Source organism: Metallosphaera javensis (ex Sakai et al. 2022), assembly GCA_021654415.1.
Taxonomy (GTDB): Archaea; Thermoproteota; Thermoprotei_A; order Sulfolobales; family Sulfolobaceae; genus Metallosphaera; species Metallosphaera javensis.
Window position 1 is genome coordinate 501,978 of record AP024487.1, and the last position, 54,126, is coordinate 556,103.

Sequence of the window (54,126 nt, forward strand, 5' to 3'; positions counted from 1 at the left end):
CTTAGAGACGTAGCTATACACGAAGAAGAGCACAACTATGTAAATTAGATAGGAGAAGAGCATGGTCATATTTTTCTTGGCAAATTGCATGTACTCTTTCTGGTACTCCTCATCCTTCATTACCAGATCATTGGCATTCTTCTCCTCGTAAAGTGTTCCTGAATTCGCCACTTCCATCATTAATTTCCTATCCCTTAACATTGGATTAGACTTGTAAGTCATGGAAAAAGTTATTGCCATGTAGATAATGAAATATGAAATGAATGCTTCAAGGTAATATTTTGGATAAAATCCCAGAATTATAGACATTACAATAAGATATGTCTGGCTAATAAGCGCAAATTTCCAATTATAAGGATTGGGTGTCGCTGAAGACATACTAACTGGTATATAACGGTGTAACTTATATACTTATATAACAATGCGTGAACTTTTTCTCCTACTGCTGGCGCTAAGCTCTGCTATACTTCAGCAGAACACATTCGTATATTATTTTCAATCTCCAAATCAAATTCTCGTCGTCAACGTGACTTCCGAGCCCCTGAACTACGTAAAGTCCTATAACCTGTCCAACGGAATTTTGCTGGTTCTGAACTTCACCCCGCAAAATATAACATCCAATATCTCATTTAGCAGGGTCAACTCCACTGCATTGATTGTTCCGCTTTATGAGCTGGTGCCAAACTCCACCTATCAGATAAACTTCGCCCTTTCTACACACAACGTTACGGTACATCTTTCCTCCGCGTTGAAGAGTGATAGTTATCGCATCCCAACTTCAAGTAATCACTCATCATCTTCGAGTCAGAATCTACGATATGTACCATTCGTAGTCTTTGTATCGATCATGGTTATTATTTCAATCCTATTAAACCGAAGCAAACGACATTAGTATATACGCTTTTATACTATTCTGTGAATTGGTTCCTATGCCTAAACTGGAAGAGGTAAAGAGGGATCTGGAGTCTGGTATCCCAGTTCTGATATACGATTTCGACGGTAGAGAACAAGAGGTGGACATGGTGTTTTATGCTGGGGCCGTCTCCTGGAAGAGCGTCAAAACCCTAAGGACTCTGGCTGGAGGTCTAATATGTTACGCAACAGGTAAGGAAGAGGCAGAGTTACTGGGCCTTCCCTTTCAAGTGGACATTCTTAGATCCAATCAACTCCTTTCCAGACTTGTGAAAAGGCCAAGATACAACGACGAGCCAGCATTTTCCATATGGGTTAACTACGTGGATACCGGGACCGGTATCTCAGACCAGGATAGGGCACGTACCATAAGTGAACTTCATAGCATAGTCGCTAACTTAAGGGAGATGAGGGAAAGTGCCAGAGAGATCTTTTATGAAAACTTCTACTCGCCAGGGCACGTTCCAATACTCATCTCTAGGGGAATCAGAAATAGACGTGGACATACGGAACTTAGTATAGCGCTGGCTGAGATCCTAGGCTTAGAGAGGAGTATGGTCTTCGCCGAAATGTTGGGGGAGAAGACAAGTCTAGAAAAGAATGAAGCCATGAAGTTTGCCAGGCATAACGGATTTCACTTCCTAGAGGGGAAGGAGATATTACAGGAGGTGGTAGCGTGATGGAGAGAGTATACGGAGTTGCCGATACCACCTTCTCCAGGGTTAATATGGGCGAGATAGCCATCAACACCATCAGGAAAGAGGATCCAGATGCTGATATTATTCGTTACACAGTTCCCGGCATCAAGGATCTACCTGTAGCTGCGAAGAGACTCATTGAAGGTGGATGCAATGGGGTAATAACCCTTGGATGGGTTGGGAAAACTCAGTTGGACAAGTACAGTTACTTAGCCACAAGTATAGGGCTTATCACTGTTCAAATTTTGACCTCCACTCACGTTATCGACGTAACCGTCCATGAGGATGAGGCTGAGGATGAGGAGTCTCTTCGGGAGATCGCTATTGATAGGACGAGAAAACATTCCGTAAACTTGGTGAAGTTAGTTAGGGATGGAAAGAACGCCCTAACTGGAATGGCAGGTAAAGGATTGAGGCAGGGGTATAGAAATGCAGGACAGCTCGATTAAACTGGGAATAGTGGTCGCTGAGTTCAACTATGATATTACCCACCTGATGCTTGACAGAGCTATTTCACATGCCAAGTTCCTCAATGCAGAGATAAGGGCCATATTCAAGGTTCCTGGAACCTTTGAGATCCCTCTCGCCGTGAAGCGTTTGTTGTCAAGGGATGACATAGACTGTGTAGTTACGCTGGGGGCAGTGATTAAGGGAGAAACGAAGCATGACGAGCTAATTGCCAATCAAGTAACTAGACTGATCTCAGATCTGTCCCTTGAATTCGATAAGCCTGTCTCCCTCGGGATAATAGGACCTGGTGCGACGCATGAGCAGGCCGTGGAGAGAATAGAGGAGTATTCCACCAGGGCTGTGGAATCAGCGGTGAAAATGGCTAGAAGGATGAAGGCCTCCCAGAGCGGTTCCTCGGTGAATATAGAATGAAGGTGTTGATAGTCGAGCTATTTAACTATAGGGAATGGACCGAGTTGCTGGGTAACGATAGGGAGTGGAAAATCCAGGTAAACCAGCATCTTCTCTCGTCTAAGATGATTTGGAAGGCCTCTCAGATGGGAAGCATGGTTTTTCCCATGAGATACGATCAGTCTATCATGTTTGCAGATGGGATAGAAATCGGTAGGCTAAGGGCCTTCCTGAACTACGTCTCCAGAATGGCTCCAGTTAACATCAGGGCATGCCTAGGTTACGGTGAAACTCCACTGAAGGCTCAGGAGAATGGATACAGCTGTCTTAAGGAGCTAGAGCCTGGCAATTTTCAACTTCCTGCCTATCCAGATTCGCCTATCGCTGTGGCTCATTTTGACCTGAACGGGTTCACGGACTTCACTAACGGTACCTCCACATACAGGTCCTTCACTGAGGCCCAGAAGTTCTATTTTGAGATTGTGGAGTACGTATATTCGCTTGGTGGAATAGCTCAGTACATGGGCGGAGATAATATCGTCACGGTTATTGGACCAGACGTAATAGATCAGATCATAGCGAGGGTGGAGAATAATCAAAAAATGAAGGTGGGTATAGGAATCGGAAGAAATGCACGGGAGGCCATGAGGAACGCCACTAAGGCCTTAACTGAAATTAGGAAGGACAGGCGAGAGATTTGGAAGCTTCTTCAAGAATAGTGAACGTGGAATATGCCCTACTTGGACAGGAACTGGAAATAGCGGAGAAGGTTCACGTAGAGATCAGCGATGGGATCATCTCACACGTGGGAAAGGGATGGGACGTAAAGGGTGAAACCTATCCCAACTCCCTTCTCATGCCTGGGCTAGTGAACTCACACGTTCATACTTTTGATGCCATAGCTCCTGAGTTCGGATGGAATCTCACCCTCAAGGAGGCTGTGGGAGACCCGCATAGTGAGAAATACAGGGTACTGGTCAGCATGTCCCTCTCTGAGTTGAAGAAGTCAACACTCAACTTCCTTGAGAAATCGCTGAAACTGGGAGTCTTCACCGTGGTTGATTTCAAGGAGATGGATCTCAAGGGCGCAACTATCTCCAGGGAAGTAAAGGACCAGTCCCCAATCAACTATATTCCGCTAGGAAGGCTGGATGGTGAAGTGACAAGGGAGAGACTTGAGCTTCTCAAGAAGTTTGTGGATGGATACGGGGTCAGTAGCGTCTCCGTGGGGGTGGAGAAGCTTAGCCTCATCCGGGATGTATTTAGAGATAGGATAACCGCTATCCATGTATCGGAAACGCTGAGGCATAACCTACTCTCGGATCTTGAGGTCGCCCTTTCCACGCTCGAACCAGAGATACTGGTTCATGGTACCCATTTAACGGAAGAGGAAATTATATTGGTGGCTGAGAAGGGGATGAAGCTGGTTGTATGTCCCAGGAGTAACCTGTGGTTCTCAGCGGGGATACCCAACATCCCTATGATGATCAAGAGAGGAGTCAGGCTCCTATTGGGGACCGACAACGCGGGCGTGACTGACCCAGATCTATGGAAGGAGATGGAGGTAGCACTGCTCCTATCACGTCTTCGTGATCCTGGAAGCGATTTTTCCAGGGAGATCCTAAAATCAGTCACCGTCAATCCTGAACTGGGCGTTTATCCAATTCAGGAGGGAAACAGGATTACTGGATTGATCCTAGGGCCTGTTCCTAGATTCGAAACTTCAATTAATAAGTATATGGCCTTAATAAAGGAACCAGGAAAAATAATTAAAGTCTTGGGGCTACCCAGAACCTGATACTTGCCCCCTTCTCCAGTGGCGCCGTTAATTTCATGGGAATCCCTGCCCCAAACCCTATCTCTATTTCCTTGGAGAAGGAAAGTGCGCTTGATACCTTCTCTAGGACGGGTAAGCTGTACCTTGAACTTCCCGGTTTCTCTATCTCCAGTTTAGTGAGCGGTTTACCGTTTCTGAGAATTGCCGAATATCTTTTCCCAGCTTCCTCAACCTCAAAGGACACACGATCATCTTCGGTCTTTATCTCCACTTCCTCTCCCACCTGCATGGACTCATCCACTAGGATAGTGAGAATATCACCACCAATGCCTATAGTTACCGAGTGAGCAACGGATGGCTCCTTGAGAGCCTGCGGTTCTCCTTTTTCAGCCTTGATAGAGAGGTTGCTCCTAGTCCCCGTTTTCTCATCTCTCATGGAAATTCTGATCCCATCAGCGGTCTCCACTATCTCCACAGTTGACCTACCCTTCATTTTTGAAAGTATCTTCTTGAGATCTCCTAGGTTAAGCTTCACAGAAACCGGTTTTTCAATGCTGTACTCCTCCAGTGCATCTTTGCTAATCTCGACCACTCCCATCATCACCTTATCGTCTGTAAGGTACTTGGTTCCTATACCTTCCTCCGTGAGATTCAGTGTTAACTCGTCAGTAATCTTGGACATGGAGGATATAATGTAATAGAAATCCCTAGCACTTCCGTATATTGCCCTAAACATTACTCTTCCTTACTCTTCTTGGCTTTTTTAGTTTTCTTTGCCGTCCTCTTCTTGGGCGTTTTCTTTTTACCCTTCTCGGTCTTACTCACGAAAATTGAATTGTTGTCTTCAAATTCTTTCTTTGCCTCCTCTATACTGATTTTCCCTGACATAAGTCTGTGCCACACCTCAGTGTTCTTAGTGAGTAATTCTATGTCTTGGAGGGACATCGCTGGTACTCCTTCATCCTCTTCCTCCATTCTACTACCGCTATCATCCACTGGTGTCTCTGGTTCATTTTCATCGTCGTAATCCTCTGACGTGGAAATCACCCCTGATTTAAGCGAACAACTACTATATCATTCGCCGTTATATCTCTTGTTATTACCTTCCCCCTCTCAAGTCCCGAAAGCGTTTCGTAAATAATTCTCCTAGCCTCTTGGCTCTCCCCTCCGATTAACCTAGCAATATAGTTTAGCTCATCCGGATCATTCATTCCCATGACCATTGTTGTTGAGGCGTTGTTTATCATTTTTTCAAGTTTATCAGAATATTGAGATATTAGCACGAAACCATATCCGAATTTTCTTCCCTCGGCGAAAAGTCTCTCCGTCAGAGCCTCACCGCTCTCCCTTCCCAGAAGGAAAGGAGCCTCGTCTATAACCACGAGCTTCCTGAGTGAGCTGGATTTCTCGAGGTACATACTCCCTAGAATTGAGGCAAGAACGGTCTCCATTAGAATGTACTTTATGTTAGCGGTGGTTATTCTGGAGAAGTTCAGTATAACTCTCCCTTGAAGTAATTTCCATAGATCCTCACTTCCATAAAAGATGTTTGAGTCAAGAAACCTCAGGTAAGGCTCTATACTGCCCCATCGATTCAGATCCTGCGAACTCATAGATGCCCTCTTCTTCTTTTCAAGGAGTAACAGAACATCCCTTATTGTGGGTGGGTCTAGAGTCCACGTCCTTTCATCCTCGTCATATATCCCCTTTTCCTGATACGCCTCCACAAAGAGATTGGATAGATCCATGGTCTGAATACTTCCCAGATTGAAGATCGACTTGAGGGTCATGGCTATCTCAATGGACCTCTGTTTAGGAGATCTCCCGAAAAGCGATAGTGGATTTATCCCGTTTAGAGACATATCCACATTCTTGCCCGGAACGTCCCTGTATTCATCATGAATATCAAATATAACGTAATCTACGTCAGTTTTTGACAGAATCAATTTCGCCAGAGTTGACTTCCCGTATCCGCTGGACCCCACTATCACTATGTTGTAATTCTTTGTCCTAGAAAAATCTATACAAAAGGATTTTCTCTTACTAATCCATTTATATCTATATCCTGCCTGAAATAGGCCAGGAGTTAGACTTCTGACCAATACCTTCTCAACCTCCCCTATACAAATCCCGTTAACCTCTTCCCTGGGCTCCATCATGAGCAAGTAGGGGAGAGAGATCCATGATAATGAGGATAGTAGGCTCAGTTCGGTCCTCCCCAGAAAGGAGAGAACGACTCCATCAATTATTACCCCAATGATCAGAAAGGGCGAACGGGTGAGTGCAAAAACTGCAATTCCCAGCAATACAGAAAAAATGAAAATCTTCGTATCAGGTCTTCTCCTCATCCTTCTCAAGGACATCAGGGTAGTATCCCACAACGATCTGGTCAGGTACAGGAAGGCAGTGGTGATCCCAATCCCGGAGAGATATTCCAAGAAAATAAGAGGATCAGCAGGTCCATCAATCATGGTGAAAAGGGAAACTATACTCAGGGAGAAGAGTATGCTCGGGATCAAGGAGTCCAGAATCAGGGGAAAGAAAACTCCGTCTAGAAACACCAGAATCGAGAGTGTCAGGATACCGTTTAAACCGCCGAGGATAGGTTGAAGACTTTCTAGCTCAACAAAGATGAGTTCAGCAATTACTATCCCTATCGCAATGAGATATCTAACCTCTTTTTGCATATGCTTAATAAGCCTTGGGGCCCACAGTAATATGCCTTCATGTCCTCAGTATCTCAAGAGTTTATCTCTAGACTGCAATCTATTGGATATAAGGAGCTCACACCCATTCAGAAGCTGGCTATCCCAAGCATTCTCAAGGGTAAGCATACACTGGTGATAGCCCCAACGGGATATGGTAAGACGGAAGCTGCTATAATTCCCGTCATATACCAGATCTTTGCCAGGGGATATGAAAGAATATCTGCACTCTATGTAACTCCACTGAGGGCTCTAAACAGGGACCTGGAAGGGAGGTTGAGGAACTTTGGCCAGGCGTTTGGAATTAGGGTGGCGACTAGACATGGGGACAACTCCAGAAAGGAGAGAAGGGAAATTATCCTCAATCCGCCAGATCTACTCATAACCACTCCTGAAACCCTGCTCTATCTGGTCGTGGATAAGAGATTGAAGAAGTTGCTGGCCAATCTAAGGTGGATCATTATAGATGAATTGCAGGAAATGCTTGACCAAAAGAGGGGTTATGAGCTCTCCGTAGTTCTGCAGCGCCTCAGGAGGATCTCGAGAAACCCTAGATTTATTGGACTCTCTGCAACCATCAGTGACGTTGAGCTGGCCAAATCCTACCTAAGCTTGGATGAGGAGGTTGAGGTGGCCAGGGTTGACGGGAGGAAAGACACAGAGATCCTCATTGAGACCCCGGAGCCTTCTCATGAAACCGTTGAACTTGCAGTCAAGAAGGGAATGGATCCAGTATTACTGGCCAGATTACTCAGACTAAGGGAGATAATAGAGAAGAACAGACCTGTCCTGATTTTCACTAACACTAGGGAAACTGCCGAGTTCCTTGCCAATCAGCTTCAAACGATGTTTAACCTTAGGGTGGCTACACATCATGGTTCCCTGTCTCGGGAAATCAGGATGAACATGGAGTCCAGCTTTAAGGCGGGAGAGCTGGACGCGATTGTTGCCACGTCCAGCTTGGAACTGGGAATAGATATCGGTAGCATCTCCCTAGTGGTTCAGTATATGTCTCCTAGGCAGACCATCAGGCTCCTTCAGAGGGTTGGAAGGAGCGGGCATTCCCTTCATAGGAAGGCCAGGGGAGTAGTAATACCCGGAAATTACGCTTATGACGTACTCGAGTGTAAGGCCATTACAGAGCTCTCCAAGTCCTATCTGGAGCCCATGATTGTGGAGGAGAATCCACTGGACGTCCTAGCCCATCAGATAGCAGGAATGGTGATAGAAGGTCCCTTGCTCATGTCAGATGCCCTCGAGATATTTCGAGGTTCTCCCTATTTCAGAACCCTAAGCCCCGAGCTTCTGGAGGCTGTGGTGGAACAGCTTGAGGCGGAGAGGGTTGTGAGAAGGGAGGGTCAGGTCCTGAAGCCCTCCAGAAGGACTTGGAAGTACTACTACACTGTGAACATGATTCCTGACTCCAATATGACCTATCTTGTGATAAACACTGACACCAACTCTAGGATAGGCAACCTGGATTTCGACTTCGTGTCCATTCTAGATGAGGATAGTATCTTCGTCCTGGGGGGAAGACTCTGGAAAGTTGTATCAATAGAGGAGGGCAAGGTATATGTCTCCCCTGCGGAACTCAAGAAGGGTGACCTACCAAGCTGGTTCGGGGAAGCCATACCTGTGGAGAAGGAGGTTTCAATGAAGGTTTACGAATACCTTACCGAATCCTTTGCAGGGAGGAGGGAAGCGGAACCCGAACTCAAGGAGAAGGTAGAGGAGCACCTCTCTAGGAATTACCCAATCCTGAAAAGGGATTCCATACTGGTTGAGTTAGTGAATTCCGATCTCCTTGTAGTTCATTCCCCCTTTGGCACAAGGGGAAACAATACGCTCGGCTCCCTCATATCTGCGGTTCTCTCCTCCATAGGGTATAGAACTTCCTTCAGGAGCGATGCCTATCACGTCGCATTGACCTCCATGGTTCCACTGGAGGTAGGGATTGTGGAGGACGTCCTGAACAAGGTTAAGTCCATGAGTGCTGAGTATGCATCAAGATTGCTGGAACAGCAGGTAGTAAACGAGCCCGAATTCAAGTGGATCCTGCTGATAGAGGCTCAACGCTTCGGCGCCATAGAAAAGGGAGCCGAGATCAAGCTGGGTCATTACGTTCTAAGGGCCTACGTTGATACTGTGATAGGAAAGGAGTCCATCAAGGAGTTCATGCTGAGATTTCATGATCTCTCCATCCTGTCGCTCCTCAAGGAAATGAAGTGGGACCTAGTGGAAGTTCCCTCCCCATCTCCCCTAGCCCAGGAATTTCTTGACCGTCTCCTGGTCTTCACCTCCGTGGATGATAAACCCATCATGGTGGAAGTCTTCAAGAGACGGCTTATGAACAAGGAGATACTTTCAATCTGTCTCCTATGCGGTTGGAACTCCAAGGTGAAGGTGGCAGAAACTCCGGAGAGATGTCCCAGGTGCGGGTCTGTGTTCATCACCTCAACCTTTCCAGACGACAGGGAGGCACTGGAAATTGTTAGGAGAAACATAAGGGGAGAGAAGCTGAACCGAAAAGAACAGAAGAGGCTCTCGGAGCTTAAGTCCATAGCCTCACTTTACTCCAATTACGGTAGGATAGCCTTCTTGGCCCTGGCGGTCAGGGGTATAGGTCCCACCAATCTGGGAAGGGTACTTAGGTCCCTCTCTCAAGGCGAGGATAAGTTCTATCAAACTCTCATGGAGGAGGAGAGGAAGTTCATTAGGTATAGGAAGTACTGGCAGTAAGCTTTTAATAGCAACCGAGAACTTTTCTCAAGTGTTCTGATATGGCAATAATTGAAGTCGGGAGGATTTGCGTTAAGCTCTCTGGACGCGAAGCTGGGAGTAAATGTGTCATAGTTGATATAATAGACAATAACTTTGTTCTGGTTACAGGTCCAAAGAACATCAGCGGAGTTAAGAGAAGAAGGGTTAACATATCACACTTGGAACCCACGGACAAGGCGGTAGAGATAGCCAAGGGAGCCTCAGACCAGGAAATAGAGGCAAAACTGAAGGAGCAAGGATTGATTGACTTCATGAAGGAAAAGGTGAAGGTAAAAGTTCCAGTGATTTGAATGGATTTTTCTCCTTTCGTGGAAAGAATTGATAAGTTTTGTGGTTATGATAAGCCCTGGGAGATTCGCAAGGATTACGTTCCTGCAGGGGATTTCGGGGTTCAACCGGACAAGAGAACAATAAAGGATCTAATGAACACCTCGATCATTAACGTGGACAAGCCACCCGGACCCACAAGTCACGAAGTGGCCTTCTGGGTAAAGACCATGTTTGGGTTACCCAGGGTGGGGCACGGAGGGACCCTAGAGCCCTTATGGGCGGGGCAATCCCAAGGTAACCGGTGTCCTACCCATAGGCCTGGGTAAGGCCACCAGAGTAATGAGCGTCGTGACCAAATCGGGAAAGGAATACGTGTGCCTGATGGAGGTCCACTGTGACTTTCGAGAGGACAGGGTCAGGGAGGTCTCCAAGGAATTCGTGGGGACCATATATCAGAAACCGCCCGTGCGATCCTCAGTGAAGAGGAGGGTCAGGAAGAGGCAGGTGTACTCGCTTGACATTCTGGAGATAGAAGGAAGGAAGGTGCTCATGAGGATATCCTCAGAGCCCGGGACCTACATGAGGAAGATCTGCCATGATATGGGCATCCTTCTGGGTTGCGGTGCACATATGAGGGAGTTAAGGAGGACCAGGTCAGGTGTGTTCAGGGAGGACACGCTTGTAACGTTACAGCAGGTGTCCGAGGCACTTTACCTCTACCGTAATTGTGGTGAGGAGGATGAGCTGAGGAAGATACTCATCCCCATGGAGATGGCCTTCTGCGGAATCCCCAAGATCATCGTGGACGACGAGACCGTTAACTCCCTCGCTTATGGATCGCCCCTTATGGCACCCGGGATAGTGGCCTTTCAGAGCTTCAGAAAGGATGACGTAGTGGCGCTCATCACCTGGAAGGGTGAGGGAATAGCCCTTGGGAGGGCCCTGATTGATTCCAGAAACATGGGGAAAAAGGGAGAAGTGGCTAAACCTGAGAGGGTATTAATGGAGAAAGATGTATATCCCAAGGCATGGAAGAAATGATGTTTATCGTAACTGATGTGGTTAATGGAGTCCCCCTAAACCTAGTTAGCTACCCAGGTCTCTTCTCTAAGAAGAGATTAGACCTAGGGACTAGGGTTCTTCTAGAGAATCTTCTAATTCCTGAGGAGGGGGCAGTAGCCGACGTAGGATGCGGTTATGGTCCTATAGGAATATACGTGGCACTAGTGAACCCAAGGCTCTCGGTCTACATGCTTGACATGAACCCCCTGGCAGTAAAGGCCTCGAGAGAGAACGTGGAGAGATACGGGTTAGGGGATAGGGTAACAGTGATCAAGAGCGACCTTCTGTCAGAGCTAGGGGTCAGGGTTAAGGCCATCTACTCCAACCCTCCCCTTTCCAAGGGGGTAGACGTGCTGGAGAGACTGGCCAAACAGGCCCCAGAGAAGCTGGAAAAGGGTGGATACGTACAGATGGTCCTGTATAAGGGGGAGGGTAACGCAACCAAGATATTTGGAGATTATTTCCCCGAAGTCAGGGTCATGAAGAGCGTGAAGGGATACTCCATTGTCCTCGCCGTAAACAATTAAAGAGAGCAAACTGGATAATTAAGTGCCGGGGTGCCCGAGCGGACCAAGGGGCTGGCCTTGAGAGCTTCCTGGTTAGCCAGTAGGGACTTCCCTGCGCGGGTTCAAATCCCGCCCCCGGCGTCTTCAGATCGAGGGACGTCACGTGTTTGAGGTCCTGTGGTACAGGGTTGGATGGAGACGCATAGTGAGTATGAAATTGAAATGGTATACGGCGATAGGGAACTCGTGTAGCCCAATCCCTGATAGGGCAATATCACTCCATAGAGATGGACGGAAACCCCATGCTAATCAGTTAGAGATACTGTAAACAAGTAAACTCAGGTTCAAAATTGATTACTTTCAATTAAACCTGTATTCTATCTTCTGGATCTTCCCTTTCCCTGCCCGTCCTCTGTTTCATCCACAGCTTTCCATTCTGCCCATCCTGGCATTCTGGGCCCTTCCCTATCGAACTCTTCGAAGGCCTTAACTATATCCTTTCCACGGACGACCCTAATTTTGGCCATTTCTCGCGTGTAAAATAGATCAGCAAGGATATAAAGGTTTAAGGGTTACCGTTGACGATACCTTCATTCAGCTGGCTTAAACTCTGACGGCGGACATCGAAGAGGCAACAGCGAAAATTATTAGTATATCCTGAAACTTTTCCTACAATATTATGGAGGGAGCACACTCGAAGTCGTCGCAGAAGGTCTACAGCTACAAAGTTAACGTAAAGCTGGAGTACCACGATCCACCATCTGCATCCTACACGGTTCTGAATACCATACAGATAACGCTTGATCCGCAGGAGAAGGGGGCCGAGGTTAGGGCTATATCCGAGGATGGTAAAATTTTTACCATATTTTTCAATCGTCTTGTAATAAGTTCCTCCATATTCACTTACATCTCAGAACCACCACAGGAGGGAGAGGGGAGCACAGCCACCCTGTATCCCTTTAACCTTGCAATTTACCTGTCAAGTCAGGGGAAGCCCAGGTATGTTTACTTCAATATCTCGAGTAATGGGAGGATCTACGGTAACAATCTCTTTGTGGATACGCTGGAGATATATGACAATCTCTCCATCGTCAGGACAAGGATATTCTTCAAGCATGAGGATCCGGTAAGGGGATTTCGCCGGCACGAATACACCGTATGTAATACAACCGATTTCCCAGTGAAGCATGTGTACTTTGGGTTGGACAGTTACGTAAGGGGACTACGCATAGAGGATGAGGCCCACGAACATCTCATCCTACTGACCAATGGACAGTTGAGGGACCTGTTGGGTGAGAAGATAAATGAAATGGAATTCGCTGTAGTGGTTGAGCTGAATAGGGAACTGAAACCTGGAGAGTGCCGTACAATTAGCCTCAAGAGTTATGACGAAATAAGGAGAGGAAAGAAGGAGTTCGAGATAAGGATAGCCCTCCTGGATAACATAACTGAAGGAATAGTTATAATACCCTCAAAGGGTTATAAGGGTTGTCACCAGTCTGCAAAGGATCAGCTTCAGTCTTCGCGACGAGGATAATAAGCCCACGCCTATCGTGTCAGGAAACTCGTTGAAGTGGAACAGGAGGAACCAGGAACTTTTCCCCGGGATTAACCTAGATCTGTTCTGTGACCCTGCGCCCGAAAACGGAGTCGTTGAGTCCAACACAGCCGTGGACATGCAGTTCAGAACCACCAACTCACAGGGAGGACGGGTATTCGTTGAGATTGCATATGGGTTGGAGTTTCAATACCTGAAGTTCTGGAGATCATTCCTGTGGGTGATGAATATCCTATTATGGGCCCTTTTCCTTCAAGAGACATGGGTTCATACGGAGGGGCTATGGAAAAGTCTGAATATCAGGTTGGGCCCACCTGCCAATCTGGAGTTTAGTATTGCATTCCTCTTCGGGGCCATGGTAGGAACTGTTTCCTTTCCATTCTATGTGGAGAGTAACTGGAGAGGGTATATGGGCGAGATTCTGAAATCCTTGGCGAGAAGACTGAGAAAAGGACAACCGGAGCTGGTCTCGTCCTTAATTATCGTTATCCTGGCCGTGGTTGGGCTCACTGAGGAGTTCATGTCCCTGCAGGGGAACCCGCTCAGCGACGTTTCCTTCGCGTACCTGGAAATAGAGTTCGCAATAGTTGTGGTCCTGGAGCTTGCCTTCGTAATAGTGGAAAGAGAGCTAAGGGAGGAATATAGAAACGTTCTTCTCATGCTGGTAATTCTGTCCATGATTTCCATGCTTCTGGCGGTGGGATAGTACTGGAGAGTTCGAAAATCCGAAGATAAAGTTTGAGTTGTGATGTTTGAAAGTACTATAATCGAATCAAAACCAGAGAAACTTTCGTGAAAAGTAAGGTAGCCGGGCAGGGATTCGAACCCTGGTCCCAGGGGCCAAAGCCCTGGATCCTTGGCCGCTAGACTACCCGGCTAATACGGATTTTGTAATTCTACGTTATAAAGCTTCCTTAATGGGTGTCAATTTAGCTTTGTCTCATTGATTACATGGTGAGAGACGGACAAGAGGTCTAGATAACCTTCTAAAGGACGTTTATATCAAGAGATCGTTCAGGAACGTGAATAAATCCTTTCCATCAAGGAGACTGGCGTAGAAATCGTATGGTAAAGGAGCGCCGCAGCCGGGATTTGAACCCGGGTCAGGGGCTCGACAGGCCCCCATCCTAGACCGGGCTAGACTACTGCGGCATACTAATATTATTACATTCAATATTTAAAGTTATCTTTTCTTTTTGTACGGGTATAAATGCGACTGGGGTAGAGTTGCACAGTTGATTATTTAGAGCTTTCTAAGACTGTGTCTCTGGTCATTAGCAATAAGATTGGGAAGTTCTCCTCCAGAAACGGTTAATTAAATACGTGCTTAACAATCTCGAAGATGTACTTCGCCAGTGCATGGTGAAGCTCAACAGGGAGGCATAGTGAAAAAGAAGCTAATATGCCTGCCCGTTAATCAATAAGATCTTACTCTATATCGTAGTCAAGGAACCATTACCAACGGACATCTTTTCTTACACCAAATCAAGAGCATAGCTGCAGTCCTAGATTCGTCAACTATTCCCAATCCACTTTCAGCCTACTCTCTACTATATAAACTGGGAATACTTATATACTTTCAGATCAATTATTATCCATGTCTCTCCTAGAACAGAAGGAACAATTGGTTCAGGCTGAGTCAACGGGAGATCTGAATGGGGTGATCCAGGCAATAACGGCTATGAACAGGGAGTTCAACAACTTCATCTACAGCAACAGAGCCCTGGAGTCCGTTGCCTTCAACGCCATAGCCATGGCCAGGGTTGGGTCCCCCTTTACCTACGTAACTAACAATGATCAGGCCAACGAAGAGGCTCGGTGCAACGGAAAGACGGAGGGTAATATGAGGGCTAGAGCTGATCAAGTCGACAGGGACTTCATGAAGCTGGCCTTCGTCTCAGTGGCCACAGACAATGATATTTCCGCAAGCGTGGTGGGAAATCCCTATAGTGATGCACCAAAACTGGTGTTCAGGCAGGGCGTTATGGTAAGCCTTACAACTCCCTCTGGCAAGAACATCATGGTGTATATGGGAGGGATATCCCCCAACTGGAGAGGAGATCACGTTTCAGTTTACCAGTACGGTGCAGAGAGGAGATTCAGGTTTTCCTCCAGCGTAAGGAGCGAGCTATCTAGAGTGATAGGGAAATTCAACGTAGGCATCCTCTTTGGAGGAGAGAGAACGTCCCAGACCTTTACGAACCCCCTACCTCCCGAACCTTCAAGTTACTCCGCATTTGTACAGTCATACAGGAGAGAGATACGCGAAGCGAGCTCCAAGAGCGGAGGTCTATTCTACAAAACTCCTACATCTCATGGTGTATGCAATACATGTACTTCAATAGCATCCTACGTGAGTGGCACCTTCCCTGATCTCCTTCCGGCTCTCTCTACTCCCTTCGTTCCCTTCATAGGTCAGGGCTACTACTTTATACCCGGATATCCCGAGGATCCCGTAGACGACTACTACCTGGGTTCTCCTGTCTACTCTGGGAACTCCCAGTGCAACGTTCCAGTCATTTCCGGTTTCATCTCCTCCCTGGTATCCTTCTCTCAAGTTCTGAGCGCGTATGCCCAGTCGCAGAACCGAAAAGTGGACAACGATCCTCAGCTTGAAGGTTTCTTCGAGTCCTCCTCCGTTGCATTCGTCTTTCCTCCACCCAGGAGCTGGAATTATCAGGACGTGATGGAGTGGTCTGCTTCCCTGGGCTACTCCCAGGATTACCTCTCCTCAGCAGTGAACTTCGCAATAGTTATAGGAAATATTCTTTCCCGGTACCCTGAGGACGTGGTAGATGAACTGGAGAAGGAGTTGTACAAGCATCACTTCAGCTGTTCCGATCAGGGCCATTGCTACTCTGAGATGAGCAGGGTGGCTCAAGACATTTATAACGTGCTGAGCCAGCTAGGATCTGACCAGGAGCTGGAGGCGCTGGAGATCTGTCATGAAGAGGCCACAACGCTGGATGAAACCTGTTACTGGAATTGCGTGGATAGGGTGTCTGACTACCTGAAGCATCTGCCCATTATAGACATGCTCCACCTCTCTCCCTCGCCATACGACATTAGGAGGGCCTCTCAGGCCCAGTGCAGGGAGGTCTGCACCAAGTTCAATGAGAGCAGATACCAGGAATGCCTGAAGTGGATATATCCCTCCCATGGAATTCACGCAACACCATGAGTCCCACGCATTTCTCTGGGTGGGAATGATCTTGGTCATGGTTTTGGTAGTATCTCATTGAGGTTTCGTCACGACGAGACAAAGACTGGTTTTGTTATGGCGAGAATTTAACTAACTAGAAACTACAAGAATTCTAGTTTAGTTGACCGTAACCAATATCCCCATTGCCTCCTACCGGGAAGGCGTAGATGAACTCTAAACTCAAACTTTCATGTTACTAAGATGCACGCAAGACCAGCCGGATAAAGCCCGGGAGATGTGGAATTAACCCACGTTATTGTCCCGGGGATAAATGTACATTGTACAGTTCAGGACGCGGTTGTCTGCGACCAAATGCGGGGGGCGGGATTTGGACCCGCGCAGGACTGCTCCAGCGGATCTCCTATGCGATCTTAAGTCCGCCCCCTTTGACCAGGCTCGGGCACCCCCGCACACATAAACTTGATCCAGTTGCTTAAAGGTTTATCCGAAAATTTAATTTATCACTGATACTCTCTGTTACCAGATTTACGATGGTGAAGCACTCGAGAGGAAACAGGACAAGGAGCAGGAAACTTCTCAGGAAGGCACCTAGGGAGAGGGGAGCAGTTCCTTCTTTGGGCAGGCTAATGCTTGACCTGAAGGAAGGCGAGAGGGTTGTTATAAAGATAAACTCATCCACACACAACGGTATGCCACACAGGAGATACCAGGGCAAGGTTGGAACTGTCCTCGGAAAGAGGGGAAAATCCTACGAGGTTAAGGTGAAGCTTGGGGATAAGGAAAAGGTTCTAGTAGTCAGACCCGAGCACCTCAACCAGATAAAGGCTTAGAAGTGATTTTTCTATGTCATCTATTCAGATCATTGAGGAAGATTACGTCCCCTACTCTGTGGCCAAGGAGATCCTGAAGGAGGCCATTGAGTCAGGATCTTCCTCCTCCATTCTCCAGAAGACCTTTGAGTACCTTAACTCCTTGGAGAAATGCAGTGCGGAGAACGCGCGGAAACTCATGGAGGAGCTCAAGGGACTGGTCTCTAAGAAGGAGGTTATGGCCATGATAAGCAGTCTTTGCCCGGACAATCCGGACGCACTTAGGGCCATCCTAACCTTGGAGGGTAAGGCATTTTCTCAGGATGAATTGGAGAAAATTCTAGATTTAATAAAAAGATACAGAAACAACTGATTGTCTTTAATATTCTAATTGCATATATCCTTATCTGTGGCACTATGAGTAAGAGAGGGCCTAGGGAGCGCTACGTTTATGTGCTGGACTACCTCAGGGAGGGAAATCCACTTGACAGGCATAAATGGCATAAGAACAAACCCATAGTCCAGGTAATTGGTGAGGATTACTTCATTCTCATGGAAGCCATCCCGTTGACCGAGCAGATCCAGCTGGAAGAGAGGATAGACAGGGATCAGGATCCGCCCGTTATCAAGGTCGATGTGCTCATAGATTACGAGGACCTGACCTCACTGGCCAAGGACAATCTTGGGAAAATCCTGGAAAAAATAGTCAGCGCAAAGGAGAGTCAGTTCGTCAACTTCTTTAACAGAGCTGAGTCACTCACCCTGAAACTTCACGCCCTTGAGCTCCTTCCCGATATAGGGAAAAAGACCCTCAGGACCGTCCTGGAGGAGCGAAAGCGTGCTCCGTTCGTCAGCTTCGCCGACATAGAGGCCAGGGTGGGAATCAAGAATGTGAAGGAGATACTGGTGAAGAGGTTGCTGGTGGAAATCAAGAGGGAGGACAAGTACTTCCTCTTCGTCTATCCAGGCGAGGCGGAGAGGGGAGCTGAGGGAGAGAGGAAGCCTCAGGAGCAGAAATATATAGGCTACTTAGAAAGATTAAAGCAGGGATGAATTATTCACAGAATTTTCTAGTAGATCAAGAAATAATTTCTCGTATTGTAGGTCATGTCTCCGGGTTGAGGCCCCTTATAGAGATAGGTTGCGGGAGGGGAAACCTCTCCAGGTTCCTTAACCCTGACGTGTGTATTGAGCTTGATACCCGCCTGCTTCCTCATCTCTCTGAATTCAATCCAGTTCATGGGGATGCCAGAAGACTTCCAGTATCAAGGGGACAGATAGTCTCCTCTCTTCCATACTCCATTACTTCGGATTTCTTCGTCGAGGTTTCTAAACTGGACTCCTTCCCCAGGCTTCTCCTCGTCCTTCAGGAGGACTTCGTGAACAAGATACTGGGTTATCCAACCTTTCTATCCTTCCTCCTAAATTACTATTATGTAATAGACAAGCTACTGGTTATCCCTCCCAGGGCGTTCAGGCCCGTTCCCAGGGTCTTCTCGTCCCTGGTACTCCTGGAGAGGAGGAGGAGCTATAACGAGAGGGTAACGGAGATAATAAAATGCCTTAGCAGGTACAGGAACAAGACCCTGAGAAATGCGTCTCAACTGTGCGGTTTGACCTCAAGTGAGACCAGAAGAGTGAGGGACTTCAAGCCATGGATGGTTACAGAATTGTTGAGTTCAATGGGTATAAACTCTGTGTGAACGAGGAAGTATACGAACCTGCAGAGGACTCGGAGATTCTGGCCTCAATTCTGGACGTGAGACAGGGGGAGAATGTGCTGGATATGGGTTCAGGCAGTGGGTTACTGGGAATTATCGCCAGCAAAATGGGAGGCAGGGTAACCTCGATAGACGTCAATCCCTATGCCACGGAGGCCACTCTCTGCTCCTCTAGGTTAAACGGGGTAGATCTTGAGGTGATAAACTGCGACTCTATCACCTGTTTGAGAGAAGTCAAAGTGGATACATTGATATTCAATCCACCCTACTTACCTGTGTATGAAACATCAAGCTGGATAGGATATAGCTGGTCGGGAGGGAGGGGAGGAGTAGAGGTCCTTCTTGGGGTGATGAGACAGGTTAATGCAAAGAATTACTATTTCGTGTACTCTAGCTTCACGGACGAGGAGGAGATAACCAGGTTCCTTCAAGACCGTGGATTGGAAATAAATAAAGTTAAAGAGAGGGTAATCGGATTTGAGGTTCTCAAGGCGGTGAAGGTAGTTGCTAAGGGTGATCTTGGTAGAGCCTGAAGGGGAATATAACGTGGGTTTCGTGGCCAGGCTATGTAAGAACTTTGAAGTGGACCAGCTATACGTGGTCAATCCCAGATGTGACCTGAACAAGGCCATGGAGTTCTCGGCCAAGGGAAGGGATTTCATGGAGAGGGTCACAGTTACCTCTACACTGCAGGAAGCGTTGAGGGATCTAGATCTCAAGATATCCACGTCCAGCATCGCAGATTCCAAGGGAGATATGTTGCGTAAGTCCATGCCTCCCTGGGAGATTGTTAAGTTAATGGAGAACAGAAGGACAGGACTGGTGTTCGGGAGGGAGAGCGTGGGTTTAACCAGAGAGGAAATAATGATGACGGATATAATGGTTCATATCCCGGCCAACAGGGATTACCCCGTGCTGAACCTGTCCCACGCCGTGGGAATAATCCTGTATGAGATCTGGAAGTCAACTCATCTCCGCCCAGGCGAGGCTGGTCCTGCTCCCTCACAGAAGACCATAACGCTGGTTGAGAAGTACGTAAAAACTCTCTACGACACAGTTAAAAGATCAGATGGGGATGAGGCTATGTATATTGCAACTAAGAGATCATTATTGCGGGGTATAAGGGATGAGGAGGAAGGGAGGGCGGTTGTCAGGTTTCTCAGGAAGGTCTACATGAGAATGATTCACGGCAATGAATGAGTTTTTATACTCTTTACTAAAGATGTTTGTTCAATGTCAGCTAGATCAGGTGCCAAGGGTAGTGCTGGTGCACTCAAAGATAAGTGGAAGATGAAGAAATGGTTCTCAATTTACTCGCCTAAGGTATTTGGAGAGGTGTCCCTGGGTTCTACCCCCGCTTTTGATGTGTCGCAGACTATTGGCAGGAAGGTGGAGACCACCCTCTATGACTTAACGGGCGACTTCAGTACTGTGTATGTTCACCTGTACTTTAAGGTTGTGAGGAGCGAAGGTGATAGGCTTTTCACGGAGTTCGCAGGCCACGAGCTTTCCAGGGATTACGTAAGATCCTTGGTTAGAAGGAAAAGTTCCAAGATCAACAAGGTTGTGGATATAGTCACGAAGGACGGTTATACCCTTAGGGTAAAGACGCTGGCCTTAACTGCCTACAGGGTTCACAGGGAACAGGCCACCACTATCAGGAAGATCATGGAGGACGTGGTTAAGAAGACAGCGGAGGGTAAGACCTTCGACGAATTTGTTCAGGAGATGATATTTGGAAACCTGGCAAACAACATATTCAATGAGGCAAAGAAGATAGCCCCTCTCAGGAAGGCTGAAATAGAGAAGTCCAAGGTTCTACTTGCACCCGTAATAAAGGAGGTCAAGCAAGCCGTTGAAAGTAGTGCTCCTAGCAGCGGGTAAGGGAGAAAGACTAGAGCCCATCACCCATACTAGGCCCAAACCCTTTGTTCCCGTTCTAGGAGAAACCCTGATTGAAAGGAACTTGAAGATAGTTAGGAGAATTGTGAAGGATCCAGAGATTTTTGTGGTGATACCCGAGGAGTATCCTCCCGAATATGAGTCTTTCTTTTCGCGATTACAGGGAGTCAATCTGGTGAAACAGGGCGAAAGGAAAGGGACTGGAGGGGCTCTTCAGTACGTTCCAAAGTTTTCCAATGACGAACTCCTTATTTTTTACGGGGACATTTATACCACGAGTAACTCTGTGGAGAGAGTGGTCTCGGAGCCTGGCAATTCCATGCTCGGTGTTGAGGTTCCCAATCCCAGCGAATACGGGTCCCTTAAGATGGATGAGGGAGGATACCTTCAGGGAATTGTGGAGAAGAGCCCCAATCCACCCTCCAACGTAATTAATGGAGGGATATACAAGCTTTCCTCTTCGATTCTGGATCTGGTGGATAAACTAGAGCTTTCCCCTAGGGGAGAATATGAATTTACAGACGCCATTACTACCTTCGCTAGGAGGTCTAGGATAAAGGTGGTTAAGAGTAACGACTTCTGGAGGGATGTGGGAAAGCCGTGGGATGTCATTGACATAAACAAGGTGGAACTGGACTCAATACCCGGTAAGATTGAGGGCGAACTAGAGGAAAATGTGAAGCTGATGGGGAAGGTGGTCATTGAGGAGGGAGCCAAGATACTTTCAGGTACAAGGATAGAAGGACCAGCGTACATCGGGAGGAACTGTGTAGTTGGACCAAACGCCTTCGTAAGGCCTTACACTGTCCTGGTAAGTAATGTGAAGATAGGATCATTCGTGGAGATTAAGGAGTCAGTTGTAATGGAAGGGACAAAAATCCCCCATTTGAGCTATGTGGGAGACAGCGTAATCTCTGAGGATGTTAACTTTGGTGCCGGAACTCTGGTGGCTAATCTGAGGTTTGATGAAAAGGAAGTGTACATGAACATTAAGGGAAAGAGACAGGGAACAGGGAGGAAAAAGATGGGGACAGTTGTGGGTGGACACGTGAGGACCGGGATAAACGTATCCATACTACCCGGGATAAGGATAGGAGCTTACGCCATGATCTATCCCGGAGCGGTAGTGAACAGGGACGTGAATAGGGGAGAGTTCTTCAAGGGTTGAAAACCTAGGATTATGTAGGTCAGGGAAGTTGAAGACCTCTTCACCCATTTTATCTCTTTGGGGGTTGGTGGGGAATACCCACCGTAAGGTTGAGGATGGATAGCCCAAAGAAAGGTTTTGATGATAGCGTAAATCAACTGTGGTCTGCTAAACCCCAACGTGCGATCACATGGGATGGCCACCCAGAGATGGAACCGAAGTCAAGCTTGCGGAGATCTAGCCACCTTAACCCTCCCACTCGGGGCGTCAAGGATGGGTTTCATTAGATGCTGTGGGTTAGAGGGGATCGAGCATGGTGAATGAACCAAGAAGCCTTATTGTGAGGGTGGGGTAGTTCACCCCTTGGCTAAAGTGGATACTATCTTTATCACGTCCCCATCCTTAAGTTCGTAGTCCTCTCCTACCCTTACCTTTTTCTTGGCCTCTATTGCGTAGAGAAATCCCTTTCCTAAGTCCGTGTGTATGAGAAACGCTAGGTCCTTGGGTGTGGAACCTTTCTCTACCAGAAAGACGTCTGGTAGAACGTCCCCATCCTTATTCGTGTATTTTCTTTCATCTTCTACTGGATACACGTGAATCATATTCAACGCTCCAAAGACGGCCTCGTTTATGGCCTGTTGAACCCCGGTACTGCCGTACACGTCAAGCACATTGCTCTTGATGTAGTTCAGGGCTTTCATTCTCTTCTCCTCAATATTCCCTATTACCCTGAATTGACCATCTCCAGGGATGTAGTCTATGAGGCCAGCCTTCGCTGCCCTTCTTAGCGCAAGCTCGGATTCAGCGCTCACCGGTACCACGTGGGAATGCTTCTCCTTTAACCTGGAAATGTTTTCCCTTGAAATTGGTATGTCTGCCTTGTTTGCAGCTATTACTATGGGCTTAGATATCTTGCGCAATACTGAACTGAACTGTCTAAGTCCCTCATCGCCCCACTGAATCAGCTTGACGTTTTCAAGACCGCTGGCCTTTAGGGCCATGACCACATGTTTCCTGTTAACAGATAACCCGGACACCTTACTGAGGAGAGATTCCACAACGTCTTTACTGCTGAGATCGGTGGTCCTGGCAAATTTATCCCAATCCTTCCTAATAACCGAGAAAAACCATTCATCTATTTCCCTTTCCACGAACTTAACGTCCTCCTCAGGATCCCTGCTCCCTGGGCTCACCATCACACCCTCTTCGTTGGTGGACCCACTGGCATCCACGACGTGAATTAATACATCAGCTTTTCTGAGGTCATCGAGGAATTTGTTACCCAGACCTCTACCTTCATGTGCTCCAGGAATTAGTCCCGCAACATCCAGTAGCTTAACGGGAATGAACCTGTAATCCCCTATACAGATTGAGTTCTTTGGCTGGCACTTAACCCCGAGTTCTACGTGGACGCATCTCTTCCTTGCGTACCCCACACCCACGTTGGGTTCAATTGTAACGAAAGGTCTATTGGCTATCTCTACCTCCAGCATGGTAGCGGCGGAAAAGAACGTGCTCTTGCCAACGTTGGTTTTGCCAATGAGGCCTATGGTTATCATGTATATTCTGTGATATAGGTACCGTTCAGTTTTTTAAGTAGTTGATAGCTAGCACTATAGGAGAAATGATATGGTAGCCTCAGCGTACTCTTTCATGGCAACTACTTGGGCCAGTGAGGAGTGGAAGAAAACAGTTATCAGGCAAAGACTTGTTGAGTGGAGGAACCAGAACACGGTAACCAGAATTGAGAAACCAACTAGGCTGGACAGGGCAAGAGCTTTGGGATACAAGGCTAAACAGGGCATTATAGTTGCTAGAGTTAAGGTTGAGAAGGGTGGAATGGATAAGCAGAGACCAAACAGTGGTAGAAGACCCAAGAGGATGGGTGTTTACGGTTTCTCGCCCGCTAAAAGCCTTCAATTTATTGCAGAGGAGAAGGCTGCAAGGAAGTTCCCAGGTCTCGAGGTTCTTGGGAGCTACTACGTTGCTGAGGACGGCAAGTACAAGTATTATGAGGTAATCCTGGTGGATCCGCATAACCCTGTTATCATGTCCGATCCTCAATTTAGCTGGTTAAAGAACCCGGCCAATAGGGGAAGGGTATTCAGAGGTCTAACCTCAGCCGGCAGGAGAACCCGTGGACTTCTTAAGTCTCGCGGACTTAAGGGAACAATACACCACAAGATAGCTAGGAAGAAGAAGGAGAGAGAGCAGAAGAAGAGACATGAAGCAAGCACGTATTACAGGCTATCCAGATATGATAGAATTCCAGGCAAGTAAGGGACATGCGGGTTAACAGGATAACCGCCTCTGTATTTTTATATTCTACAGAAGATGAAAGTAAGGTTCTCAATGCACTTCTTTCACTTCTTGACGATCAGAAGGGAACCTCTATAACCAGATATGACGCAACTGGACACTACGGAGACTCCATTGTAACCTTCAAGGTTGAGCTAGAGGGTAAAGTTGCCAGCGAGGTCACTCAGAGGTTGCTCTCTAGACTGGATAAGGGAGACCTAATCTTCCTTTTATCAACAATTCAAAGTAGATCAGAGGGAAATAGAATATATCTTAGAATAGACAAGCAGGCCTTAATATCTCAGGGCAGGGTTTTATTAAAAGATGGGGACGATGTAATAAAAATAGTTATAAGTTTAAAGGATAACATTAAACAGTTTATGGAGGAATTGAAGCAACTTGCTAGTGGAAACATGTATACTAGATCCTAGGCTAGTGGAAGTTTCCAGGAAACTGGGATTTCAGCGGTATCTTGTTGAGACGAGAAAGGACCTGAGAGAAGAGGGGCTCAGGAGGAGGGTAACCTTGCAGGGAGATTCGAGGAGCGCCAGTCCAAATAACTCGATCGTCTTCTTCAGGCCCCTTTCCAGGGGACAATTGGTCAAAGCCCTGAATGATCCTGGGATTCACGGCATAAGCGTGGATAACGATAATTTCTATTTACTGAGGAAGAATCTTTTGAATTTATCTAAGAGTAAAGAGAAATTTATTGAGATCAGGTTGAGTAATTCATCTTCAAATGTTATTCGTAGAGCCATAGAGTGGGGGTATAAAGGTGCAAAGATAGTGTTCTCATCCTGCGCCTCTAGGATATCGGAGCTGTGGGCTCCCTTAAGCCTAGTGAATTATATAACGTTTCACGGAGCCTATATGGAGGACGTGATAAGCTGGGTCTATACAAATCCCTTGGAGTTGTTTCAGCTTGTATCAGACGATCCTTGACATGGTAATTGTGATATGGCTGTCAGGACTAACTGTGATACTTCTTACAAGCAAAAACGTCGTAGTGCTTAAGGGTAGACGTAAAATTGGTAAAAATAAGAAAAGATATATTGTTTTTAGAGTGGTGGGAGGGCAGGGCCAACTGACCAGTAAGGCCTTGGAAACCTCAGTCAGGGACGCTGTTAAGGAGTTTGTGGGGAGAATGTGGTTAGAGATCTCCGATCCTCACGTGATTTTTTACAGTCCCTCTACCATGAGTGGCATAATATCCACCAATAGGCTGGGCTATAGGGCAGTTCTGGCCTCCTTACCTCTTGTTAAATCCGTTGCCGGAATGGAGGTTCTCCTGGTACCCTTGAGGACAACCGGAAGTTTAAAAAAGGCCAAGAGCCTCATACGAACTGGATGATGACGCCGCTCCAGACTGCATGATGATGTTCCCTGCGACGATCTGATTATGACACTTTTATTAGCCTCTAGGTTTCGTATAAATTGATCATATATGGCTTTTGGACCAGCCGCAATGGGTTATGATAGGGCAATAACAATATTTTCGCCCGACGGCTCCTTATACCAAGTAGATTATGCCTTTGAGGCAGTAAAGAAAGGATGGACTACTTTGGGCGTTAAGACCAAGAACGCCGTAGTCATTTTGGGAGAGAAAAAGAAGGCGTCTCAGCTACTGGACGTTGACAGTATTGAGAAGGTTTTCCTTTTGGATGATCATGTGGGATGTAGCTTTGCAGGTCTAGCTTCAGATGGGAGGATACTCATAGATTACGCAAGGAATTCCTCACTTCAACACAGGCTAGTTTATGACGAACCCATTAGCATAGACTACCTGACCAAGTTAATATCTGATGTGAAGCAAATGTATACACAACACGGAGGAGTTAGACCATTTGGCGTGGCCCTAATAGTGGGAGGTGTTGACAGGGGGGTCACTAAACTATTCATGACCGAGCCCAGCGGGCAGTTCATGCCCTATCAGGCGGTAGCTATAGGACAGGGTGGATATAACGCTACTGATTATCTGGAGAAGAACTATAAGGAGGACCTAAGCGTTGAGGAGACCATTCTCCTTGCGTTGAACGCACTAAAGGTTACATTGAAGCCTGGAGAGAAGCTGGGCCCAGGAAACGTTGAGATAGGATTCGCCACTAGGGAAGGTCAATTCAGGAAGATGACTCTTGAGGAAAGGGCTAATTATCTTCAGAAAATCTAAGGTGATAAAAATATATGGGCCCAAAGGATTACGTCGTGGTGAAGTACGAGAGTCACGGGGAGAGATTCGAGATTTTAGTTAAGCCTAAGGAAGCCATGGAAATAAGGGAGGGTAAAAGCATATCCCTCTCCGATGTGGTTGTTTCCGACACCATTTACAAGGATGTGAAGAAGGGGTTAAAGGCCTCCCCATCTTCACTGAAGAAGGTTTTTGGAACCACGGACTTTGAAACAATTTCCAGGGAAATAATACTCAAGGGAGAAATCCCAATTACGGCAGAACAAAGAAAGGAGATGCTTGAGGCAAAGAGAAAACAAATAATTGATTTCATCCATAGGAACGCAGTTGATCCCAAGACCAATCTCCCCATACCACCGGCAAGACTGGAAATGGCGCTAGAGCAGGCGAGGGTGCAAATAGATATTAACAAGGAGGTTGAGGCTCAAGCCCTACAGATCATTCATGAATTGACCAGAATAATACCCATCAAAATTGCTAGGGCTCTTCTCGAGGTTAAGATCCCGCAAAGATATGCCGGTAAGGCTAAGCAACAGCTCAGCTCCCTGGGCAGTGTAAAGAAAACTATCTGGCTCGACGACGGTACATTGGTGGCTGAGATAGAAATACCGGCTGGAGCTCAACAAGATGTAATAGATAAGTTAAATTCTATAACTAAAGGCGAAGTAGAAGTTAGAGTACTTCAAGTGAAGTAAGATGTCCACAGAAAATAAAATATATCTACAGGACAGGACCGTGGTGGTCCCAGGCGATCTAATAGCTGAGGGCAATTTTCAAATACCATGGTCTCCATACATAATTAGGCAAGGGAACAAGTATTTCGCCTCAGTAATTGGAGTGGTTGAGGTAAAGGACTCCATCTTTGAAGTTATTCCTCTGGAAGGTTCACATTACTACCCAAGAATAGGAGACACTGTAATAGCTCTGGTGGAGGATGTGGAACTTTACGGCTGGACTACAGACATTAAGGCTCCCTATTCTGCTTATTTGCCCGCGTCTTCCCTTTTGGGAAGACCAGCTAACGTAGGTGAAGATCTTAGGAGATATATAGATGTAGGGGATTACGTGATTGCAAAGGTAGAGAGCTTTGATAGAACTAGCGATCCAGTTCTCTCAGTTAAGGGAAAGGGACTTGGGAGAGTATCCTCAGGTACAGTGATTGACATTCTCCCCGTAAAGGTTCCCAGGGTTGTGGGAAAGGGAAAAAGTATGTTGGAAACTTTGAGTACGGAGACCGGCTGCGACATTTTGGTGGCTCAGAACGGGAGAGTTCTGGCAAATTGTCCATCAAAGGAAAAGGAGAATATTCTCATAATGGCCATAAGAACCATAGAACGCGAGTCCCACACTAAAGGGTTGACTGATAGAATTAAAAAACTAATAAAAGAATCACTAGGTGATAAGAGTGTTACAAGTTCAGAAGCCCAAACTAATACTTGAGGATGGAAGAAGGCTTGACGGGAGGAAACCCGACGAATTAAGGCCTATGAAGATGGAGATAGGGGTACTAAAGAACGCCGACGGTTCATCTTTGGTTGAAGTGGGTAATACAAAGATCATAGCGGCTGTTTATGGTCCCAGGGAGATGCATCCCAGGCACCTAGCTCTTCCAAACAGGGCCACTCTAAGAGTGAGATATCATATGACTCCATTTTCCACTGATGAGAGAAAGAGTCCTGCACCCAGCAGAAGGGAGATAGAGCTCTCCAAGGTAATAAGGGAAGCACTGGAATCCTCCATACTTGTGGAACAGTTTCCAAGATCCTCCATTGACGTGTTCATGGAAGTAATTCAGGCAGATGCCGGAACCAGATTGGCCTCTTTAATGGCCGCATCTCTAGCAGTCGTCGATGCTGGAATACCGGTGAAGGATGTAATAGCAGCTGTGGCAGTTGGTAAGGCAGATGGGGTCGTGGTTCTTGACCTAAACGAACCTGAGGACATGTGGGGAGAGGCAGATATGCCAGTGGCTATGCTACCTTCATTGGGACAAATTACCCTCATCCAGCTTAATGGTAACATGACACAGCAAGAATTTAAACAGGGATTAGAGCTGGCGTATAAGGGCATTAACACCATTTATAACTTGGAAAAGGAAGTACTAAGGAGCAAATTCGCCGAAATTCACGAGGAGGGATCCTGACATGTCCATGACGCCAACCAACGAAAACGTAATTCCTTTGATAAAGAAGGAAAGCATAATCGCTCTCCTGGAGAGAGGAACCAGAAGCGATGGAAGGAAATTCACCGATTATAGGCCCTTATCCATTACTTTAGGTTACGCCAAGAAGGCAGATGGCTCGGCTCTGGTTAAGCTCGGAGACACCACCGTCCTGGCTGGAGTAAAGATAGAGGAGGATGAGCCATATCCCGATACACCCAATCAGGGTAACCTTGTGGTCAATGCTGAGTTGCTTCCCTTGGCCTATGAGACCTTTGAACCAGGGCCTCCAGATGAGAATGCCATTGAGTTATCTAGAGTTGTGGACAGGAGCCTAAGAGACTCTAAATCTGTTGACCTAACAGGGCTAGTTATAGAGCCAGGCAAAAAGGTCTGGACTGTGTGGGTAGACATTTCGGTTTTGGATTACGGGGGAAACGCTCTGGACGCATGTACCATTGCCGCTGTCGCCGCACTTTATGATGCCAAACTTCCCAGGGTAGTAAGGGAAAATGATACAATAATTATACAGAAAGAGGAAAAAACAACTCCACTTCCTATCAAGTACCCAGTTGTTACTGTTTCCGTGGCCAAGATAGGTAAGTTCCTTGTGGTGGATCCTGACCTGGAGGAGGAAGGCATAATGGACGCCAAAATATCATTTTCCTATATACCCAGCGGTAATATAGTGGGCATTCAGAAGTCAGGGGAAGGGAGTTTCAGTCAACAGGAGGTAGAGATTGCTGAGAGCATGGCGTCAGCTACAAGTCAGAAGCTACTAGAAGAGCTTAAAAATCTCATAGGAATTGGGAAAGGTGAGTCGTAATGCCATCCAAGAGGACTTCAAGGATAGCTGGCAGGTTTGGTGCAAGATACGGTTCCTCGTTGAGGAAGAAATGGAGCGAAATAATGGAGAAGAGATATGCAGATCACACCTGTCCAGTTTGTAAGACCACAGGAAAGGTCTACAGGATTGCGTCAGGAGTTTGGAGTTGCAAGAAATGTGGCAGCAAGTGGGCTGGTCAGGCCTATACACCGAGTTAGGATTGTGATCAGTAGCTCAAGGGATACGTCTAGCAGAACAAGGAGTTTTTTAAACTATTTGGAATACATTTTTCCCTTTTCTGTGAAGGTAAACAGGGGAAAAAGAAACCTAGAGGAAGTCTTTAGAATAGCAAGGGTATTGGGAGGAGAGTTACTCCTTCTTGTTAATGTTTTCAAGGGTAATCCCAGCTCTCTAGAGGTTTATGATGTGATATCTGGAGAAAGACTCTACCATTTTTTGATACAAAGTTTGAGGCTTAGAAGCGACTACGAAAAGATTTCGTTATATAATACTAGGCGCATATTATGCATAAGGGAAACTGAGTATGGATGCACCAAGGTGAACTCCCTTTTGATCGACCTAGGAGCTACAAGAACTCGCGAGTGCACAGTTCACGCTGAGGTAAAATTCGATAACGGCTGTAATGTGAGATTCGTTGATTCCATGAACAGGGAGATACTTTTCATGGGGCTAGCAGAATGATTGTTATCAATATTACATTGGATTCACTGGATCCGGAACTCAAAGACTTAATAAAAAATGCCTTAATTATAGAGGACGTGGATAGGGAATACGTTTCCATGAGCGACGATTCGATTATTATAAGGTGTGATAGTGTGTCTAGGTGTAGGGCTATAATGAATTCTTATATATTCTGGATCTACAGTGTGTTGAGTACTCTAAATGAGGTAGAATGAGATGGCAGAAAGAATTCCCCCTGAACTTCAAACCCAACTTTTAAAATTACAACAGTTACAAAGCCAGTTAGAGAGATTGACTTATGAGAAGAGCGTTATTGAGGGTGAGCTAAGAGAAGTTAACGAGGTTCTGAAGGAACTTGCAAATATACCCCAAGACTCACCTGTATACAAGATCGTTGGTAACCTTCTAATTAAGCAGGATAGGACTAATGTTCAAAACGAACTCAACGAGAGGAAGGAGTTATTGGAGCTCAAGAGCAGGACGTATCAGAAGCAAGAGGGGCTTCTCAGAAAGCAGTTTGAGGATCTGCAGAAGAAGGTCAACGAGCTCATTCAGAAATATTATCCGCAGGGCACACCCGGAGCTTCTCCTCCAAAGGCTTAATATTTTTAGTTTAGTGGACCGAAGAATATTGTTATGTTAAGAATTTACGCCGATAGTAGGGAGAAGCAGTCAGGAATTCCGGATCTGTTACGTGATCTCGGGGCTTTAGTCTTTTTACAGCAATTAACGGTGGGAGATTACATTGTAGCTGATGGCGTAGCGGTGGAAAGAAAGAACGTATTTGATCTCATGAACTCGGTTTTTGATAAGAGATTCTTTGATCAATTGAAAAGACTTAAAGACGTCTATTCCAGGGTGTTCATCCTCATCGAGGGAGATCTAGAAGGAGCCAAGGCTATCACCACTAAATGGAAGCTTTTCAATTCGGCCCTAGTTTCTGCCACCGTAGATTATGGCGTCAATATTCTGTACTCCGTGGATAAAAGGGAGTCAGCAGAGATTCTGGTTGCCTTAGCAAAAAGGTATCAAGAGATGAGGGTAGAGAAGCCTATAGTTCTTCATGATAAGCCAAAATTTGAAAGTTTAGATGAGATGCAACTTTACCTTGTTCAATCTCTGCCCAACGTGGGTGGAAAGATAGCACTAAGGCTGTTAACTGAATTTTCTACCATAAGAAACATATGTAATTCTAGCATAGCGGACTTGGAGAGAGTGATGAAGAGCAGGAAAAAAGCCGAACTTCTGTATAAAATATTTAACACGAAGTTTTCTGATAATTCGGAAAAGAAATCGGCGTCTCTGACAGATTTCGTTGAGGAATAATACGGACAACAGGTTGTGCATTTCAGGTCAAGAATGATATTACTAATAGCTGTGACGGTTTTACATTCAGGAATTGAACCGATGTGGTAAAAACGAATGATAACTTTCCTATAATCACACTTTAATACCTCTAGTTATAGTACTACATGTTTACGATACTAGGTGAGATATCTTGCCCAAATACAAGACATCAGAACAAGTTTTGAGCCTAATGAAGGATAGAACTAGGGTAAGGAATATCGGTATTATCGCCCACGTGGATCACGGTAAGACCACTACCAGCGATCAGCTACTGGCCGCCTCGGGTATAATTTCACCTAAGGTGGCTGGAGAGGCTCTAGCTTTAGATTATCTATCCGTGGAACAACAAAGGGGAATAACTGTTAAGGCGGCGAACGTAAGCCTCTATCACGAGGTGGAAGGTAAAGGTTACGTAATTAACCTGATTGATACCCCCGGACACGTGGATTTCAGCGGAAGGGTAACTAGGAGCCTTAGGGTATTGGATGGATCTATTGTTGTGGTGGACTCAGTTGAAGGAGTGATGACTCAGACCGAAACTGTCCTGAGACAAAGTCTAGAAGAGAGGGTTAGGCCAATTCTGTTCGTTAATAAGGTGGATAGGCTAGTTAAGGAGTTGAAGTTAGGTCCTCAGGAGATGATGCAAAAGCTGATGGATATCATTAAGGAGGTGAACAACCTCATTAACATATATGCCGAACCTGAACTAAAGGAGAAGTGGGCCATTAATCCAACCTTAGGTAACGTGGTCTTCGGTTCTGCCAAGGACAGATGGGGATTTAGCATACCAATGGCCCAGAAAAAGGGCATTAACATGAAGCATGTGATTGATGCTTACTCAACCACCGACAAGGCTAAGATTAACGAATTGGCGTCCCAGGTTCCTATAAATGAGGCACTTCTGGACGCAGTCATCAAGTTCGTACCAAACCCGGTAGATGCCCAGAAATATAGAATTCCTAAGATATGGAAGGGCGATCTAGACAACGAGTTAGCAAAATCCATGCTCAATGCAGATCCGAATGGCCCTGTAGTAATGATGATCACAGATATGAAGGTTGATCCGCATGCTGGTCTAGTCGCAACTGGTAGAGTGTTCTCTGGTACCATAAGGCCAGGTAGCGAGGTTTGGCTGGTTAACGCAAAGGCTCCCCAGAAGGTTCTACAGGTTAGCATTTACATGGGTCAATTCAGGGAGCTTGCAGATGAGATTCCAGCAGGAAACATTGCGGCAGTACTAGGCCTAGAGAGGGCCAGATCTGGTGAGACTCTCATTGATATAAGGTATAAGGATCTTCAGGGAAGCTTCGAGAAGCTCCATTACGTGTCTGAGCCAGTTGTAACCATAGCCGTGGAGCCCAAGAACCCCAAAGATTTGACCAAGATGATAGATGCGCTGAGGAAGTTGAGCATTGAGGATCCCAACCTTGTGGTTAAGATAAACGAGGAGACAGGAGAGTATCTCTTATCAGGAATGGGATTCCTCCATGTGGAGGTATCTTTACAGTTATTGAAAGACAATTATGGAGTGGATGTCGTTACAACACCGCCAATCGTGGTATACAGGGAGAGTGTAAGAAACAAGAGTCAAGTCTTTGAGGGTAAATCTCCCAACAAGCATAACAAATTCTACATTAGCGTGGAACCCCTTAATGATAAAACAATCGAGCTAATTTCTAATGGTACCATCAAGGAGGACATGGACTCTAAGGAAATGGCAAAGATTCTCAGAGATCAGGCTGACTGGGATTACGACGAAGCCAAGAAAATAATAGCGATTGACGAGAACGTTAACGTTCTCATAGATGCCACAAGCGGTGTTCAGCACCTGAGAGAGATAATGGATACAATGCTTCAGGGTTATAGGCTGGCAATGAGGGAGGGACCTCTAGCCCACGAACCCATCAGGGGAGTAAAGGTTGTCCTTCATGACGCCACGATACACGAGGATCCTGCACACAGAGGACCTGCACAGATATACCCAGCTGTGAGAAACGCCATATTTGCTGCCATGCTTATGTCTAAACCAACCCTCTTGGAACCGCTCCAGAAGCTGGATATCAGGGTCCCCATGGAGTTCGTCGGTAACGTTACTGCAGTCTTAAGCAGGAAGAGGGGCAAAGTGCTTAACATGACGCAGTCAGGAAGCGTTGCTAGGATTTTGGCAGAGATTCCTGTGTCAGAGTCCTATGAATTGGCCAGTGATCTCAGAGGCTCCACAGGTGGTAGAGCGTTCTGGGGGACTGAGTTCAGCAAATGGGCACCTGTGCCAGACAGCATCCTCACAGACGTAATCCTTAAGATCAGGGAGAGGAAGGGATTGCCCAAGGAATTACCCAAGGTTGAGGACTTCCTGTCGTGAATTGAGATGGAAGAATTCAACCCTTTCGCGGGCTCTAAGGCAATTCTCTTTGATTATGACAACACCCTAGTCAATTCTAAACCTGTTTTTAGGAAGGCCATTCAGGCCGTTTCCTCAGATATTTATAATTTCCTTAAGGATAACGGACAAACTCTTGTTTCCCCGGAACTACTTGAACAGAAACTTCTCCACATTTCAGAGAAGCTTGATTCCGAAGGAGTGTATGACAGAAACGTGTGGTGGATTGAGGTTTTAAAACAGATTGGAATAAGTGATATTGAGAAGGAGCAATTATTTGAGTGGACCAGTCTCTATTGGTCCATAGCCGGGGAGACTCTTCCCTTTGAAGACGCATTGGACATATTAACTTACCTCAAACAGAAGGGCTACAAAATTGGCCTCGTTACCAACAGTGATGGTGAGGGCGGGGATAAGAAGTCCAGGATAGCTAAGTTCCCCTTCATAGATAAGTTCGATGTAATAGTTATAGGTGGGGAAAATAACGTTAGGCCTAAACCCAGTGTTCAACCATTCATCCTAGCCTGTGAGGAACTTAAAGCCAAGGGAAATGAATGCGTAATGGTTGGGGATGATCCAGTTAAGGATTGCTTAGCTGCCAAAAAGGCTGGCCTCAAGAGTATACTCATAGATCGGGACTCGTCTGTGAAGTATCCGGAGCTGTACGCTGATTTCGTGGTTTCAAGTCTAAAGGAGCTAGAGGAGTTCCTGTAAATCCTCATATAACTGACTTAGATAAGCGTCCGTGACTTCTTTATCAAGTTCTGATCTATAACCTCTGAGGAACTCATTGTTCGCTCTTTCAATTGTTAGCGCAGGATTTCCCTCAGCGAACATGAATTCATACCTGGGAGACTTCCTTATGGCTACAATCTTATGAAATAGGGCGTATTCCATTTCTCCTGGTAATCCCATATATCTTCCCAGGTACCTAAGTAGATATCTAGCCTCCTTTGCCTCTCCGCGAAGATTGGTCAACAGGGCCTTAATCTCCGCGGATAGTAGAGAATAGTCACCTACAAGATCATTAATCAATTTTTCCAGAGAAAATTTGAAACTCGACGAGAGGACGCTTATCATCTTTACCAAGTCCACAGGCTGGGATGAAGGGAAGACTTGTCGTATACCCAGATTGGCTGATGGAATACCAGCCCTCAATAGCTCAAAGGATATGGAGGCTGGGCTAATTAGTTTCCCCTCCATACCCGGGTGTTTCATTCCAGGGGAGAGACTCAATCCCAGCGTATCGCTGAGCTCCACCGCTAGATGCCTATCAATAAACCTCTTTCCCAGTTGCCTAGCTACATAGGCCCAGTATAGGGAGGAAAATCCCGGCGCCCCGGACTCTATCCCCGACATGCAGAGGTATTCCCATTGATCAGGGTTGTTCTTCAGTTCTCTGAAAATTTTGGCAGAGGTCATCCATGCATTACTTCCGCTGAGCCATGTATCGTGGTTAGAGACGAGGAGGATCTTCTTGGATTGTTCTTTTCCATTCTTTATAGCATGGATCGAGTATGCATGCCCGATTCTCGCCTTTGCCTCAAGATTTATCTCCACCAGATTTCCTCTTTTAGGGTTGGCATTCCTCAATAGGATAAGGGGTAACGGAGGCTCGGAGGCCCCATCCTGTAGATAGGGAGGAGACACTGAGACTGTGCGGATTTTGGTTAATAGCACACCTTGACAACCAAACCTCTTTGCTAGAACGAGATTATAATACACGCTAGACTGGGACTCATCTCCGTTCACAAGGACTGTACCTTTCCCGCACTCTCTGGGATTCTCCACTATATGTCCCCTGATATAGGAGGTCGGCGAGTAGGGTAGTACCTGATGTTCAATCCTTTCACCGTTTATGATCACTAGGGAATGGTTAACCTCCCATGTCAATATCCTCTCTCTGTATACTTTCACTTCATCGCTCACATCCTCCAGTATCTCTCTCAGTTTCTCAACCCTTCTCCCTTCATTTTTGTCTCCCGCTAGACCATGCTCAATGCTCATTAGCCTAACCTTGGTAACTTATTCGATAGTTTACATGGACAGCTTAAATCAAGTTTTTGGGCGACCTGGAATATATGAAGTATTACTAGGTACTGCTGGCGTTTCTGATAATATTTCCCCGGTGGGGCTGAGACACTTCCAAGATTACAGGCTCAGGTTATACGGGGGATCCGTTACCTCAAGGAACATTACCGTGCATCCCTATTGCTCCATTCTGATAACCCAGGATCCGGTTCTCTTCTACGAGGGTCTGAATGGTAAATTGAAACCCACCTCATTCATGTACGGTCTCCCTGTGTTGAACGTTTCTTGCGTAATTATTGCAAAGTGCGATATACAGGTTCTAGGAAATCCTAGCGAATATTCGTTGCGTCCTCTGGAGTTTAAGGGAGAGTGCAAAGAAAGACCCTTTTCTAGGGGAGACAGCCTATTCGTGGATCTTCTGGTTCACCTTACAAGATTAGATATTCTGCCCCAAGAAAGAGACAAACTACTTGAAATTATCAGGTATGAAATAGGTGTGATTAAAAGAACAAGCCCCTATCTGGAGAAATATCTCGAGGAGATCTTGGACGTGGTTAGGTCAAAAGGATATAAGCTCGATTAGGTAAGCCATCCCATGTTCAAGGTTTCAGTGATCCCAGGGGATGGAGTAGGACCTGAAATATTTTTTGCCAGTAAAAAGATACTGGCGAAATTAGTAGAAATTTACTCTTTGCCTATAGAATTTATTGAAGTTGAGGCTGGAGACTCCGCTCAGGCCAAGTACGGTGAGGCATTACCGAAGGAGACGCTTAAGGTGATAGAGTCCTCAGATATGATACTGAAGGGACCTGTGGGGGAGTCAGCTATGGATGTAGTGGTTAGATTAAGGCAAATGTATGACATGTATGCCAATATAAGGCCAGCAAAGTCGCTTCCGGGTGTTCCCAACAAATATGGGAATGTGGATGTTTTGATTGTAAGGGAGAATACTGAGGACCTGTATAAGGGATTTGAGCATGAAGTCTCAGAGGGTGTAGCAGTAGGACTTAAGGTGATATCAGCCTCAGCATCTGTAAGAATAGCTAACGTTGCACTGGAATACGCAAAGAGGAGAAGAAATAAGGTGACCTGCGTTCATAAGGCCAACGTTATGAGGATTACGGATGGTTTGTTCGCAAGGTCATGCCGTTCCGTGCTGAAGGGTAAGGTAGAATATAACGAGATGTATGTGGATGCAGCTGCAGCCAATCTAGTGAAGGATCCTAACATGTTTGATGTTATAGTTACCACGAACATGTATGGGGACATATTGAGCGATGAAGCCTCTCAGATAGCTGGCAGCCTGGGATTAGCTCCATCAGCCAACGTGGGAGACAAGAAGTCACTCTTCGAACCCGTCCATGGAGCCGCGTTTGATATAGCAGGAAAGGGTATTGTAAACCCAACCGCCTTCTTACTTTCAGTCAGCATGATGCTGGAACGTATGTATCAGGTTAGTAAAGACCAGAGATACTTGCAGGCCTCCCAATCCCTTACCAACTCAATTTACCGGGTGTACAGCGATGGCAAAAGACTCACGCCAGACGTGGGTGGAAGTGCTAAGTTAAATGATATAGTAGACGAAATATATTCCAAGATAACATAGTGTTTTTAAATTCATACATTGAAATCCCTTTCGTGTCAGACTTATCTTCTGTGAAGCCCCTTCAATCAAAATTTGAACCTTTGAAGATAGAAAAGGAGGTTTCAGATTTTTGGACCGAGAAAAACGTTTACAGGACTCTGAAGGAATATAACGGAAAGTTTACCAAGAAATTCCTTTTCATAGATGGGCCGCCTTATCCATCTGCTCCCGTTCCCCACATAGGCACCATATGGAACAAGGTAATCAAGGACTCAATTCTGAGGTACAAAAGGCTCGAGGGTTACAGGGTTCATGATCAGCCCGGCTATGATACTCACGGTTTACCCATAGAAGTAGCTGTGGAAAAGAAGCTGAACATTACCCAGAAGAGGGACATTTATGATAAAGTAGGCGTTGAAAAATTCGTCCAGCTCTGCAGGGACTTCGCCCTTACTAACCTGAAGTCAATGTCGGAGAACTTCAAGAATGTTGGCGTATTTATGGACTGGGAAAACCCATATCTTACCCTTGATTCAACGTTTATTAGTAATTCTTGGGCCGTGATAAAGAGAGCTCATGAGAAGGGGCTACTGGCCAAGGACGTTCAGGTTTTGCATTGGTGCCCCAGATGTGAGACTACGTTGTCTGACTACGAAGTATCAGAGTATAAGGACATAGAGGATCCCTCCATATACGTTAAGTTCAGGATCTCGGGGACTCAGAACAAGTTCTTGATCATCTGGACTACGACCCCATGGACTCTACCCTCTAACGTTTTCGTTATGATAAACAAGGATTACAATTATGCTGAGGTAGAGGTTAACAATGAGGTCTACATAATCGCTGAGCAAAGAGTGGAGGCCGTAATGAAGGAAGCGAAGGTCCAGAAGTTCAAGGTATTGAGGACCTTCAAGGGAGAAGAGATTCTTGGACTTCGCTATGAGCATCCTTTGCGGGATCTGGTTCCCGCACAGCAAAGTATCGATCAGTATCACGTGGTAGTTGACGGAGGAGATAAGGTAACCTTAGAGGATGGTACAGGTCTAGTTCATTCTGCGCCAGGCCACGGTGATGTGGACTTCGAAGTGGGTAAGGCGAATGGAATGCCAGTGGTCATGCTTGTAAACGACAGGGGACATTTCACTGAAATGGCCGGTAAATACTCCGGTATGAATGTAAGGGAGTCTGCCAGCACCATCATCCAGGATCTGAGGGATAGAGGGGCACTTCTCTTTGCAGGCAAGATAGTTCATCGTTATCCAATTTGCTGGAGATGCAAATCTCCCCTGATATTAAGGGCAATAGATCAGTGGTTCATCAAGGTTACCAAACTGAAGAGCAAATTGCAGTCTGAGATAGAGAGGGTGAACTGGATACCCTCCTGGGGGAGAACTAGAATAGGTAACATGGTTGCGGAGCTCAGGGACTGGGTAATAAGCAGGCAAAGGTTCTGGGGTAATCCACTTCCCATTTGGGTATGCGAAAAAGGCCATGTGAATGTTGTTGGGAGCGTAGAGGAACTAAAGAAGGTAGCCCTAAACGAAGTTCCCAAGGACTTACATAAGCCTTGGATAGATAACGTAGTAATTCGTTGCGAGAAATGTGGAGCCAATGCCAAAAGAGTTCCGGACGTGGCAGATGTCTGGTTTGACAGCGGTGTAGCTTTCTTTTCCAGCTTGGGCAGTGACTGGGTGAATAAGTGGAGGGAACTGGGTCCAGTGGATTTGGTGCTTGAGGGTCATGATCAGCTCAGGGGCTGGTTCTTCAGTCTCCTCAGGTCCGGAGTGATACTGGATGATAGGGCTCCTTACGAGGCAGTACTGGTTCACGGCTTCATGTTGGACGAGCAGGGAAGGGAGATGCATAAGAGTCTAGGCAACTATGTGGAACCATCTGTAGTGATAGAGAAGTATGGAAGGGATGTATTGAGGCTCATGTTGTTAAAGAATACCACATGGGAGGACGTTAAGTTCTCAGAGAAGAACCTTGAATTGTCACAGAGGGATCTTCAGATAGCATGGAATGTATTCCTCTTCACCTCAATGTATATGAACTTAGACAACTTTAACCCCAGGGAGATGAGCTTAGATGAGGCACTGGAACAAGCTAGAGTGGAGGACAGGTGGATAGTCTCAAGATTTTACAATATGCGATCGAGAGTTCATGAGGCAATGAAGGATTACAAGGTCCACGAACTGGCCAATGAGTTAATGAGATTTATGATAGAGGATGTCAGCAGGTTCTATCTGAGGTTGGCAAGGAAGAGAGCCTGGGAGGAAGGATTGAATAAGGATAAACAGGCTCTCTACACCATACTGTATCATATATTGCGCGAATGGTTGATAATGGCCTCAGCAGTAATTCCATATTTTGCCGAGAAAGTTTATCAGAACTTTGTGGTTAATGACAAGAAACTGTCTGTTTCCATGGAGACCCTCGGGGATGTGAGGAGAGAGCTGATCGATAACGAGCTTGAGGCCTCTGTGGAGCTAATGAAAATAATAACGGAGGCTAGTCTGAACGCTAGGGCAAAGGCCAATATAAAACTCAGATGGCCAGTCTCAACTGCTCACATCTTCCTAAAGGATGGTAAACTGAAGGGTAAACTGGAGGAAAACAAGGAACTGCTAAAGACGTTACTCAACTCCAAGGAACTGAAGTTATACGATATGGCCAAGTTTTACGAGTTTAGTGAGCTGAATATATATCCTGACAAGGGAGCGATAGGAAAGGAGTACAAGAGATTATCTCCCAAGATTGTCCAATACGTGGAGAACAATAAGGATGTAATAGCCAGGGATATACTTGAAAAGGGTTTCCACACTGTCTTCATTGACGATACTGAGGTGAAACTTACCACATCACACCTGCGAATTACTGAGGAGGTGAAACCTGAGTACGCTAGCGGTTCCTTTGAGCTCGGAGTTGTCCTTATACCCAAGGAGATTGGGGGGAAGGAAGAGGAAGAGGGGATAGTGAGAGATGTGATAAGAAGAATACAGTATATGAGAAAATTGATGAACTTGAATGTAACTGACTACATCATTGTCAATATAGTTCCACCTCAAGACCGAGTTCAGTTACTGGAAAAGTACAGGGATTACATCTCCTCTGAGACTAGATCTAAGGAAATAGTTATAGGACAGCAAGGGGGAGATCAGATAAGTACGTGGGACATAGAGGGAGAAGAGTATATCATAGGCATAAGAAAGGTTTAGTAAATGTTCCCCTTCCCAAGGGCTCATCCGCTAAATGTGATAATATATCCTGAAATGTTTACTCTGAAAAATAATTTTACAGTTTTCACCTTAGAGGTCTCTGACGTAATAAGGGCGATGGTCGAATTCAGGGTTACAAAGCTTTACCTAGTTAGACGTGGCAATGATTCTATCTTGACGAAGATAAGGAAACTGATGATCTACTCCATGAAGCCTCCCTACCTGAAGAGGAACCTGAAGATGGATTCGGATCTGAGTAAAGTGGGTTTACTTCAACCTGTTAACACGCCCTACCACGCCGTGTCCAGCGTACCCGTGGAGGGAGAGATAAGGGTAGTGGAGAAGGGTAATACCGGTTTAGAAGGTTGTAAGGGAAAAGATGGGATCGTTCTGGTAGTCGATTCAAAGGAATGTAGAACCATAGGTTATTTTTCCCCGTTCTATGAAGGACCTTCACTTGAGGTTATCCCGGAGGGCGATATAGGTAAAATGAACAACGTTATCTTGGCCAGCAGATCCGGTCATGATCCCTTGGAGCATATTGGAGATCTAAAATCCATGTATCAAAGGCGAGGGCTAACCCTGCTGGTTGGACCGCCGGTCGGTGGTATAATGTCGTTATTTGGAGATATTCCTGCTTTTAATTTTATACATAAGCAAGGGGTCTCTGATGTTAGGTCTAAGGAAGCTCTGATAGGGAGCTTGGCCATACTAAATTCTATCTTAACATAGAGTGAAAAAGGAAGGAGGTTTCTGGACTTTCCTCTTCGTGGGCATTTTTAATCAGGTACCTTGAAGATAGGACCATCCCGCGTCTATGAGACTATTGGACATCAAATTTATTATTGGTCTTCGATCTGATGTGATAGGAGAAGGGGTATAGGATGGGACATAGAAAGTTATCCTCGCCAAGGAGAGGATCGGCCGGATTAAGGCCTAGAAAAAGATCGGAGGAGCTTTTACCATCTCCAAGATCTTATCCCGAATTGAACTTACCCAATCCCGTTGCACTAGGGTTTGTGGGGTATAAGGTGGGCATGACCCACATCTTCATGATAGATGAAGATAGGTCCTCGTCCATGTTCGGGAAGGAGATTTACGTTCCCGTTACAGTCCTGGAGACTCCCCCAGTTTACGTTTTAGCTTTGAGGGCGTATGGTTTGGACAGTAAGGGAGAGCACTCGGTCATAGGTGAAGTTTGGGGAGATCTGGGAGACTTTACTAAATTCGTCACAAGGAGAGTAAAGGGTCTGAAGGTACAGAAGGAGAAAACAGAGCAACAGTTGAAGAAAATTGAATCCAGCATGGATAACATCAGTTACTTTAGGCTTCTCATCTCAACCCAACCGCATCTTATCCCGGCCCTTAGCAAGAAAACTCCCGATCTGGTTGAGGTTCAGATAGGCGGTGGAAATCCTAAGAGCCAGCTGGAGTACGGCTTGAAGCTTCTCGGTAACACACTTTCAGTGAAGGATGTGTTTAAGGAGGGCCAGTTAATGGATATAATAGGAGTAACCAAGGGCCATGGGTTTCAGGGCGTGATTAAAAGGTACGGAGTACAGGAGTTACCCAGATGGCATAAGCATAGAAAGGGGAGTAGAAAGGTGGGAACTAAGGGTCCATCTTTAGGAACTCCAAGCTATGTTCCGCAACCAGGTCAAATGGGATTCCACAGGAGAACAGAATATAACAAGAGAATCCTAAAAATATCAGATGATACAAAGCTGATCAATCCCAAGGGTGGCTTTGTGAGGTATGGACTTGTAAAGAACACGTATCTCCTAGTTGAAGGATCAACTATTGGTTCCATTAAGAGACCACTCTTCCTGAGGTATCCCATTAGGCCTTACTCCACTCAACTTCCAGTTCCCAAAGTTACTTACATGGATGTGAATAGTAAGCAGGGGTGAAATAAATGTACACAATTCTTTTAGAAAAAACCGCAAAAGTATTAGATCTATCAGGAAATAAAGTAAAGGATATTCAATTACCTTCAATTTTCAGTTATCCGGTGAGGAAGGATCTCATAAGGAGGGCTTTTCATTCCTCCTTCACACAGGGTCTCCAGCCCAAAGGAAGGGATCCAATGGCTGGCAAGAGAACCACAGCGAAGAGCTTTGGTATAAACTTGGGTTTGGCTAGGGTACCACGTATCAGGGGAGCAGGTGAGGGTGCTCTAGCTCCCAATACAGTAGGTGGAAGAGCTGCTTTCCCTCCATCTACTAGGGAGAGGATAAAGGAAGAGATAAACGAAAAGGAAAAGAGGTTGGCTGTCTTGAGCGCTTTGGCATCTACGACAGTGAAGCAGATTGTTACGGAAAGGGGGCACAGGTTCAATGGCGATCTGCCCATTGTCATTGTTGATGAACTAGGAGGAGTTAAGAAGACAAGCGAACTCCAGGAGATTTTGGTTAAGTTAGGACTTGAAGAGGAACTGGAGAGAGCCTCTTATAAGAGGATAAGGGCGGGAAAAGGAAAGATGAGAGGAAGGAGGTATAAGCGTACTGTTGGACCATTACTCGTAGTTCACGACGCAAAACTGCCTGTAGTGGAGGCTGCGCTCAATTTGCCGGGTGTGGATGTCGTGTCAGCCAAGGATGTCAGCGTAATCCATTTGGCGCCAGGAGGTCATCCAGGCAGATTAGTAATTTATACCGAGTCAGCTCTAAAGGTTCTGCAGGATAGATTTAAGGGGCTGGTGAAATGATCAAGGAAAGTATTTCCACAGAGAAGTCCGTTAGACTCTTGGAGTCCAACAATACTTTAGTTCTAATAGTGGATAGGGAGGATAACAAATCAACCATAAAGAGGGAAGTGGAGAAGGCGTTTGGAGTGAAGGTGGAGAAGGTTAATACGGTCATTACTCCTAGGGGCGAGAAAAAGGCATATGTAAAGCTGGCGCCAGAATATAAGGCGTCTGAAATTGCCCAAAAGCTTGGGATTCTTTAGGTGATCTGAATGGGTAAGAAACTCTTACAACAGAGGGCAGGAAGAGGAAACATTAATTTTAGAAATCCTGGATGGCTTAGGGTAGGTAAGGTAAGGTATCCAAGCATATCGGGTCATCATATTGCTAAGGTTGTCGACATTCTACACAATCCTGGGATGACTCAGCCCGTGGCAAAGGTAAAGTTGGACAATGGAGTTCAGTTCTTCATACCAGCAGTTCAGGGATTAATTGCAGGTCAGAAGATAGAAGTTGGGGAGGGTTCTCCAGCATCCATGGGGAACATAGTCCCTGCCAAGGATCTTCCTGAGGGCGCCTATATATCCAATGCAGAGCTTCATAGAGGAGATGGAGGAAGGTATGCCAGAACGGCTGGATCCTATGCCATTGTTGTTGGTAAGTCAGAGGGCAAGGTCATTTTAAGAATGCCTTCAGGGAAGATAAAGGAAATTGATGAAAATGCGTTAGTTACTGTAGGGATAGTTGCTGGTGGAGGTGTTTCAGAAAAGCCTCTGCTCAAGGCTGGCAATAATTACTGGAAATATAAGGTCAAGGCTACCAAGTGGCCGGATGTCAGGGGTGTTGCCATGAACGTCGTGTCTCATCCACATGGAGGAGGTCTACATCAAAGCGTGAGCAGATCGAGTACCGTGGCTAGGAACACACCACCCGGTAGAAAGGTTGGACATATAGCTGCACGCAGGACAGGTAGGAGGGATAGAAAGTGAACTTAAATAATGCTGGAGGGGATGATCTCTAGATGTCAGTGGAGATTCCTGCTGAGTGGAAGAAGTTTAGGTATAGGGGTAGGTCTTTGGAGGAACTACTGAATATGCCAATGGATGATTTCATTAAGCTGCTACCTGCTAGGCAGAGGAGGTCCTTGAAAAAGGGCTTCACTCCTGCGGAGAGGTCCTTGATTGAGAAGATCAGAAAAACCAGGAGGGATTCGAAGACAGACAAGGCCATAAAGACTCACGTGAGAAGCTTGGTGATTCTTCCCGAGATGGTAGGCTTGAAGTTTGCGGTATATAACGGAAAGCAATTCGTTGAATTCCAGGTGGTCCCAGAGATGATAGGACATTACCTTGGTGAGTTCTCTATTCCAATCCAGAAAGTAGAACATGGAGAGCCGGGTCTAAAGGCTACAAGATCCAGCCTCTTTATGGCAATGAAAGGGTGATAACATGGCGTCGTGGAACTATCCAATTTTGTCCCTTGATGATAGTAGAACAGGTAAAGCTGTGGTAAGGAATGCACCAGTTTCCATAAAAGATCTCTACAACGTTTGCAAGGCTATCAGGGGGATGAACGTTAAGGAGGCTCAGGCTTTTCTTCAAAGGGTAATAGAGGAGAAGGAGGCCCTACCATACTGGAGATATAGCCACGGAGCTTCCCACAAATCAAATATCTCAAAGAAGTGGAAGGTTAAGAGCGGAAGATATCCCAAGAAGGCCATAAAGTACGTGATTAAAGCCCTTGAAAATGCGATGGCCAATGCGCAGGGGAAGGGACTAGATGAGGATAAATTGAAAATAGTTCATATAGCAGCCCACAAGGGCATAATTATAAAGAGGTTTCTACCAAGGGCCTTCGGAAGGGCGACAAAGAAATACAATAGGACCTCGCATATTGAGGTTATAGTTGGTGAGGTGTGAATTTTGGTTGATATAAAGAAATACTTTCTGCAAAAATCCATGACAAGAGTAATGGTAGACGAATTTCTGGCAAAGGAGTATTATAATGCGGAATACGCGGGTTCAGAAATTAGTAAAACTCCAATGGGAACTAGAGTAACGATCTATGCGGGCAGGCCAGCTATCATTATAGGTAAGGACGGAAAGACCATAAAGAGGTTAGCCCAGATATTAGAGAAGTACTTTAACCTGGAAAACCCGCAAATTACAGTTACTCAGCCTGAGAAACCTGAGTTAAACGCTAGGGTCATGGCCTTCAGGTTAGCCGTAACTCTCGAGAAGGGATATCATTTCAGGAGAGCTGCCTTCATAACAATAAGGAAGATCATGAATGCTGGAGCCCTAGGTGCTGAGGTTATCGTTAGCGGAAAGATTACATCAGAGAGAGCAAAGTTCGAAAAGCTGAAAGAAGGGATAGTGTACAAGACCGGTAACAATCTTGATGTAATGGTTGACAGGGCAATAGCAATAGCTACGCTTAAGATGGGAATATACGGTGTCGAGGTTGTTATAACTAAGCCATTGAGAACCATAGATAAGATATCTCTCAAACAGCCCTCTGAGGCAGGTGCGACTGGGGAAACTGGCGAAATCAGAGTTACTAATGTGAGAATAATAGATGAGACCCAGAACGTTAAACCGGAGGAACAACAAAGAGGTGAAGGGGGAAATGACCAAGAGAGTCAATGAGCTTAGGAATTTGGGAGAAGAGGAATTAAAGAAACGCCTTGAGGAGCTCAAATCTGACCTACTTAAGAGAAAAGCAGAGGCAAGAATGGGGACTCTTAAGAATACATCCTCTATAAAGAATATTAGAAAGGATATAGCACGTATTTATACTATTCTCTCTGAAAAAAAGAGAAATGAGAAAAAATAAGTTTTTAGAATATGATCTAATTGGGAAGAGAGTGAGAATAGTTACTCACTCCGACCCATCCTTGGTAGGTAAAGAAGGGGTAATAATTCTAGAAACTGAGAAAACACTTGTAGTCGATACAGGAGATTCAACCATTTCTGTGTACAAACCCAACGGAATTTATGAGATAGATTTTAAAAGACGTCGATTAAGTATATGTGGCGACGCCTTGATAGGTAAGCCGATAAAGAGGTTGAGGTGATTTCATGTCTCAAGTAAAAACAAAAAACGTGGGCATTCCAGGTGTCACTCCCCCTAGCAGGGAGTGCGAGGACGAGGATTGCCCATTCCATGGGAGTTTAAGGGTGAGGGGTACCTTAATAGAGGGTATCCTTGTGAAGAACAGGGCACCCAAGATGGGTGTAGTGGAGAGAACCTATCTGTTCTACGATCATAAATACAAGAGGTATGAAAGGAGAACCAGCAGGATACATGCTAGAGTTCCCAGTTGCCTTGACGTTAAGGAGGGGGATAGAGTTATAATAGGGGAAACAAGACCCCTATCCAAGTCCGTTTCTTTCGTGGTTTTAGGTAAGAGGTGAAGGTGAATGCCAGAAAAGATGCAGGTATTAGGGTCCAGAAAGGGGTTAACTCCTGCTGTTCAAAACTACACCATGGTGAACGTGTCAGATAACAGTGGAGCCAAAGAGGCCATGATCATTAGTGTGTTCGGATACAGGGGAGCTTTGAGGAGGGTTCCCTACGCCAACGTGGGCGACCTAGTTATGGTGTCCGTAAGGAAGGGAACTCCAGATGTCAGGAAGCAAAAGTTTAAGGCTGTGGTAATTAGGCAAAGAATGCCCTTCAGAAGGCCAGACGGTACTTGGATCTCCTTTGACGATAACGCTGTGGTGATTGTTAATCCAGACGGTACGGCAAAGGGAACAGAGATTAGGGGTCCCGTTGCGAGGGAAGCCGCTGAAAGGTGGCCCAAGGTGGCTAGCCTAGCTACCCTGATTGTTTAGGTGATCCATATGGCATCTTCCAAGCTTGTGGCTCCCCTCTCCGAAGAACTATCCAAGGAGTATGGGATAAAGAGGATCGGGATTAGGAAAGATGATACAGTGAGGGTAATGAGAGGAGAGAACTTCGGTTTTGAAGGAAAGGTTACACAGGTGTTCCCTGATTCAGGCAGAGTAGCCATAGAGGGTCTGACAAGGAAGAAGGCTGACGGAACTCCTGTGTATATTAAGATTCATGCTTCTAAAGTTGAAATAACTAAGCTGAACACAAATGATCCGAAAAGAAAAGATATCATAAACAGGAAGGCTTCAAAACAAAAGGATGAGCAGGGGGGTAAGGCACAATGACCCATATTACTAGGTTAGAAGCTCCTTGGTTTTTGAGGGCAAGTAAGAAGGAGTATAAATGGACCGTTAGGGCATCTCCAGGACCTCATCCGCTGCATAGAAGCATTCCACTGGGTTTGCTTCTTAGGGATTACTTGGCATTTACGTCATCTCTCAAGGAATCCAAAAAGATAATCTCAGATGGAAAGGTGTTAGTAGATGGTAGGATTAGGCGCGACTATAAGTATCCCGTGGGTCTGATGGACGTCGTTGCCATTCCTCACGCTGATTTGTACTTGAGGGTTGTTCCTGACCGCGTGAGGCTTCTTAAACCTGTAAAGATTTCAGAAGAGGAGAGTAAATTCAAATTGGTGAGATTGTTAAAAAAGACTGTCGTAAAGGGAGGTCTACTTCAGTTGAACCTTGAGGATGGGAGGAATATTTTGGTAAACAAGGACTCAACAGAGATGTTTAAGCTTCCCACCCTAACTACTCTGAAGATATCCATACCGAAGCAAGAAATCTTAGCCACGTATGGATTCAAAGAAAATGTTTACGTGATGGCAGTGGGTGGAAAGAATGCTGGCGTTATTGGCCAATTAAAAAGAATCCAGTCATCACCATACAAGACTAGAAGGTACTCAATAGTTGTGATCAGGAGCCCTGACGGATCCGAGTATGAGACTAACCTTGAAAATGCAATGGTAATAGGAGAGGAGAAACCTGAGGTGAAGGTGGAGTAAATGGAGCAGGTAACTAAACAAAATCCAATGAGAAATATAAGAATTTCAAAGGTAACCGTAAATATTGGACTAGGTGAGTCTGGCGAAAGATTACAGAAGGCCTATCAACTGTTGGAGGAACTAACAGGGGCTAAGCCTGTTTACACCAAGGCTAAGAAGTCAATTAAGGAATTTGACGTGAGGAAGGGTGCTCCCATAGGGGTGATGGTGACCTTGCGCCATGAAAAGGCAGAAGAGTTTCTGAAAAAGGTGCTAGCTGCCGTGAACTATAAGATAAAATCCAGTAGCTTCGATAGGCACGGAAACGTTAGTTTCGGAATTGCAGAGCATGTGGTAATTCCTGGTACCCGTTATGATCCCGAAGTAGGTATATTTGGACTGGACGTGGCTATAACCTTTCAGCGTCCAGGTTTCAGAGTAAGCGAGAGGAAAAGGAAGAAATCTAGAATTCCAAATTCCGTGAGGGTGAGGAAGGAGGAATCCATGAAATTCCTCACGGAAAACTTTGGGGTTACCATTGTTTGAGGTGATATGAATGGGTAAGTATAAACCACCGGCTGAGAGGAAGCATGGAAAAGGAGTTCAGTACTGCAGAAGGTGCGGGAGTACTGACTCCGTGATCCAAAAATACGGGATATATCTGTGCAGGCAATGTTTCAGGGAAGTAGCCTATCCGTTGGGATTCAAGAGGTTGAGGTGATGTTAGATGACAGTAATTAACACTCTATCAAACGCACTAAGCTCCCTGTATAATAATGAGACTAGGAGGAACAAGCAGGCCATCATAATGCCATCTTCGAAACTGATAGTGAATGTTCTTCGTGTCATGCAGAAGGAGGGATACGTAGGTGAGTTTGAATATATAGATGACGGTAGATGGGGAAAGATCGTGGTCCAATTGATGGGCAGAATTAACAAATGCGGTGCCATAACCCCGCGTTATTCCCTGACCTATAGGGAAATGATCAGCCTCCCAGATTACATTAGGAGATACCTACCATCTAAGGAGATAGGAGTGATCATAGTATCAACACCCAAGGGAGTTATGACGCACAAGGAAGCAGCCAGACAAAGAACAGGAGGTATAGTCCTAGGTTACGTTTATTGAGGTGAAATAGATGCAGATGGTATCGTTCAGGGAAGAGATTCAGGTACCTGCCGGGGTAACTGTCAGTATTGATGGAAAAGTAGTAAAGGTGAAGGGTAAGAAAGGGGAACTATCAAGAGACTTTTCCTTCGCTCGTTTCCTTGACATCTCCCTTCAGGACGGCAAGATAGTGCTTGAAGCGTCTTTCCTTGGAAGGAAGGAGAAAGCTACTGCATATAGTATAGTGAGACATATCAAAAATATGTTCACTGGAGTTCAAAATGGTTACAGATACTATCTAAAAATTATATTCACACACTTCCCTATAACCGTGAAGGTCGTTAATGACGAGGTGCAGGTCACTAACCTTATTGGAGAAAAGAACGTAAGGGTAGCTAAGATCATGCCAGGGGTAAAGGTGACGGTGAAAGGTGAGGATATAGTGGTAGAAGGGATAGATCTTGAAAAAGTATCTCAGACAGCAGCTAATATAGAAACCGTCACTAAGATTAGGGATTTCGACAGAAGAATATTTTCAGATGGCATTTATATTTATAAGAAAGAGGTGATCTCATAATGAAAACTGAGATGAAATTAAATAAGAAAAAGATATATAAAATGAAATTAAAACATAAGGCGCTTCTCCCAAAATTCCTTAGATATGATTGGGATAAGTACTTCAGGCTGGAAAGACAGGAGAGATGGAGAAGAACTAGGGGACAAGATAACAAGACTAGGCTGAGAATAAAGGGCTTTCCTAAACCAGTTATGGTGGGGTTTAGGAGCCCCAAGGTGATTAGATACCTACATCCGTCAGGTTTGAGGGAAGTTATAGTGAATAATGTGAATGAAGTTGAATCGCTTAAGGATAGTAAGGATAAGATTATCCTGCGAATTTCTGGAAAGGTAGGTCTGAAGAAAAGATTAGAAATAATAAATAAGGCGAAGGAAATGGGATTTCGTATAGCTAATGGTGAATGAACATGGCGGAACTTGAGCTTCAGAAAAGGTTGGCTGCGGACATTAAGAACGCTGGAGTTAGTAGGGTGAGAATTCCCCCAGAATATATCGATGAAGTTGCAGGTGCCCTGACTAGGGAGGAGATAAAGAGATTGATAAAAGACGGCAAGATTGTAATTCTATCAACTCGCGGTAATAGTAGAGGAAGAGTAAAGGAAAGAAGACGTAGCAGAAAGAGGAAAGGAGAGGGCAGAAAGACCGGGAGCAAAAAGGGAAGGAAGGGGGCCAGAACGGGAAGAAAGGAGGAGTGGATTGCTAGAATTAGAAAGATCAGAAGATACCTGAAGTGGTTGAGGGACCACGAGGTTATAGATTCGAGAACCTATAGAACCCTATACATCAAAGCCAAGGGAGGCACATTTAAGAACCTCAACGATGTAAAGACTGTGCTTAAGCAGATGGGTAAATTGAAGGAGTGATCGTAGATGGCACAAGGTCCAAATTACAAGGTTAAGTTTAGAAGAAGGAGAGAAGGAAAAACCAACTATTACAGGAGATATACTTATGTGCTGAACAGGACTGATCGGGTGGTTGTTAGATTGACAAATAAATATGTGATAGTTCAGTTTATGAAATTTGACCCGAAGGGGGATGTAACTGTGGCCGCTGCCCATTCAAGGGAACTTGAGAAGTTCGGTTGGAAGGGCGACGAAAATAATTCCACTGCTTGTTATTTAACTGGATACTTAGCTGGTCTCAGAGCTAAGAAATCAGGGATGACCATGGCCAATGCGGACATTGGGTTATTCACTCCCACTAAGGGAGCAAGGATATTCTACGCATTGAAGGGAGTTATTGACAGTGGTGTTAAGGTTCCCATGGGAGATGTCGGAGTTAGTAATGAAAGGATCACAGGAAAGCATGTAGCTGAATATGCACAGAAGCTTGAGCAGGAGGATCCCGAGAAATACAGAAGGTTGTTCTCAAGGTATTTGGCAAGAGGTTTGGATCCTAAGGATCTGCCCTCCCATTTCAAGGAGGTTCTGAATTCGATTAAGTCAGGTGAGAAATGATGGCAGAGGAAGTGCCTGTTTCAAATGTAGAGGAGTGGAAGCCTAGGACTAAAATCGGGCAGTTAGTAAAGGAGGGTAAGATAACCTCCATAAAGGAGCTCTATGCTAGGAACATGAGTATTGTGGAACCCGAAATCATTGACGTTCTGTTGCCCAATATGAAGTACGAAGTAATTGATATAGGAATGGTACAGAAACAGACGGATGCAGGAGAGTTATCTAGGTATAAGGTATTGGTAGTGATGGGTAATTATGACGGCTATGTGAGCATAGGAGTAGGTAAATCAAAGCAGTTAAGGGTAGCTATCCAGAAGGCGGTCAGAGATGCTAAGATGCACGTGATCCCTGTCAGGAGGGGATGCGGAAGCTGGGAATGTACATGCGGTGAATCGCATAGTTTGCCCTTCCTGGTATCCGGAAAATCTGGCAGTGCGGAGGTGGTGCTAAGGCCTGCGCCCAAGGGAACCGGTCTGGTTGCGGGAGGGGTTTTGAAGACATTGCTAACCTATGCTGGAATAAAGGACGTTTGGTCATTTAGCAGGGGTGAGACTAGGACTACCGACAATTTCATTATGGCAGGGTACAAAGCCCTCTATAACACATATAGATTCGTTACTCCAATAGATTGGGCAAGGAGGAAGTGAAGGTTATGCCATCAATTCTTGTCGTAAGAATAAGGGGAAATGCCTCCGCGCCGTGGGATCTTCAGGAGGTCTTGGAGATGCTGAGGTTAGGCAAGCAATACAGCGCCATGGTATATCCAAAAAGAGATGATATTGTGGGTATGATAAGAAAGGTTCAATCCTACGTTACTTGGGGCGAGCTCAACATGGATGGCGCTAAGGCGTTATTGGCTAGGATTGAGACTGCTAAGGGTGTAATTGATCAGCAGTTTGTGGAGAAGGAGTTAGGATTATCCATGGAGGACTTCATCAAGAAGCTTGTGGAAGGGGAGATTAAACTGAATTCCATTTCCTCCTTAAAATTACCAATAAGGCTTCATCCACCTAGGAAAGGATTTAAGGGTAAAATCAACTCCTTCATTGGATCCGGAGGCGAACTAGGCTATAGAGGAGAAAAAATAAATGAACTTGTAAGGAGGATGGTATAAGATGGTAGTTAGACGTGCAAAAAAATCTAGGAAGATGAGAGCCCATAGGACCATGGGCTGGGGTACAAAGGGGCAACATAGGGATAGAGGTGCTGAGGGTGGAAGACATGTGGGAATGCATAAGGAGAAGTGGTCGTGGATAGTAAAGTATGGAAAGGATTGGTATGGGAAACATGGATTTATCAATCCTACAGCGAGAAAATTAAATGCAATATCCTTAAGGAAACTTGGAGAGTTAATCGAGTCCGGAAAGATACAAGTTACAAATAAGGATGGAAAATTTGAGGTGGATCTTGAAAAGTTAGGATATGATAAGTTATTGGGAGGAGGTCAAGTTAAGATTTCCATGATCGTTAAAGTATCGGCAGTGACCAATAAAGCAAAAGAAAAGATAGAAAAATCTGGTGGGCAAGTTATTTTAACCCCCCAAAGCTAACTGTTTTGATTAGTTCATGTCACTTACGGACGCACTGGCCAAGCTAGGTCAGGTACTTCCAGCTGTTAGAAAGCCTGACGAAAAACCAACATTAAACAAGAAGCTATTATGGTCCATCGTAGGGGTAGTAGTTTACCTTTTAATGTCTTCAGTTCCTCTTTACGGGATCCAGAGCACCTCTCTTAGCAATTTTCTCCTAGAACAGGTTATATTTGCATCCACGGCGGGAACGTTAGCCCAATTGGGAATAGGTCCCATAATTACCGCGGGCTTAATAATGCAGATTCTGGTTGGATCTAAACTTCTCAACCTTAACTTGAATAATGAGGATGATAAGGCCAAGTTTACAGAGGCACAGAAGGGTCTGGCTTTCCTTTTCATTCTCTTAGAATCATTCCTGTTCGCTTTCGCGCTAACTAGGTCAAGTGGACTCTCAAACATTAACATTCCGTTGATAGTAGCTGGGCAACTAATTGTGGCCACCTATCTCATACTTTTGCTTGACGAACTAATACAGAAGGGCTGGGGACTTGGCTCAGGGGTCAGTCTATTCATCTTAGCCGGAACAATGAAGATTATATTCTGGTACATGTTTGGAATAGTTAACGTTCAGTCCCAGAACCTTCCAGTTGGATTCTTCCCATCCTTGGTTACAACCATAATAGATCACGGTAATCTCCTCAATCTGATAGTTAACACCACTAAGGCTTTCCAGCCAGACCTGGTGGGACTTGTAACAACTATAGGGCTGATATTTCTGATAATATATCTTACTTCTATAAACGTTCAAATACCAATTACCTCCCAGAAGTTGAGAGGAATAAGAAGAACGATTCCGCTTAATTTCCTTTACGTGAGTAGCATACCTGTCATTTTCGTCAGCGTACTTGGTGCAGATATAGAGCTATTCTCCTCTTTAACCTCCTACATATCTTCTTCAGCCAGTAGCGTTCTTAATGCCATTCAATCCGCGTTTATATTTCCACCACCCAGCACCACAATTCCACATAGTGTTTACGCCGTAGTATTGGATCCTATAGGAGCTGTCATTTATTCTGTAGTTTTTATTGTACTGGGCATATTGTTCGGAATAGTTTGGGTAGAAGTATCTGGTCTAGATCCAGCTACCCAAGCACAAAATCTTGTGGACGCTGGAATAGAGATTCCCGGTATGAGGAATAACCCAAAAATGATAGAGGCCATCTTGGCTAAGTACATTTATCCTCTGGCGTTCTTTAGTTCCCTAATCGTTAGCGTGATAG

71 protein-coding genes and 4 tRNA genes (2 of these 75 running past the window's edge) are annotated in these 54,126 nt (G+C 45.6%); 65 read left to right on the top strand and 10 right to left on the bottom strand.

Annotated features, from left to right (window positions below):
• A protein-coding gene (locus QVC96_RS03020; RefSeq protein ID WP_287689879.1) for a DUF2208 domain-containing protein crosses the window boundary here: on the bottom strand, window positions 1-378 show its beginning. 378 nt of this gene lie to the left of the window's left edge; the window shows 378 of its 756 coding nt (coding positions 1-378); its start codon is at window positions 376-378; the stop codon falls past the left edge of the window.
• Between the two features lie 551 nt (window positions 379-929).
• Between QVC96_RS03020 and QVC96_RS03025 the strand changes: the two genes are divergently transcribed.
• Genes QVC96_RS03025 through QVC96_RS03045 form a run of 5 tightly spaced genes read left to right on the top strand, consistent with a single transcriptional unit; the run spans window position 930 to window position 4,269 of the window.
• Entirely contained in the window at window positions 930-1,592 is a 663-nt protein-coding gene (locus tag QVC96_RS03025) for a 3,4-dihydroxy-2-butanone-4-phosphate synthase (RefSeq protein ID WP_287689880.1), read from the top strand.
• Window positions 1,592-2,059: a riboflavin synthase gene (ribC, locus tag QVC96_RS03030; RefSeq protein ID WP_238024658.1), complete on the top strand. Its 468-nt coding sequence runs from the start codon at window positions 1,592-1,594 to the stop codon at window positions 2,057-2,059. Before QVC96_RS03025 ends, ribC begins: the two co-directional genes overlap by 1 nt.
• Window positions 2,040-2,492, top strand: coding sequence for a 6,7-dimethyl-8-ribityllumazine synthase (gene ribH, locus QVC96_RS03035; RefSeq protein WP_238024657.1), 453 nt, complete (start codon window positions 2,040-2,042; stop codon window positions 2,490-2,492). The genes ribC and ribH overlap by 20 nt, the downstream gene beginning before the upstream one ends.
• Entirely contained in the window at window positions 2,489-3,190 is a 702-nt protein-coding gene (locus tag QVC96_RS03040; RefSeq protein ID WP_287689881.1) for a GTP cyclohydrolase IIa, read from the top strand. The genes ribH and QVC96_RS03040 overlap by 4 nt, the downstream gene beginning before the upstream one ends.
• On the top strand, window positions 3,169-4,269 hold the full coding sequence (locus QVC96_RS03045; protein WP_287689882.1) for an amidohydrolase family protein: 1,101 nt from the start codon (window positions 3,169-3,171) through the stop codon (window positions 4,267-4,269). The genes QVC96_RS03040 and QVC96_RS03045 overlap by 22 nt, the downstream gene beginning before the upstream one ends.
• Here the strand turns inward: QVC96_RS03045 and QVC96_RS03050 are convergent.
• Genes QVC96_RS03050 through QVC96_RS03060 form a run of 3 tightly spaced genes read right to left on the bottom strand, consistent with a single transcriptional unit; the run spans window position 4,241 to window position 6,935 of the window.
• Window positions 4,241-4,984, bottom strand: a complete 744-nt coding sequence (locus tag QVC96_RS03050; protein WP_238024654.1) for a DNA polymerase sliding clamp — start codon at window positions 4,982-4,984, stop codon at window positions 4,241-4,243. The two genes, QVC96_RS03045 and QVC96_RS03050, sit on opposite strands and share 29 nt — an antisense overlap.
• Window positions 4,984-5,295, bottom strand: a complete 312-nt coding sequence (locus QVC96_RS03055) for an RNA polymerase subunit Rpo13 (protein ID WP_238024653.1) — start codon at window positions 5,293-5,295, stop codon at window positions 4,984-4,986. The genes QVC96_RS03050 and QVC96_RS03055 overlap by 1 nt, the downstream gene beginning before the upstream one ends.
• Window positions 5,292-6,935 carry an ATP-binding protein gene (locus QVC96_RS03060; RefSeq protein ID WP_287689883.1) on the bottom strand — a complete coding sequence of 548 codons (1,644 nt, stop codon included), beginning with the start codon at window positions 6,933-6,935 and terminating at the stop codon, window positions 5,292-5,294. Before QVC96_RS03060 ends, QVC96_RS03055 begins: the two co-directional genes overlap by 4 nt.
• A 39-nt stretch (window positions 6,936-6,974) precedes the next feature.
• On the opposite strand from QVC96_RS03060, the gene QVC96_RS03065 reads away from it, so the two are divergent.
• From QVC96_RS03065 to QVC96_RS03090, 6 genes are all read left to right on the top strand, one after another.
• Window positions 6,975-9,692 carry a DEAD/DEAH box helicase gene (locus QVC96_RS03065; protein WP_287689884.1) on the top strand — a complete coding sequence of 906 codons (2,718 nt, stop codon included), beginning with the start codon at window positions 6,975-6,977 and terminating at the stop codon, window positions 9,690-9,692.
• A 41-nt stretch (window positions 9,693-9,733) separates the two neighbouring features.
• Window positions 9,734-10,024, top strand: a complete 291-nt coding sequence (locus tag QVC96_RS03070; protein ID WP_287689885.1) for a 50S ribosomal protein L14e — start codon at window positions 9,734-9,736, stop codon at window positions 10,022-10,024.
• Entirely contained in the window at window positions 10,025-10,330 is a 306-nt protein-coding gene (locus QVC96_RS03075; RefSeq protein WP_287689886.1) for a tRNA pseudouridine synthase A, read from the top strand.
• Between the two features lie 13 nt (window positions 10,331-10,343).
• Window positions 10,344-11,045, top strand: a complete 702-nt coding sequence (locus QVC96_RS03080; protein ID WP_287689887.1) for an RNA-guided pseudouridylation complex pseudouridine synthase subunit Cbf5 — start codon at window positions 10,344-10,346, stop codon at window positions 11,043-11,045.
• Entirely contained in the window at window positions 11,033-11,593 is a 561-nt protein-coding gene (locus tag QVC96_RS03085; RefSeq protein ID WP_238024647.1) for a class I SAM-dependent methyltransferase, read from the top strand. Before QVC96_RS03080 ends, QVC96_RS03085 begins: the two co-directional genes overlap by 13 nt.
• Before the next feature lie 24 nt (window positions 11,594-11,617).
• Window positions 11,618-11,713 (top strand) — tRNA-Ser (locus QVC96_RS03090).
• 236 nt (window positions 11,714-11,949) lie between these two features.
• On the opposite strand, the gene QVC96_RS03095 is transcribed toward QVC96_RS03090, so the two are convergent.
• On the bottom strand, window positions 11,950-12,099 hold the full coding sequence (locus tag QVC96_RS03095) for a hypothetical protein (protein WP_287689888.1): 150 nt from the start codon (window positions 12,097-12,099) through the stop codon (window positions 11,950-11,952).
• Between the two features lie 152 nt (window positions 12,100-12,251).
• Between QVC96_RS03095 and QVC96_RS03100 the strand changes: the two genes are divergently transcribed.
• The gene (locus QVC96_RS03100; protein ID WP_287689889.1) at window positions 12,252-13,109 is read left to right on the top strand and encodes a hypothetical protein; all 858 of its coding nucleotides are present in this window, start codon (window positions 12,252-12,254) and stop codon (window positions 13,107-13,109) included.
• A gap of 16 nt (window positions 13,110-13,125) precedes the next feature.
• The gene (locus tag QVC96_RS03105; RefSeq protein ID WP_287689890.1) at window positions 13,126-13,836 is read left to right on the top strand and encodes a hypothetical protein; all 711 of its coding nucleotides are present in this window, start codon (window positions 13,126-13,128) and stop codon (window positions 13,834-13,836) included.
• Between the two features lie 99 nt (window positions 13,837-13,935).
• On the opposite strand, the gene QVC96_RS03110 is transcribed toward QVC96_RS03105, so the two are convergent.
• Window positions 13,936-14,008, bottom strand: a tRNA-Gln gene (locus QVC96_RS03110).
• Window positions 14,009-14,207: 199 nt separating this feature from the next.
• Window positions 14,208-14,282 (bottom strand) — tRNA-Asp (locus tag QVC96_RS03115).
• Between the two features lie 445 nt (window positions 14,283-14,727).
• Here QVC96_RS03115 and QVC96_RS03120 point away from each other — a divergent pair.
• A complete protein-coding gene (locus QVC96_RS03120) occupies window positions 14,728-16,311 on the top strand; it encodes a hypothetical protein (protein WP_287689891.1) in 1,584 nt (527 codons plus the stop codon).
• A 334-nt stretch (window positions 16,312-16,645) separates the two neighbouring features.
• Here the strand turns inward: QVC96_RS03120 and QVC96_RS03125 are convergent.
• Window positions 16,646-16,742: transfer RNA gene (locus tag QVC96_RS03125), tRNA-Leu, on the bottom strand.
• An 81-nt stretch (window positions 16,743-16,823) separates the two neighbouring features.
• Between QVC96_RS03125 and QVC96_RS03130 the strand changes: the two genes are divergently transcribed.
• The 8 genes from QVC96_RS03130 to spn are packed head-to-tail and all read left to right on the top strand — an operon-like array spanning window position 16,824 to window position 21,893.
• Window positions 16,824-17,123: a 50S ribosomal protein L21e gene (locus tag QVC96_RS03130; protein ID WP_287689892.1), complete on the top strand. Its 300-nt coding sequence runs from the start codon at window positions 16,824-16,826 to the stop codon at window positions 17,121-17,123.
• 13 nt (window positions 17,124-17,136) lie between these two features.
• The gene (locus QVC96_RS03135; protein WP_238024641.1) at window positions 17,137-17,475 is read left to right on the top strand and encodes a DNA-directed RNA polymerase subunit F; all 339 of its coding nucleotides are present in this window, start codon (window positions 17,137-17,139) and stop codon (window positions 17,473-17,475) included.
• 44 nt (window positions 17,476-17,519) lie between these two features.
• Complete coding sequence (locus QVC96_RS03140) at window positions 17,520-18,155, top strand: DUF655 domain-containing protein (protein WP_238024640.1); 636 nt, start codon at window positions 17,520-17,522, stop codon at window positions 18,153-18,155.
• The gene (locus QVC96_RS03145) at window positions 18,152-18,805 is read left to right on the top strand and encodes a 16S ribosomal RNA methyltransferase A (protein ID WP_238024639.1); all 654 of its coding nucleotides are present in this window, start codon (window positions 18,152-18,154) and stop codon (window positions 18,803-18,805) included. The genes QVC96_RS03140 and QVC96_RS03145 overlap by 4 nt, the downstream gene beginning before the upstream one ends.
• The gene (locus tag QVC96_RS03150; RefSeq protein ID WP_238024638.1) at window positions 18,802-19,356 is read left to right on the top strand and encodes a HemK2/MTQ2 family protein methyltransferase; all 555 of its coding nucleotides are present in this window, start codon (window positions 18,802-18,804) and stop codon (window positions 19,354-19,356) included. The genes QVC96_RS03145 and QVC96_RS03150 overlap by 4 nt, the downstream gene beginning before the upstream one ends.
• On the top strand, window positions 19,328-20,023 hold the full coding sequence (gene trmJ / locus QVC96_RS03155; RefSeq protein ID WP_287689893.1) for a tRNA (cytidine-2'-O-)-methyltransferase TrmJ: 696 nt from the start codon (window positions 19,328-19,330) through the stop codon (window positions 20,021-20,023). The genes QVC96_RS03150 and trmJ overlap by 29 nt, the downstream gene beginning before the upstream one ends.
• Before the next feature lie 33 nt (window positions 20,024-20,056).
• Window positions 20,057-20,707, top strand: a complete 651-nt coding sequence (locus tag QVC96_RS03160) for a 30S ribosomal protein S3ae (protein WP_238024636.1) — start codon at window positions 20,057-20,059, stop codon at window positions 20,705-20,707.
• A complete protein-coding gene (gene spn, locus QVC96_RS03165; protein WP_238024635.1) occupies window positions 20,679-21,893 on the top strand; it encodes a bifunctional sugar-1-phosphate nucleotidylyltransferase/acetyltransferase in 1,215 nt (404 codons plus the stop codon). Before QVC96_RS03160 ends, spn begins: the two co-directional genes overlap by 29 nt.
• 335 nt (window positions 21,894-22,228) lie before the next feature.
• Here the strand turns inward: spn and QVC96_RS03170 are convergent, their stop codons facing one another.
• Entirely contained in the window at window positions 22,229-23,431 is a 1,203-nt protein-coding gene (locus QVC96_RS03170; protein WP_287689894.1) for a redox-regulated ATPase YchF, read from the bottom strand.
• A 70-nt stretch (window positions 23,432-23,501) separates the two neighbouring features.
• On the opposite strand from QVC96_RS03170, the gene QVC96_RS03175 reads away from it, so the two are divergent.
• The 15 genes from QVC96_RS03175 to QVC96_RS03245 all read left to right on the top strand — a co-directional run bounded on the left by QVC96_RS03175 (window position 23,502) and on the right by QVC96_RS03245 (window position 34,485).
• Entirely contained in the window at window positions 23,502-24,152 is a 651-nt protein-coding gene (locus QVC96_RS03175; RefSeq protein WP_287689895.1) for a 50S ribosomal protein L15e, read from the top strand.
• 5 nt (window positions 24,153-24,157) lie between these two features.
• On the top strand, window positions 24,158-24,601 hold the full coding sequence (locus QVC96_RS03180; RefSeq protein ID WP_238024632.1) for an RNA-binding protein: 444 nt from the start codon (window positions 24,158-24,160) through the stop codon (window positions 24,599-24,601).
• Entirely contained in the window at window positions 24,570-25,112 is a 543-nt protein-coding gene (locus QVC96_RS03185; protein ID WP_238024631.1) for a hypothetical protein, read from the top strand. Before QVC96_RS03180 ends, QVC96_RS03185 begins: the two co-directional genes overlap by 32 nt.
• A complete protein-coding gene (locus tag QVC96_RS03190; RefSeq protein WP_238024630.1) occupies window positions 25,093-25,521 on the top strand; it encodes an Rpp14/Pop5 family protein in 429 nt (142 codons plus the stop codon). Before QVC96_RS03185 ends, QVC96_RS03190 begins: the two co-directional genes overlap by 20 nt.
• 93 nt (window positions 25,522-25,614) lie before the next feature.
• Window positions 25,615-26,337, top strand: a complete 723-nt coding sequence (psmA, locus tag QVC96_RS03195) for an archaeal proteasome endopeptidase complex subunit alpha (protein ID WP_238024629.1) — start codon at window positions 25,615-25,617, stop codon at window positions 26,335-26,337.
• A 14-nt stretch (window positions 26,338-26,351) separates the two neighbouring features.
• On the top strand, window positions 26,352-27,050 hold the full coding sequence (locus tag QVC96_RS03200) for a ribosome assembly factor SBDS (RefSeq protein WP_238024628.1): 699 nt from the start codon (window positions 26,352-26,354) through the stop codon (window positions 27,048-27,050).
• Window position 27,051: 1 nt separating this feature from the next.
• Window positions 27,052-27,795, top strand: a complete 744-nt coding sequence (rrp4, locus tag QVC96_RS03205) for an exosome complex RNA-binding protein Rrp4 (RefSeq protein WP_238024627.1) — start codon at window positions 27,052-27,054, stop codon at window positions 27,793-27,795.
• The gene (rrp41, locus tag QVC96_RS03210) at window positions 27,761-28,498 is read left to right on the top strand and encodes an exosome complex exonuclease Rrp41 (RefSeq protein WP_238024626.1); all 738 of its coding nucleotides are present in this window, start codon (window positions 27,761-27,763) and stop codon (window positions 28,496-28,498) included. Before rrp4 ends, rrp41 begins: the two co-directional genes overlap by 35 nt.
• A gap of 1 nt (window position 28,499) precedes the next feature.
• The gene (gene rrp42, locus QVC96_RS03215; protein WP_238024625.1) at window positions 28,500-29,342 is read left to right on the top strand and encodes an exosome complex protein Rrp42; all 843 of its coding nucleotides are present in this window, start codon (window positions 28,500-28,502) and stop codon (window positions 29,340-29,342) included.
• On the top strand, window positions 29,342-29,560 hold the full coding sequence (locus QVC96_RS03220; RefSeq protein ID WP_238024624.1) for a 50S ribosomal protein L37ae: 219 nt from the start codon (window positions 29,342-29,344) through the stop codon (window positions 29,558-29,560). The genes rrp42 and QVC96_RS03220 overlap by 1 nt, the downstream gene beginning before the upstream one ends.
• Before the next feature lie 82 nt (window positions 29,561-29,642).
• The gene (locus tag QVC96_RS03225) at window positions 29,643-30,044 is read left to right on the top strand and encodes a hypothetical protein (protein WP_287689896.1); all 402 of its coding nucleotides are present in this window, start codon (window positions 29,643-29,645) and stop codon (window positions 30,042-30,044) included.
• Between the two features lie 216 nt (window positions 30,045-30,260).
• The gene (locus QVC96_RS03230; protein WP_287689897.1) at window positions 30,261-30,647 is read left to right on the top strand and encodes a prefoldin subunit beta; all 387 of its coding nucleotides are present in this window, start codon (window positions 30,261-30,263) and stop codon (window positions 30,645-30,647) included.
• A gap of 33 nt (window positions 30,648-30,680) precedes the next feature.
• Complete coding sequence (xpf, locus tag QVC96_RS03235; RefSeq protein WP_287689898.1) at window positions 30,681-31,370, top strand: 3'-flap repair endonuclease Xpf; 690 nt, start codon at window positions 30,681-30,683, stop codon at window positions 31,368-31,370.
• A 172-nt stretch (window positions 31,371-31,542) separates the two neighbouring features.
• A complete protein-coding gene (locus QVC96_RS03240; protein ID WP_238024620.1) occupies window positions 31,543-33,753 on the top strand; it encodes an elongation factor EF-2 in 2,211 nt (736 codons plus the stop codon).
• A gap of 6 nt (window positions 33,754-33,759) precedes the next feature.
• The gene (locus QVC96_RS03245; RefSeq protein ID WP_287689899.1) at window positions 33,760-34,485 is read left to right on the top strand and encodes an HAD family hydrolase; all 726 of its coding nucleotides are present in this window, start codon (window positions 33,760-33,762) and stop codon (window positions 34,483-34,485) included.
• Here the strand turns inward: QVC96_RS03245 and QVC96_RS03250 are convergent.
• Window positions 34,468-35,778, bottom strand: coding sequence for a hypothetical protein (locus QVC96_RS03250; protein WP_287689900.1), 1,311 nt, complete (start codon window positions 35,776-35,778; stop codon window positions 34,468-34,470). The two genes, QVC96_RS03245 and QVC96_RS03250, sit on opposite strands and share 18 nt — an antisense overlap.
• 34 nt (window positions 35,779-35,812) lie before the next feature.
• Here QVC96_RS03250 and QVC96_RS03255 point away from each other — a divergent pair, with 34 nt between their 5' ends.
• The 28 genes from QVC96_RS03255 to secY all read left to right on the top strand — a co-directional run.
• Window positions 35,813-36,385 (top strand): DUF447 domain-containing protein, encoded by a 573-nt coding sequence (locus tag QVC96_RS03255; protein ID WP_287689901.1) that lies wholly within the window; start codon window positions 35,813-35,815, stop codon window positions 36,383-36,385.
• A gap of 12 nt (window positions 36,386-36,397) precedes the next feature.
• On the top strand, window positions 36,398-37,408 hold the full coding sequence (locus QVC96_RS03260; RefSeq protein ID WP_287689902.1) for an isocitrate/isopropylmalate family dehydrogenase: 1,011 nt from the start codon (window positions 36,398-36,400) through the stop codon (window positions 37,406-37,408).
• A 50-nt stretch (window positions 37,409-37,458) separates the two neighbouring features.
• Window positions 37,459-40,605, top strand: a complete 3,147-nt coding sequence (gene ileS, locus QVC96_RS03265; protein ID WP_287690409.1) for an isoleucine--tRNA ligase — start codon at window positions 37,459-37,461, stop codon at window positions 40,603-40,605.
• A gap of 117 nt (window positions 40,606-40,722) precedes the next feature.
• A complete protein-coding gene (locus QVC96_RS03270; RefSeq protein WP_287689903.1) occupies window positions 40,723-41,337 on the top strand; it encodes a hypothetical protein in 615 nt (204 codons plus the stop codon).
• A gap of 152 nt (window positions 41,338-41,489) precedes the next feature.
• The gene (locus tag QVC96_RS03275; protein WP_287689904.1) at window positions 41,490-42,515 is read left to right on the top strand and encodes a 50S ribosomal protein L3; all 1,026 of its coding nucleotides are present in this window, start codon (window positions 41,490-41,492) and stop codon (window positions 42,513-42,515) included.
• 5 nt (window positions 42,516-42,520) lie between these two features.
• Window positions 42,521-43,312, top strand: coding sequence for a 50S ribosomal protein L4 (rpl4p, locus tag QVC96_RS03280; protein WP_287689905.1), 792 nt, complete (start codon window positions 42,521-42,523; stop codon window positions 43,310-43,312).
• Window positions 43,309-43,554, top strand: a complete 246-nt coding sequence (locus QVC96_RS03285; RefSeq protein ID WP_238024612.1) for a 50S ribosomal protein L23 — start codon at window positions 43,309-43,311, stop codon at window positions 43,552-43,554. The genes rpl4p and QVC96_RS03285 overlap by 4 nt, the downstream gene beginning before the upstream one ends.
• 9 nt (window positions 43,555-43,563) lie before the next feature.
• Window positions 43,564-44,280: a 50S ribosomal protein L2 gene (locus tag QVC96_RS03290; protein WP_287689906.1), complete on the top strand. Its 717-nt coding sequence runs from the start codon at window positions 43,564-43,566 to the stop codon at window positions 44,278-44,280.
• Window positions 44,281-44,312: 32 nt separating this feature from the next.
• Window positions 44,313-44,735 (top strand): 30S ribosomal protein S19, encoded by a 423-nt coding sequence (locus QVC96_RS03295; RefSeq protein ID WP_238024610.1) that lies wholly within the window; start codon window positions 44,313-44,315, stop codon window positions 44,733-44,735.
• A 4-nt stretch (window positions 44,736-44,739) separates the two neighbouring features.
• A complete protein-coding gene (locus QVC96_RS03300) occupies window positions 44,740-45,210 on the top strand; it encodes a 50S ribosomal protein L22 (RefSeq protein ID WP_238024609.1) in 471 nt (156 codons plus the stop codon).
• 3 nt (window positions 45,211-45,213) lie between these two features.
• Window positions 45,214-45,939 (top strand): 30S ribosomal protein S3, encoded by a 726-nt coding sequence (locus QVC96_RS03305; RefSeq protein ID WP_287689907.1) that lies wholly within the window; start codon window positions 45,214-45,216, stop codon window positions 45,937-45,939.
• The gene (gene rpmC, locus QVC96_RS03310; protein ID WP_238024607.1) at window positions 45,920-46,126 is read left to right on the top strand and encodes a 50S ribosomal protein L29; all 207 of its coding nucleotides are present in this window, start codon (window positions 45,920-45,922) and stop codon (window positions 46,124-46,126) included. Before QVC96_RS03305 ends, rpmC begins: the two co-directional genes overlap by 20 nt.
• On the top strand, window positions 46,113-46,367 hold the full coding sequence (locus QVC96_RS03315) for a ribonuclease P protein component 1 (RefSeq protein ID WP_287689908.1): 255 nt from the start codon (window positions 46,113-46,115) through the stop codon (window positions 46,365-46,367). Before rpmC ends, QVC96_RS03315 begins: the two co-directional genes overlap by 14 nt.
• A gap of 4 nt (window positions 46,368-46,371) precedes the next feature.
• Window positions 46,372-46,707, top strand: coding sequence for a 30S ribosomal protein S17 (locus QVC96_RS03320; protein ID WP_238024605.1), 336 nt, complete (start codon window positions 46,372-46,374; stop codon window positions 46,705-46,707).
• Window positions 46,708-46,713: 6 nt separating this feature from the next.
• Complete coding sequence (locus QVC96_RS03325) at window positions 46,714-47,130, top strand: 50S ribosomal protein L14 (RefSeq protein ID WP_238024604.1); 417 nt, start codon at window positions 46,714-46,716, stop codon at window positions 47,128-47,130.
• Between the two features lie 9 nt (window positions 47,131-47,139).
• Complete coding sequence (rplX, locus tag QVC96_RS03330; protein WP_238024603.1) at window positions 47,140-47,475, top strand: 50S ribosomal protein L24; 336 nt, start codon at window positions 47,140-47,142, stop codon at window positions 47,473-47,475.
• Window positions 47,472-48,197 (top strand): 30S ribosomal protein S4e, encoded by a 726-nt coding sequence (locus QVC96_RS03335; protein WP_238024602.1) that lies wholly within the window; start codon window positions 47,472-47,474, stop codon window positions 48,195-48,197. The genes rplX and QVC96_RS03335 overlap by 4 nt, the downstream gene beginning before the upstream one ends.
• Complete coding sequence (locus QVC96_RS03340) at window positions 48,198-48,722, top strand: 50S ribosomal protein L5 (protein ID WP_238024601.1); 525 nt, start codon at window positions 48,198-48,200, stop codon at window positions 48,720-48,722.
• 10 nt (window positions 48,723-48,732) lie between these two features.
• The gene (locus QVC96_RS03345; RefSeq protein WP_011921251.1) at window positions 48,733-48,897 is read left to right on the top strand and encodes a 30S ribosomal protein S14; all 165 of its coding nucleotides are present in this window, start codon (window positions 48,733-48,735) and stop codon (window positions 48,895-48,897) included.
• Window positions 48,898-48,903: 6 nt separating this feature from the next.
• Window positions 48,904-49,305: a 30S ribosomal protein S8 gene (locus QVC96_RS03350; protein ID WP_238024600.1), complete on the top strand. Its 402-nt coding sequence runs from the start codon at window positions 48,904-48,906 to the stop codon at window positions 49,303-49,305.
• A 10-nt stretch (window positions 49,306-49,315) separates the two neighbouring features.
• Window positions 49,316-49,861: a 50S ribosomal protein L6 gene (locus tag QVC96_RS03355; RefSeq protein WP_287689909.1), complete on the top strand. Its 546-nt coding sequence runs from the start codon at window positions 49,316-49,318 to the stop codon at window positions 49,859-49,861.
• Window positions 49,861-50,265 (top strand): 50S ribosomal protein L32e, encoded by a 405-nt coding sequence (locus QVC96_RS03360; protein WP_238024598.1) that lies wholly within the window; start codon window positions 49,861-49,863, stop codon window positions 50,263-50,265. Before QVC96_RS03355 ends, QVC96_RS03360 begins: the two co-directional genes overlap by 1 nt.
• Window positions 50,266-50,267: 2 nt before the next feature.
• Window positions 50,268-50,723 (top strand): 50S ribosomal protein L19e, encoded by a 456-nt coding sequence (locus tag QVC96_RS03365; protein WP_287689910.1) that lies wholly within the window; start codon window positions 50,268-50,270, stop codon window positions 50,721-50,723.
• A gap of 6 nt (window positions 50,724-50,729) precedes the next feature.
• Window positions 50,730-51,317: a 50S ribosomal protein L18 gene (locus tag QVC96_RS03370; protein ID WP_238024596.1), complete on the top strand. Its 588-nt coding sequence runs from the start codon at window positions 50,730-50,732 to the stop codon at window positions 51,315-51,317.
• Window positions 51,317-51,961, top strand: a complete 645-nt coding sequence (locus QVC96_RS03375) for a 30S ribosomal protein S5 (RefSeq protein ID WP_238024595.1) — start codon at window positions 51,317-51,319, stop codon at window positions 51,959-51,961. Before QVC96_RS03370 ends, QVC96_RS03375 begins: the two co-directional genes overlap by 1 nt.
• A gap of 5 nt (window positions 51,962-51,966) precedes the next feature.
• Window positions 51,967-52,428 (top strand): 50S ribosomal protein L30, encoded by a 462-nt coding sequence (locus tag QVC96_RS03380; RefSeq protein ID WP_238024594.1) that lies wholly within the window; start codon window positions 51,967-51,969, stop codon window positions 52,426-52,428.
• Between the two features lies 1 nt (window position 52,429).
• Window positions 52,430-52,864 (top strand): uL15 family ribosomal protein, encoded by a 435-nt coding sequence (locus QVC96_RS03385; RefSeq protein WP_238024593.1) that lies wholly within the window; start codon window positions 52,430-52,432, stop codon window positions 52,862-52,864.
• Window positions 52,865-52,880: 16 nt separating this feature from the next.
• Window positions 52,881-54,126 carry the 5' portion of a preprotein translocase subunit SecY gene (gene secY, locus QVC96_RS03390; RefSeq protein ID WP_238024592.1) on the top strand. Its footprint extends 146 nt past the window's final position, so only the first 1,246 of its 1,392 coding nucleotides appear in the window; it begins with the start codon at window positions 52,881-52,883; its stop codon lies beyond the right edge, outside the window.

Coding starts and splice junctions, on each gene's coding strand:
- ribC (WP_238024658.1), top strand. CDS start 1,592: ATGGAGAGAGTATACGGAGTTGCCGATACCACCTTCTCCAGGGTTAAT.
- QVC96_RS03065 (WP_287689884.1), top strand. CDS start 6,975: ATGTCCTCAGTATCTCAAGAGTTTATCTCTAGACTGCAATCTATTGGA.
- QVC96_RS03380 (WP_238024594.1), top strand. CDS start 51,967: ATGCCATCAATTCTTGTCGTAAGAATAAGGGGAAATGCCTCCGCGCCG.
- QVC96_RS03345 (WP_011921251.1), top strand. CDS start 48,733: ATGGGTAAGTATAAACCACCGGCTGAGAGGAAGCATGGAAAAGGAGTT.
- QVC96_RS03085 (WP_238024647.1), top strand. CDS start 11,033: ATGGAAGAAATGATGTTTATCGTAACTGATGTGGTTAATGGAGTCCCC.
- QVC96_RS03325 (WP_238024604.1), top strand. CDS start 46,714: ATGCCAGAAAAGATGCAGGTATTAGGGTCCAGAAAGGGGTTAACTCCT.
- QVC96_RS03285 (WP_238024612.1), top strand. CDS start 43,309: ATGATCAAGGAAAGTATTTCCACAGAGAAGTCCGTTAGACTCTTGGAG.
- QVC96_RS03220 (WP_238024624.1), top strand. CDS start 29,342: ATGCCATCCAAGAGGACTTCAAGGATAGCTGGCAGGTTTGGTGCAAGA.
- QVC96_RS03355 (WP_287689909.1), top strand. CDS start 49,316: ATGCAGATGGTATCGTTCAGGGAAGAGATTCAGGTACCTGCCGGGGTA.
- QVC96_RS03335 (WP_238024602.1), top strand. CDS start 47,472: ATGACCCATATTACTAGGTTAGAAGCTCCTTGGTTTTTGAGGGCAAGT.
- QVC96_RS03120 (WP_287689891.1), top strand. CDS start 14,728: ATGTCTCTCCTAGAACAGAAGGAACAATTGGTTCAGGCTGAGTCAACG.
- QVC96_RS03135 (WP_238024641.1), top strand. CDS start 17,137: ATGTCATCTATTCAGATCATTGAGGAAGATTACGTCCCCTACTCTGTG.
- QVC96_RS03140 (WP_238024640.1), top strand. CDS start 17,520: ATGAGTAAGAGAGGGCCTAGGGAGCGCTACGTTTATGTGCTGGACTAC.
- QVC96_RS03375 (WP_238024595.1), top strand. CDS start 51,317: ATGGCAGAGGAAGTGCCTGTTTCAAATGTAGAGGAGTGGAAGCCTAGG.
- QVC96_RS03275 (WP_287689904.1), top strand. CDS start 41,490: ATGGGACATAGAAAGTTATCCTCGCCAAGGAGAGGATCGGCCGGATTA.
- QVC96_RS03175 (WP_287689895.1), top strand. CDS start 23,502: ATGGTAGCCTCAGCGTACTCTTTCATGGCAACTACTTGGGCCAGTGAG.
- QVC96_RS03230 (WP_287689897.1), top strand. CDS start 30,261: ATGGCAGAAAGAATTCCCCCTGAACTTCAAACCCAACTTTTAAAATTA.
- rpmC (WP_238024607.1), top strand. CDS start 45,920: ATGACCAAGAGAGTCAATGAGCTTAGGAATTTGGGAGAAGAGGAATTA.
- QVC96_RS03270 (WP_287689903.1), top strand. CDS start 40,723: ATGGTCGAATTCAGGGTTACAAAGCTTTACCTAGTTAGACGTGGCAAT.
- QVC96_RS03180 (WP_238024632.1), top strand. CDS start 24,158: ATGCGGGTTAACAGGATAACCGCCTCTGTATTTTTATATTCTACAGAA.
- QVC96_RS03145 (WP_238024639.1), top strand. CDS start 18,152: ATGAATTATTCACAGAATTTTCTAGTAGATCAAGAAATAATTTCTCGT.
- QVC96_RS03080 (WP_287689887.1), top strand. CDS start 10,344: ATGAGCGTCGTGACCAAATCGGGAAAGGAATACGTGTGCCTGATGGAG.
- rrp42 (WP_238024625.1), top strand. CDS start 28,500: ATGTCCATGACGCCAACCAACGAAAACGTAATTCCTTTGATAAAGAAG.
- rplX (WP_238024603.1), top strand. CDS start 47,140: ATGGCATCTTCCAAGCTTGTGGCTCCCCTCTCCGAAGAACTATCCAAG.
- xpf (WP_287689898.1), top strand. CDS start 30,681: ATGTTAAGAATTTACGCCGATAGTAGGGAGAAGCAGTCAGGAATTCCG.
- QVC96_RS03385 (WP_238024593.1), top strand. CDS start 52,430: ATGGTAGTTAGACGTGCAAAAAAATCTAGGAAGATGAGAGCCCATAGG.
- QVC96_RS03260 (WP_287689902.1), top strand. CDS start 36,398: ATGTTCAAGGTTTCAGTGATCCCAGGGGATGGAGTAGGACCTGAAATA.
- QVC96_RS03160 (WP_238024636.1), top strand. CDS start 20,057: ATGTCAGCTAGATCAGGTGCCAAGGGTAGTGCTGGTGCACTCAAAGAT.
- QVC96_RS03250 (WP_287689900.1), bottom strand. CDS start 35,778: ATGAGCATTGAGCATGGTCTAGCGGGAGACAAAAATGAAGGGAGAAGG.
- QVC96_RS03025 (WP_287689880.1), top strand. CDS start 930: ATGCCTAAACTGGAAGAGGTAAAGAGGGATCTGGAGTCTGGTATCCCA.
- rpl4p (WP_287689905.1), top strand. CDS start 42,521: ATGTACACAATTCTTTTAGAAAAAACCGCAAAAGTATTAGATCTATCA.
- QVC96_RS03320 (WP_238024605.1), top strand. CDS start 46,372: ATGTCTCAAGTAAAAACAAAAAACGTGGGCATTCCAGGTGTCACTCCC.
- QVC96_RS03365 (WP_287689910.1), top strand. CDS start 50,268: ATGGCGGAACTTGAGCTTCAGAAAAGGTTGGCTGCGGACATTAAGAAC.
- QVC96_RS03360 (WP_238024598.1), top strand. CDS start 49,861: ATGAAAACTGAGATGAAATTAAATAAGAAAAAGATATATAAAATGAAA.
- QVC96_RS03245 (WP_287689899.1), top strand. CDS start 33,760: ATGGAAGAATTCAACCCTTTCGCGGGCTCTAAGGCAATTCTCTTTGAT.
- QVC96_RS03290 (WP_287689906.1), top strand. CDS start 43,564: ATGGGTAAGAAACTCTTACAACAGAGGGCAGGAAGAGGAAACATTAAT.
- QVC96_RS03340 (WP_238024601.1), top strand. CDS start 48,198: ATGGAGCAGGTAACTAAACAAAATCCAATGAGAAATATAAGAATTTCA.
- QVC96_RS03040 (WP_287689881.1), top strand. CDS start 2,489: ATGAAGGTGTTGATAGTCGAGCTATTTAACTATAGGGAATGGACCGAG.
- psmA (WP_238024629.1), top strand. CDS start 25,615: ATGGCTTTTGGACCAGCCGCAATGGGTTATGATAGGGCAATAACAATA.
- QVC96_RS03370 (WP_238024596.1), top strand. CDS start 50,730: ATGGCACAAGGTCCAAATTACAAGGTTAAGTTTAGAAGAAGGAGAGAA.
- ribH (WP_238024657.1), top strand. CDS start 2,040: ATGCAGGACAGCTCGATTAAACTGGGAATAGTGGTCGCTGAGTTCAAC.
- QVC96_RS03295 (WP_238024610.1), top strand. CDS start 44,313: ATGTCAGTGGAGATTCCTGCTGAGTGGAAGAAGTTTAGGTATAGGGGT.
- QVC96_RS03070 (WP_287689885.1), top strand. CDS start 9,734: ATGGCAATAATTGAAGTCGGGAGGATTTGCGTTAAGCTCTCTGGACGC.
- QVC96_RS03095 (WP_287689888.1), bottom strand. CDS start 12,099: ATGGCCAAAATTAGGGTCGTCCGTGGAAAGGATATAGTTAAGGCCTTC.
- QVC96_RS03255 (WP_287689901.1), top strand. CDS start 35,813: ATGGACAGCTTAAATCAAGTTTTTGGGCGACCTGGAATATATGAAGTA.
- QVC96_RS03200 (WP_238024628.1), top strand. CDS start 26,352: ATGGGCCCAAAGGATTACGTCGTGGTGAAGTACGAGAGTCACGGGGAG.
- QVC96_RS03060 (WP_287689883.1), bottom strand. CDS start 6,935: ATGCAAAAAGAGGTTAGATATCTCATTGCGATAGGGATAGTAATTGCT.
- QVC96_RS03050 (WP_238024654.1), bottom strand. CDS start 4,984: ATGTTTAGGGCAATATACGGAAGTGCTAGGGATTTCTATTACATTATA.
- QVC96_RS03350 (WP_238024600.1), top strand. CDS start 48,904: ATGACAGTAATTAACACTCTATCAAACGCACTAAGCTCCCTGTATAAT.
- QVC96_RS03170 (WP_287689894.1), bottom strand. CDS start 23,431: ATGATAACCATAGGCCTCATTGGCAAAACCAACGTTGGCAAGAGCACG.
- QVC96_RS03130 (WP_287689892.1), top strand. CDS start 16,824: ATGGTGAAGCACTCGAGAGGAAACAGGACAAGGAGCAGGAAACTTCTC.
- QVC96_RS03100 (WP_287689889.1), top strand. CDS start 12,252: ATGGAGGGAGCACACTCGAAGTCGTCGCAGAAGGTCTACAGCTACAAA.
- QVC96_RS03315 (WP_287689908.1), top strand. CDS start 46,113: ATGAGAAAAAATAAGTTTTTAGAATATGATCTAATTGGGAAGAGAGTG.
- rrp4 (WP_238024627.1), top strand. CDS start 27,052: ATGTCCACAGAAAATAAAATATATCTACAGGACAGGACCGTGGTGGTC.
- QVC96_RS03075 (WP_287689886.1), top strand. CDS start 10,025: ATGGATTTTTCTCCTTTCGTGGAAAGAATTGATAAGTTTTGTGGTTAT.
- QVC96_RS03300 (WP_238024609.1), top strand. CDS start 44,740: ATGGCGTCGTGGAACTATCCAATTTTGTCCCTTGATGATAGTAGAACA.